Annotated in this window: 46 protein-coding genes and 2 pseudogenes (1 of these 48 running past the window's edge); 14 read left to right on the top strand and 34 right to left on the bottom strand. The window is 70.5% G+C overall.

Annotated elements, in window-relative coordinates:
- Positions 1-69, top strand: the 3' end of a protein-coding gene (gene pgl, locus ACZ6TI_RS41735; protein WP_465350815.1) for a 6-phosphogluconolactonase. The gene continues 702 nt to the left of window position 1, outside the view; the window shows 69 of its 771 coding nt (coding positions 703-771); the start codon falls outside the window, past its left edge; its stop codon occupies positions 67-69.
- Here pgl and ACZ6TI_RS41730 read toward each other — a convergent pair.
- Both ACZ6TI_RS41730 and ACZ6TI_RS41725 read right to left on the bottom strand, forming a co-directional pair.
- Positions 46-504, bottom strand: coding sequence for a DUF4259 domain-containing protein (locus ACZ6TI_RS41730; RefSeq protein ID WP_465350814.1), 459 nt, complete (start codon positions 502-504; stop codon positions 46-48). The two genes, pgl and ACZ6TI_RS41730, sit on opposite strands and share 24 nt — an antisense overlap.
- Positions 505-516: 12 nt before the next feature.
- Positions 517-7269, bottom strand: a complete 6753-nt coding sequence (locus tag ACZ6TI_RS41725) for a polymorphic toxin-type HINT domain-containing protein (protein ID WP_465350813.1) — start codon at positions 7267-7269, stop codon at positions 517-519.
- 324 nt (positions 7270-7593) lie between these two features.
- Here ACZ6TI_RS41725 and ACZ6TI_RS41720 point away from each other — a divergent pair, with 324 nt between their 5' ends.
- Complete coding sequence (locus ACZ6TI_RS41720; RefSeq protein ID WP_465350812.1) at positions 7594-12009, top strand: LamG-like jellyroll fold domain-containing protein; 4416 nt, start codon at positions 7594-7596, stop codon at positions 12007-12009.
- Between the two features lie 48 nt (positions 12010-12057).
- On the opposite strand, the gene fliQ is transcribed toward ACZ6TI_RS41720, so the two are convergent.
- From fliQ to ACZ6TI_RS41705, 3 genes are read right to left on the bottom strand one after another with little or no spacing between them, the layout of a single operon-like run.
- Entirely contained in the window at positions 12058-12327 is a 270-nt protein-coding gene (gene fliQ, locus ACZ6TI_RS41715) for a flagellar biosynthesis protein FliQ (RefSeq protein WP_465348607.1), read from the bottom strand.
- 51 nt (positions 12328-12378) lie between these two features.
- Positions 12379-12816, bottom strand: a complete 438-nt coding sequence (locus ACZ6TI_RS41710) for a hypothetical protein (RefSeq protein ID WP_465350811.1) — start codon at positions 12814-12816, stop codon at positions 12379-12381.
- Positions 12817-12868: 52 nt separating this feature from the next.
- Positions 12869-13636 (bottom strand): RNA polymerase sigma factor, encoded by a 768-nt coding sequence (locus ACZ6TI_RS41705; RefSeq protein WP_465350810.1) that lies wholly within the window; start codon positions 13634-13636, stop codon positions 12869-12871.
- Positions 13637-14199: 563 nt separating this feature from the next.
- On the opposite strand from ACZ6TI_RS41705, the gene ACZ6TI_RS41700 reads away from it, so the two are divergent.
- Positions 14200-14799 (top strand): GNAT family N-acetyltransferase, encoded by a 600-nt coding sequence (locus tag ACZ6TI_RS41700; protein ID WP_465350809.1) that lies wholly within the window; start codon positions 14200-14202, stop codon positions 14797-14799.
- Here ACZ6TI_RS41700 and ACZ6TI_RS41695 read toward each other — a convergent pair.
- From ACZ6TI_RS41695 to rsgA, 13 genes and pseudogenes are all read right to left on the bottom strand, one after another.
- Positions 14793-15140, bottom strand: a complete 348-nt coding sequence (locus ACZ6TI_RS41695) for an RNA polymerase-binding protein RbpA (protein ID WP_465350808.1) — start codon at positions 15138-15140, stop codon at positions 14793-14795. The genes ACZ6TI_RS41700 and ACZ6TI_RS41695 overlap by 7 nt on opposite strands.
- A 131-nt stretch (positions 15141-15271) precedes the next feature.
- Positions 15272-15526 carry a preprotein translocase subunit SecG gene (secG, locus tag ACZ6TI_RS41690; RefSeq protein ID WP_465350807.1) on the bottom strand — a complete coding sequence of 85 codons (255 nt, stop codon included), beginning with the start codon at positions 15524-15526 and terminating at the stop codon, positions 15272-15274.
- 88 nt (positions 15527-15614) lie between these two features.
- Positions 15615-16406 (bottom strand): triose-phosphate isomerase, encoded by a 792-nt coding sequence (tpiA, locus tag ACZ6TI_RS41685; protein WP_465350806.1) that lies wholly within the window; start codon positions 16404-16406, stop codon positions 15615-15617.
- A complete protein-coding gene (locus ACZ6TI_RS41680) occupies positions 16406-17608 on the bottom strand; it encodes a phosphoglycerate kinase (RefSeq protein WP_465350903.1) in 1203 nt (400 codons plus the stop codon). The genes tpiA and ACZ6TI_RS41680 overlap by 1 nt, the downstream gene beginning before the upstream one ends.
- Positions 17605-18600: a type I glyceraldehyde-3-phosphate dehydrogenase gene (gap, locus tag ACZ6TI_RS41675; protein WP_465350805.1), complete on the bottom strand. Its 996-nt coding sequence runs from the start codon at positions 18598-18600 to the stop codon at positions 17605-17607. Before gap ends, ACZ6TI_RS41680 begins: the two co-directional genes overlap by 4 nt.
- Positions 18601-18938: 338 nt before the next feature.
- Positions 18939-19919: a DNA-binding protein WhiA gene (gene whiA, locus ACZ6TI_RS41670; RefSeq protein ID WP_465350804.1), complete on the bottom strand. Its 981-nt coding sequence runs from the start codon at positions 19917-19919 to the stop codon at positions 18939-18941.
- 58 nt (positions 19920-19977) lie between these two features.
- A complete protein-coding gene (locus ACZ6TI_RS41665; RefSeq protein ID WP_465350902.1) occupies positions 19978-20937 on the bottom strand; it encodes a gluconeogenesis factor YvcK family protein in 960 nt (319 codons plus the stop codon).
- A gap of 11 nt (positions 20938-20948) precedes the next feature.
- The gene (gene rapZ, locus ACZ6TI_RS41660) at positions 20949-21842 is read right to left on the bottom strand and encodes an RNase adapter RapZ (RefSeq protein WP_465350803.1); all 894 of its coding nucleotides are present in this window, start codon (positions 21840-21842) and stop codon (positions 20949-20951) included.
- Positions 21843-22465: 623 nt separating this feature from the next.
- Positions 22466-24487: pseudogene (gene uvrC / locus ACZ6TI_RS41655) on the bottom strand (excinuclease ABC subunit UvrC); the annotation flags it as partial.
- A gap of 131 nt (positions 24488-24618) precedes the next feature.
- Complete coding sequence (locus ACZ6TI_RS41650) at positions 24619-25134, bottom strand: Rieske (2Fe-2S) protein (RefSeq protein ID WP_465350802.1); 516 nt, start codon at positions 25132-25134, stop codon at positions 24619-24621.
- A 340-nt stretch (positions 25135-25474) separates the two neighbouring features.
- Positions 25475-28429, bottom strand: a pseudogene (gene uvrA, locus ACZ6TI_RS41645) (excinuclease ABC subunit UvrA); the annotation flags it as partial.
- Positions 28430-28566: 137 nt separating this feature from the next.
- Positions 28567-30378, bottom strand: coding sequence for a DUF6311 domain-containing protein (locus ACZ6TI_RS41640; protein WP_465350801.1), 1812 nt, complete (start codon positions 30376-30378; stop codon positions 28567-28569).
- A 23-nt stretch (positions 30379-30401) separates the two neighbouring features.
- Positions 30402-31439 carry a ribosome small subunit-dependent GTPase A gene (gene rsgA / locus ACZ6TI_RS41635; protein ID WP_465350800.1) on the bottom strand — a complete coding sequence of 346 codons (1038 nt, stop codon included), beginning with the start codon at positions 31437-31439 and terminating at the stop codon, positions 30402-30404.
- Positions 31440-31633: 194 nt separating this feature from the next.
- Here rsgA and ACZ6TI_RS41630 point away from each other — a divergent pair, with 194 nt between their 5' ends.
- Positions 31634-32338: a maleylpyruvate isomerase family mycothiol-dependent enzyme gene (locus tag ACZ6TI_RS41630; RefSeq protein WP_465350799.1), complete on the top strand. Its 705-nt coding sequence runs from the start codon at positions 31634-31636 to the stop codon at positions 32336-32338.
- Between the two features lie 2 nt (positions 32339-32340).
- On the top strand, positions 32341-32997 hold the full coding sequence (locus tag ACZ6TI_RS41625; RefSeq protein WP_465350798.1) for an MBL fold metallo-hydrolase: 657 nt from the start codon (positions 32341-32343) through the stop codon (positions 32995-32997).
- Between the two features lie 122 nt (positions 32998-33119).
- On the opposite strand, the gene ACZ6TI_RS41620 is transcribed toward ACZ6TI_RS41625, so the two are convergent.
- From ACZ6TI_RS41620 to ACZ6TI_RS41600, 5 genes are all read right to left on the bottom strand, one after another.
- Positions 33120-33293, bottom strand: coding sequence for a type II toxin-antitoxin system Phd/YefM family antitoxin (locus ACZ6TI_RS41620; RefSeq protein WP_465350797.1), 174 nt, complete (start codon positions 33291-33293; stop codon positions 33120-33122).
- Between the two features lie 187 nt (positions 33294-33480).
- Complete coding sequence (locus tag ACZ6TI_RS41615; RefSeq protein ID WP_465350796.1) at positions 33481-33999, bottom strand: hypothetical protein; 519 nt, start codon at positions 33997-33999, stop codon at positions 33481-33483.
- 10 nt (positions 34000-34009) lie between these two features.
- A complete protein-coding gene (locus ACZ6TI_RS41610; protein WP_465350795.1) occupies positions 34010-34750 on the bottom strand; it encodes an aspartate/glutamate racemase family protein in 741 nt (246 codons plus the stop codon).
- The gene (locus tag ACZ6TI_RS41605) at positions 34740-36260 is read right to left on the bottom strand and encodes an NCS1 family nucleobase:cation symporter-1 (RefSeq protein WP_465350794.1); all 1521 of its coding nucleotides are present in this window, start codon (positions 36258-36260) and stop codon (positions 34740-34742) included. Before ACZ6TI_RS41605 ends, ACZ6TI_RS41610 begins: the two co-directional genes overlap by 11 nt.
- Before the next feature lie 53 nt (positions 36261-36313).
- Positions 36314-37024 carry a GntR family transcriptional regulator gene (locus ACZ6TI_RS41600; RefSeq protein ID WP_465350793.1) on the bottom strand — a complete coding sequence of 237 codons (711 nt, stop codon included), beginning with the start codon at positions 37022-37024 and terminating at the stop codon, positions 36314-36316.
- A gap of 56 nt (positions 37025-37080) precedes the next feature.
- On the opposite strand from ACZ6TI_RS41600, the gene ACZ6TI_RS41595 reads away from it, so the two are divergent.
- Genes ACZ6TI_RS41595 through ACZ6TI_RS41580 form a run of 4 tightly spaced genes read left to right on the top strand, consistent with a single transcriptional unit; the run spans position 37081 to position 39730 of the window.
- Positions 37081-37206: a hypothetical protein gene (locus ACZ6TI_RS41595; RefSeq protein WP_465350792.1), complete on the top strand. Its 126-nt coding sequence runs from the start codon at positions 37081-37083 to the stop codon at positions 37204-37206.
- A 13-nt stretch (positions 37207-37219) separates the two neighbouring features.
- Positions 37220-38239, top strand: a complete 1020-nt coding sequence (locus ACZ6TI_RS41590; protein ID WP_465350791.1) for a taurine ABC transporter substrate-binding protein — start codon at positions 37220-37222, stop codon at positions 38237-38239.
- Positions 38226-38996 carry an ABC transporter ATP-binding protein gene (locus ACZ6TI_RS41585; protein WP_465350790.1) on the top strand — a complete coding sequence of 257 codons (771 nt, stop codon included), beginning with the start codon at positions 38226-38228 and terminating at the stop codon, positions 38994-38996. The genes ACZ6TI_RS41590 and ACZ6TI_RS41585 overlap by 14 nt, the downstream gene beginning before the upstream one ends.
- Positions 38993-39730, top strand: coding sequence for a TauD/TfdA dioxygenase family protein (locus ACZ6TI_RS41580; protein WP_465350789.1), 738 nt, complete (start codon positions 38993-38995; stop codon positions 39728-39730). Before ACZ6TI_RS41585 ends, ACZ6TI_RS41580 begins: the two co-directional genes overlap by 4 nt.
- Here the strand turns inward: ACZ6TI_RS41580 and ACZ6TI_RS41575 are convergent.
- The gene (locus ACZ6TI_RS41575) at positions 39723-40991 is read right to left on the bottom strand and encodes a sulfite oxidase (protein ID WP_465350788.1); all 1269 of its coding nucleotides are present in this window, start codon (positions 40989-40991) and stop codon (positions 39723-39725) included. The two genes, ACZ6TI_RS41580 and ACZ6TI_RS41575, sit on opposite strands and share 8 nt — an antisense overlap.
- Positions 40992-41035: 44 nt before the next feature.
- Between ACZ6TI_RS41575 and ACZ6TI_RS41570 the strand changes: the two genes are divergently transcribed.
- Both ACZ6TI_RS41570 and ACZ6TI_RS41565 read left to right on the top strand, forming a co-directional pair.
- The gene (locus ACZ6TI_RS41570; protein ID WP_465350787.1) at positions 41036-42202 is read left to right on the top strand and encodes an LLM class flavin-dependent oxidoreductase; all 1167 of its coding nucleotides are present in this window, start codon (positions 41036-41038) and stop codon (positions 42200-42202) included.
- Positions 42203-42227: 25 nt separating this feature from the next.
- Positions 42228-42860, top strand: a complete 633-nt coding sequence (locus ACZ6TI_RS41565; protein WP_465350786.1) for an ATP-dependent Clp protease proteolytic subunit — start codon at positions 42228-42230, stop codon at positions 42858-42860.
- 30 nt (positions 42861-42890) lie between these two features.
- Here ACZ6TI_RS41565 and ACZ6TI_RS41560 read toward each other — a convergent pair whose 3' ends face one another.
- Positions 42891-43316, bottom strand: a complete 426-nt coding sequence (locus tag ACZ6TI_RS41560; protein WP_465350785.1) for an uL11 family ribosomal protein — start codon at positions 43314-43316, stop codon at positions 42891-42893.
- A 229-nt stretch (positions 43317-43545) separates the two neighbouring features.
- A complete protein-coding gene (locus tag ACZ6TI_RS41555) occupies positions 43546-44319 on the bottom strand; it encodes a lytic transglycosylase domain-containing protein (protein ID WP_465350784.1) in 774 nt (257 codons plus the stop codon).
- A gap of 129 nt (positions 44320-44448) precedes the next feature.
- Here ACZ6TI_RS41555 and typA point away from each other — a divergent pair, with 129 nt between their 5' ends.
- A complete protein-coding gene (typA, locus tag ACZ6TI_RS41550; RefSeq protein ID WP_465350783.1) occupies positions 44449-46314 on the top strand; it encodes a translational GTPase TypA in 1866 nt (621 codons plus the stop codon).
- Between the two features lie 6 nt (positions 46315-46320).
- On the opposite strand, the gene ACZ6TI_RS41545 is transcribed toward typA, so the two are convergent.
- Together ACZ6TI_RS41545 and ACZ6TI_RS41540 are read right to left on the bottom strand one after the other, a co-directional pair.
- Positions 46321-47208: an aldo/keto reductase gene (locus ACZ6TI_RS41545; RefSeq protein ID WP_465350782.1), complete on the bottom strand. Its 888-nt coding sequence runs from the start codon at positions 47206-47208 to the stop codon at positions 46321-46323.
- A gap of 68 nt (positions 47209-47276) precedes the next feature.
- Positions 47277-48281 (bottom strand): TerC family protein, encoded by a 1005-nt coding sequence (locus ACZ6TI_RS41540; protein ID WP_465350781.1) that lies wholly within the window; start codon positions 48279-48281, stop codon positions 47277-47279.
- Between the two features lie 368 nt (positions 48282-48649).
- On the opposite strand from ACZ6TI_RS41540, the gene ACZ6TI_RS41535 reads away from it, so the two are divergent.
- Positions 48650-48982, top strand: a complete 333-nt coding sequence (locus ACZ6TI_RS41535; protein ID WP_465350780.1) for an antibiotic biosynthesis monooxygenase family protein — start codon at positions 48650-48652, stop codon at positions 48980-48982.
- 31 nt (positions 48983-49013) lie between these two features.
- On the opposite strand, the gene ACZ6TI_RS41530 is transcribed toward ACZ6TI_RS41535, so the two are convergent.
- The 6 genes from ACZ6TI_RS41530 to rpsA all read right to left on the bottom strand — a co-directional run bounded on the left by ACZ6TI_RS41530 (position 49014) and on the right by rpsA (position 56434).
- Positions 49014-49898 carry a hypothetical protein gene (locus ACZ6TI_RS41530; RefSeq protein ID WP_465350779.1) on the bottom strand — a complete coding sequence of 295 codons (885 nt, stop codon included), beginning with the start codon at positions 49896-49898 and terminating at the stop codon, positions 49014-49016.
- On the bottom strand, positions 49891-50397 hold the full coding sequence (locus ACZ6TI_RS41525; RefSeq protein ID WP_465350778.1) for a SigE family RNA polymerase sigma factor: 507 nt from the start codon (positions 50395-50397) through the stop codon (positions 49891-49893). The genes ACZ6TI_RS41530 and ACZ6TI_RS41525 overlap by 8 nt, the downstream gene beginning before the upstream one ends.
- 68 nt (positions 50398-50465) lie before the next feature.
- Entirely contained in the window at positions 50466-51053 is a 588-nt protein-coding gene (locus ACZ6TI_RS41520; RefSeq protein WP_465350777.1) for a GNAT family N-acetyltransferase, read from the bottom strand.
- A gap of 25 nt (positions 51054-51078) precedes the next feature.
- Entirely contained in the window at positions 51079-53199 is a 2121-nt protein-coding gene (gene uvrB / locus ACZ6TI_RS41515) for an excinuclease ABC subunit UvrB (RefSeq protein WP_465350776.1), read from the bottom strand.
- Positions 53200-53644: 445 nt separating this feature from the next.
- Positions 53645-54829, bottom strand: coding sequence for a dephospho-CoA kinase (gene coaE / locus ACZ6TI_RS41510; RefSeq protein WP_465350775.1), 1185 nt, complete (start codon positions 54827-54829; stop codon positions 53645-53647).
- 90 nt (positions 54830-54919) lie between these two features.
- Entirely contained in the window at positions 54920-56434 is a 1515-nt protein-coding gene (gene rpsA / locus ACZ6TI_RS41505) for a 30S ribosomal protein S1 (RefSeq protein ID WP_465350774.1), read from the bottom strand.
- Between the two features lie 310 nt (positions 56435-56744).
- Between rpsA and ACZ6TI_RS41500 the strand changes: the two genes are divergently transcribed.
- The gene (locus tag ACZ6TI_RS41500) at positions 56745-57539 is read left to right on the top strand and encodes a class I SAM-dependent methyltransferase (RefSeq protein ID WP_465350773.1); all 795 of its coding nucleotides are present in this window, start codon (positions 56745-56747) and stop codon (positions 57537-57539) included.
- Positions 57540-57671: the final 132 nt, after the last annotated feature.

The following is a 57671-nucleotide window of genomic DNA, read 5'->3' as shown; positions in this document are numbered from 1 at the left end:
AAAACGTTGTGGCTGCTCGACCGCGCCGCCGCGGCCAAGGTGCCGTCAAAGGTCCGCAGCCTCCGCTGAGCCCGCCGCGGTGCCGAGCGCCGCACGCACCCGGCGGGCGGTCTCGACGGCCTTGAGATAGCGCTCCTCGTCCGCCCAGCCCTGCAGCCAGAGCCCGCCGTCCGGACCGGCGACCACGGTGATCGCGGCCAGCGCGTCGCGGGCCAGGTCGAAGGGCGGCGGGTCGAGGCGCGCCGCCGCGAGTTCCTCCTCGTAGTATTTCGCCTGCTCGGCGGCGATGTCCTCGCCGCCGGGCAGACCCACCGCGACCAGCGCGGCCGCGGCCACCACCTCGTCCGGGAAGACCTCCCGCATGAGCAGCTCGGGCCGGTGCACCGCCGTCGCGAAGATCTCTGCGAGTTCCGCGCGGCGCTCGTCCTGCCCCAACTCGGCGAGCTCGTCGAGCAGGTCCTGCGAACCGTCACTGCTGAACGGCCCGGTGCCGAAAGTGGCCATGCCGGTCAACTCCTAATTGTGGTACCAGAGTTTGAACTCTTCTGGCTTGTCGCTGATGACTCTCTTGCCGAGAGCCCGCCACCCGTCCGCCACGGATTGTTCCAGGCGCCGCGCGACGTCCCGGGAGGCGCGGCGGCCGCCGAATCCGCGTGGCAACTCGATCCAGGTCACGTTGACGATCCGGGACGGATCCGTGTAACCGGCCTTCCACGACGCGTGGTCCTCGTTCCTGGCCACCTGGTTGACGCGGCTGCGCATGTTGCCGGTGGCCATTCCCACGTACTTCGTGCCGTCGTCGAAGTGGACGGTGTAGACACCCGGCCGGGTCGGCACCTTGAACTTGGAGCCCGCACCGCTGCCTCGGCAGTTGTGCACCAGGACCGGGTCGTCGCCGGCCATGACGTAGTAGGTGTGGACGCGATCGACCGTCAGGTTGTGCACGGTCGCGGGTGCGCCGTAGGCGACGATCGCCAGCACCCGGACGGTGGCACCGTCCGGCGTCAGCAGCGCGTCGCCGGCCCGCAGGCCACCGGCCTTGACCCACTCGCCCTTCTCCGGCAGCCAGAACGGATGCCCGTCGGTCGCGGTGACCGTCGACGACGACCCGTCGTCCAGGGTGATCCGCACGAGCTGACGGTCTCCGGTGCCGGCGATCGTCGTGGTCACCCGTTCCGGCGCGGTCCGCCCGGTGGACGGATCCGTCGCCAGCACCTCGTCGTCGGGCCGGACCTTCTCGATCGGCCGGACCGAGCCGTCCGCCATCACCACGCCGGTGCCGGGGGTGAAGCTGTTGACGACGCAGCTGTCGCCCGCGGCCTCGGACGCCTCGTCGGCGCGCTTGGCGTTCGCGCCCTCGTCCGCCTGTTTGGCGCCGCCGGCGGCATCGTCCGCCTGTTTACCTCCGGCGGCCGCCGCTTCGTCCGCCTGTTTGGCGCCGGCCCCCGCCGCCTCGTCCGCCTTCTTGGCCGCGGCGGACGCGGTCGCGGATGCCGCCTCGTCGGCTCGTTTCAGGACGTTGTCGGCCCACTTGAGCTTCTCGCCGAAGGCCTTGACCGCCGAGTACGCCTTCTCGAACGCCTTGACGATCTTCGGCAGCTTGAAGATCTTGCCCCACGGGATGACGTTCGCGACGGTCATCGCACACGCCATCACGTCGCCCTTGGTGACGCAGTCGCGGATGTCGTTGATCCCGAGGACTTCCTTCAGGATCTCGCCGCCGGCTTCGAGGACGACGTCGAGCACCTTCTGCTTCTTGATCTTGTTGGCGTCGTCGACCTCCTTCTGCGGCGGGCCGCCTCCCTTGCCGTTGCCACCACCACCGCCGCCGCCGCCACCGCCGCCACCACCACCGCCGCCGCCGGAGCCGGAGCCGTCCCAGGCGCCGGTCTGGAGCCACTCGTCGTCGGTCATCGGCCGGAGCCCGTTCGCGTCGGACATCGACACCGGGCTGTTGTTGGCGTAGGAGTAGGCCTGCATCTGCTGCGGATCGCGCGGGTCCACCAGCGGATCCGCGGAGACGAACCGGCCGATCGCCGGGTCGTAGAGCCGCGCGCCGAGATGGGTGAGGCCGGTCGGGTCCTGCTCACCGCCGACGAAGCCCTTGCGATCGGGCCAGGTGGCCGGTGCGTCGCCTCTCGGCGCGCCGAACGGCGTCGTGCGGCGGCGTTGCACCGCCTGCGTCCGCTCGTCGATCGCCACGGTGCCGGTGCCGTGGTGGTCGCCGGTCAGCCAGGTGAGCCCGGCCGTCGTGCGCACCGCGATGGACTGACCGGAGAAGGCGTAGAAGCGGGTGGCCGTCTTCGCGTTCGTCGCCTTGTCGAGCCGCACCTCCATCCCGGCCAGGAAGAGCGTCGTGCCGGTCGCGTCGCGCCGCAGCAGCCGGCTGCCCGCCGCGTCGTACACCAGGTCGGTGGTCTGCCCGTTCTCCACCACCTTGGCCAGCTGACCCTCGGCGTCCCAGGTGAGCGCCTGCACCACGCCGGTCGGCCCGATCCGGGACGTGGTGTTGCCGGCTTCGTCGTATCCGTAGGCCAGGGTCTTGCTGCCGGAGGCGTCGGTGGTCGTCACCGACGTCACGGCGTGCGGCTTCGCGGCGGTCGGGGCCGGGTACTGGTATTCCCGGGTGGTGTCACCGGACGGCCGGTGCTCGACCTCGGACTTCCGGCTGCCGACCACGTCGTAGGTCCACGACGTCCAGTACGGCGCCGGGCCGCCGAGCGTGGCGACGGACCGGCTCGCTTCGCAGTCCGCGGACTGCGGTGTCCACGCCTCGGTCAACCGGTTCCGGTGGTCGTAGGAGAAGCACTGGGTGTCGCCGGCGCCGTCGGCCGCGTCGGTGATCTGCGTGATCATGCCGCCGATGTCCCGCTTGTAGCGGACATCGGAGACGCGGTTCACCGGGCCGGCCTGCTTCTCGGTGACCGCCCGCTCGAGCTGACGCGTGCCGTCCTCGTAGTGGAACGTCTGCCAGGTGGCCTTCGCAGCCGGCTGGTCGGCGCCGTCCAGATCGGACCGGATCTGCTCGATCTCGCTGAAGCGGGTGTAGTCGGTCTTCTCCACGTAGGAGCCGAGGGCGGAGTACAACGACCGCGGCAGCCCGAGATCGTCGTCGTAGCCCATCTGGATGGTCTCGCCGGGCAGTCCGCCGATCTCCGGATGAGTGGCCGTGGCGAGCGCGCCGTTCGGCCGGTACGTGAAGCCGAAGTCGTAGCTCCCGGCCAGCGCACCCTCGGCGGCGGGCAACGTGACCCGGGACGCTTCCGGGCGATAGGCGGCGTCGTAGCGCAGCACCCGGCTCTCGTACCGGGCGTTGTTGAGGTAGCGGACCGAACCGGTGGCGTATCCCTTCGCCAGCGTGTCGTACACCGTCTCGGTCCGCTTCGGCCCGGTCAACGACCCGTCGTGGGTGCGGATCTGCCGGCCCAGGTCGTCGTACGCGTAGGCCACGATCGCGCCGCGGCTGTCCTTCGTCGTCGCCACCTGGCCGGCGTCGTTGTAGGTCATCTCCGCCGCGCCGGTGTCGGGGTCCACCGTCTTGGTGACCCGACCGGTGAGGTCGTACTCGTAGCTGCGAACCGCGCCCGCCGGATCGGTCACGGTGGCCAGGTGTCCGGCCCGGTCATAGGTGTATCGCGTGGTGTCCGCCGCTCCGGCCGCGGCCGGCCCCCGGTACTGAATGCTCTCGGTGACGCGCCCGCGCACGTCCACCACCGTGGTCGCCGCCGTGCCGCGCGGCGGCAGCACCGTCGTCCGCTCCGCGTCGTAAACCGTTGTGGTGCGCCACTTCTCGACGCCGTTGGTCCGGAAGGCCTCGACGATCGCCCGCCCGGTCCCGTCGTACTCCGTGACGTTCTGGCCCGGCACCTGGTTGTCGTCCACCGGGTGCAACGTGCCGCCCGCCGCCGACGCGTTGTAATAGGCGCCGTTGCGCTTGAACGCCAGCCCGCGCGAGTCATAGAACGTGTCCGTCAGGATCCGGCCGCCGCCGGGCGCCGGCACCTGCGTCTGCCGGGGCCGCAACATCCCGTCGAAGAGCTCGTACGTCGCGATGTACCGGCCGTTCGCCGCGAGCCCCTTGGTCACCGTGTAGGTCGGGGCGTCCGCGCGCAGGTGATATTCGAACTCGCTGATCGGTGCGTAGCCGCCGGCCTTGGGACGGTCGGCGGACCAGCCCTTGATCAGCCGGCCGAGCGGGTCGTATTCCAGGTCGCTGCGCCGGTTGTTGGGGTCGACGCTGGCCAGGCCGGAGCCCCAGGCCGGTTCCAGGTGCACGGTGGAGGTGTGGCCCAACGGGTTGGTGGTGGTCACCGACGTCACCGGGCCGCCGGTGGCCGGGGCATAGGTGGTGAGGGTCCGCTTGCCCTTGACGTCGTACGACTCGGTGCCGCGCCCGTACGCGTCGACGGTGGTCCTGGTGGTGGTGACGTATTGCGGGGTGCCGCCGGCGTACCCGGAAAGCTCCTCCACCCGGACGATGTCGCCGCGGTCCGGCGCGGCGCCGTGCGCCTCGCCGCCGTCATAGAACTGCCGCACGTCGGAGACCACGTCGCCGGGACGCGCCGGGGTCCGGTCGCAGCCCACCGAGACGGTCTCCACCCGGGATGAGGCGACCCGGATCCAGCGGGTGTCGTTCGGGGCGGTGTACCAATAGCGTGCGCAGTTGTCGTCGCCGGGATCCGTGACGTCGCCGCGGTCGTGGCTCTGGGTGACCCGGCCCTCGGCGTCGAAGGTCTTGACCACCTCGGTGGTGCGCCAGCCGCCGCCGGAGAGCGGGCTGCGGTTGAGCACCCGGGCCTGATCCACCCGCCGGGCCTCGACCCGGCCCCAGTCGCGCGTCCGGATGGCAGTGGGCTCGGACCGCCACGGATCGGTGATCGTGGTGTAGAGCGGCGCGCCGGCCAGGAAGGTGACGCTCTCCCGCGGCTGGCCGGCGTACTGGTCCTCGTCGGGGAAGCTGCCGCCGAGCGAGTCGCGCACCACCTCGGCCCGGGTGCCCCCGCCGGGCAGTTTGTCGCCGTTCAGCCCGCGGAAGAACCGAGTCTCGCTGATCAGCGGCGTCTCGTGGTCGCCGCCCTTGATCGTGCGCACCCGGCCGTAGCCGCGCCACTGGGACCACGTCTTGTACTTCGGCTCCAGCAGGCCGTCGTTGTCCTCGTGCCGCCAGGCGGCGCCGTCGAGGTACTCGTACCGGGTCACCACCGGCGGGTTGCCCGGACTCCAGTCGTGCTCGGTGACCTCGTTGACGACGTACTTGTGGAACCAATCGGTGTCGACCTCGGTATCGCTGCCCGGCCGCGGCAGCTTGACCGGCATGCAGCGCATCGTGTTGTTGTGCTCGCCGGGCGGCATCCGGCCGCCGGCCTTGCGGCTGCAGTCCTCGCCGGAGTAGTCGATGGTGATGGTGCCGCCGGTGCCGTTGTGCACGGCGCTGACCCGCCACCAATTCATCGTCGCGCTGGTGTCCGAGTCCTTGATCACCCGGTTCGACTTCTGCACGCCGTCGAAGGTCACCTCGGGCAGCGCCACCGGCTGCTGCCCGGCGGTGGTCACGTGACCGGTGTGGGTGATGCCTTCGAGCCAGAGCCCGGCCCGCGTGCCGTCGCCCGGCGCCGGGTACTCGTGCCGCAGCGTCCACGAGTCGACGTCGCGGTGCGCGAGGCCGGTCCAGACCTGGGTGACGATCCGGGCCACCCGCTTCGTGGACCAGAACGTCGGCGAGAACTTGTCCGGGCACTTGCCGCCGTCGCACTTCTGGTCGAGCGGCGTGTCCGGGTAGGTGTCCGGCTGGGTGACCGCGCACGCCGACCCGGGTGTGCACCGCTCGGCCATCTCGAACCGGACCCGCCCGACCGGCTGGGTGGAGTAGACCTCGTTGTCCCGCTGGCCGTAGTCGATCCGGTCCAGCCAGCCGCCCCGCGTGTAGGACTTCGGCTGGTCCGCCTTGAGGTTCCAGGCGTAGTGGTTGCTCTCCTTCTGGTACCAGTACGACATCACGTTGTCGTGCGGGTCGATCACATAGTCCAGCTGCCAGCGATAGGCCTGGTAGCACGACGATCCGGGGAAGTCGCCGGCCTTGTGGCACGGCTCCCCCGCCTGGTTGCCGAAGACCGGCGCGGTCCACGCCGAGTTGGTCTCCGGCTTCCCGTCGGTCCAGCCGGGCAGGCGGTTGCGGCCGAAGTAGTACTGGGTGCCGTCGCTGGTGGTGACCCGCCAGTGCTCGCCGTCGTTGTCGCCGTTCGCCGCGCCGGTGAGGTGCTCCACCCGGGAGCCGTCGTCGTTGCGGATCTTCCAGGTGCCGGTGGCGTCGTCGCGGACGAGCTCGCCGCCGCGGCCGTTGAGGGAGAGCACCGCGTTGTCCGTGCCCCAGCACTGGTCACCGGTCTTGGTGGTGGTGTTGCTGCCGGTCATGTCGTCGGCGCAGGGCTTGTAGCGGCGCTCGATGAACCCGGGGTGGAAGTCGAAGCCCTCGCCGATCTGCGACGGCTGGTTGTTGGTCGCGGCGGTGCGCCCGTCGACCGCGGACGACGAGTACGCGAGCGCGATCTCCGGCGCCGGCCCGCCGATTCCGGGCGGCACCCGCAGCGGATAGGTCCAGCTGAAGTCGCCGGTCGGGTTCCCGCCGCTCCAGGTCGCCGACGGGGACAGCGAGGTGGCGGCGAAGCTGCCGGTCGGTCCGCCGGCCGCGGGCGCGGCCGCGTAGAGCGCGTCGGCGGTCACCGCGGCGGTGAGCGTGCCGGCCTTGGCGTCGTTGCGGGTGGGCAGCGGCACCGGCGCGCACTCCGGCCGTTCCGGCGAATTCGTTGCGCATTCGGGCAACCGGATGATCCGCAGCCGGTTCGACCAGTCGGCGCCGTAGGCGTCCCGGAAGCCGGTGTAGTCGAGACGCACCTGCACCGGGCCGGACCCGCGGAGGCCGCCGAGGCGCCACATCGGGCCGTCGACGCCGGCCGCCCGGGAACGGTCCCGGCCGAGGGTCTCGACCCGGACCGGAGAGGTGGCGGCGCGGGCGCCGGCCACGATCGACAGCGGCGAGCCGCCGGCCTTGACGGCCGCGCGGGGTGTGGTCAGCCGGACCTCGGTGACTCCGGCGCCGGGCCAGGTGACCGTACGGTTGCCGCGCAGCGCCCGCTGTGCCGCCGGATCGGGTTTGTTGCTCAGATGCGCAGGCGATTTCGCGGCCGGTACGGAGCGATCGGGCTTGCCCTTGGTCGGCGCGAAGTCGGCGGCGGACGCGGGCGGTGGCCCGGCCAGCGTGGCGACCAGCAAGGCGACAAGGCCTGCGGAAACGAATGTGGGTACACGTGAGCCGATACGCACTGGGCCCTCCCCCGTTGGGCTGCAGTCGAATTGGCGCGGACGGTACACAGAGGATGAGCGAGGGGTCAATGGCGCCCGGAAGCATGGCTTCGCAAGGGATCCGGCTTGTGGCACGCTGCGCTCGGGCGATCAGCCCCGGGTGCACTCCTGACGGGGGAGGTCTTTGTGCACGCTCATTCAGCCCTATTCGCGCGCCTTCTGACGCCGGCATTGCTGGCCACGTTAATCGTCGTTCCGTTCCTTCATTCGTCCGCGGCCGACGACCTCGCCGCGGTGACCGAACAACCCGACACCCGCACCGCGCTCGCCGCCGCGGACCGGACCGACCGGCCGGTCGAGGTGACCGCCGAGCGCACCCCGACCGGGCAGACGTTCGCGTTGCCCGACGGCACCATGCGGCGCGACGAGACGACGGTGCCGGTCCGGGCCAAGCGCGCGGACGGCACCTGGGGGCCGGTCGACACCACGCTGGTGCGGGACGGCCGCGGCGGGTTCCGGACGGCCGCCTCGCCGGTGCCGACGGTGATCTCCGGTGGCGGCACCGGCCCGTTCCTGACCTTCACCGACAACGCCGGGCACGAACTGGCGATGACCTGGCCCAAGGCACTGCCCGCACCGGTGGTCGGCGGCGACGTGGCCACCTATCCGGAGGTGCTGCCCGGCGTCGACCTGGTGGTCCGCGCCGAACGGGACGGTCCGCGCAAGGTGCTGGTGGTGAAGAACCGCACCGCCGCCCGCAACCCGGAGCTGGCCGAGCTGCGGCTGACGCTGCGGGCCAAGGGCGTACAGGTGAAGGTCGGCACCCAGCACAACCTGATCGCCACCGACCCCAGCGGCAAGGAGGTGTTCGTCGCCTCCCCGCTGACGATGTGGGACTCGTCCGGCTCCGGCCCCGAGTTCGGCGAGGAGCCGTCGAGCGACTGGGCGCCGCTGCACGGGGCCCGCTCCGCGCTGGTGGGGGTCAAGCTGCGCGGCGACAAGCTGGTGCTCACGCCGGACCGCAAGCTCCTGCGCGACCCGCAGACGAAGTTCCCACTGCGCATCGACCCGGTCTGGCAGTCCCGCAACCTGAGCTTCTGGCTGCTGATCAACTCGGCGATGCCGAACACCGCGATGTGGAACGGCGGCAGCCGCAACGGCGACCCGGACGGCGACCTGGCGATCGGCCGCAGCACCAACAACGGCTCCCAGTTCGTTCTGCGGTCGTTCCTGTTCTTCGACGGCAGCTTCTTCGCCGGCAAGAACGTGATCTACGCCGACCTGCACCTGACCATGGTCCACGCCTGGTCCTGGGCGTGCGACGAACCGTCCTATCCGCTGGACTTCCACCACGTCTCCGGCCTCAACGGCAACACCACGTGGAACAACCAGAACGTGTGGGGCGGCCGCTTCAACGAGGTGCACGCCACCCGCGGCAACCCGTCCGGCAACTGCCGCAACGACACCGACATCGTGGTCAACATGACGCCGCTGGCGCAGGCCTCGGCGGCCGAGGGCCGGTCGCAGGTCGAGGTGGGCCTGCGCGCCCGCAACGAAGCCTGCATCACCCAGAACGGCGCCCTCCAGTGCAAGGCCTGGCGGCGGTTCAAGGACGAGGGCAACGCGGTGGACGGCGGGGCGGCGGTCCGCTTCTCGGTCAACTACAACACCGCGCCGGCCGTCCCGAACGAGCTCAAGGTCAACGGGCAGGCCTGCGGCACCGAGCGGATCCTGCTCGGCGCGGCCACCAACTACTCGGTGACCGGCCGGCTCAGCGATCCCGACCTGGACAACGTCGACGGTGAGCTCCAGCTGTACCGCGACGGCGCCTCGGTGCACACCCAGCGCTCGGGCTACGTGGCCTCCGGCTCCGCCGTGACCTGGAACCTCGACGCCGGCCTGGTGCAGAACGGCGCGTACGACCTGAACTTCCGCGCGGTGGACAACGAACCGCGGTACAGCGGGTGGGCGCCGGCCTGCCCGATCCAGATCGACAAGGCGGTGCCCGCGCCACCCGGGGTGGCGTCCGCCGACTATCCACCCGGCAACGTGCAGAACGGCAGCGTGGGACGGACCGGTGTCTTCACGCTGAGCACCGGCGACGCCGACGTGGTCCGCTACCGCTACGGGCTGACCGATCCACCGGCCATCGACATCCAGCCGGCCACGCCGGGCGCCTCGGTGACCCTGCCGATCACGCCTGATCGGGACGGGCCGGTCACCCTCTACGTCCAGGCGATCGACCGGGCCGGCAACGCCAGCACGAAGACCGCGTACCTGTTCGGGGTGCGGCCGGCGACCGAGCCGGTGGCGCACTGGGCGCTCGACGAGGGCAGCGGCACCACGGCCGGGGACACCGCGTACCCGGGTCATCCCACCGACGTCTCCCGCCCGGCGACCATGACCGCCGGTCCGGCCTGGACCACCGACCCGGTGGACACCAAGCTGAACCACCGCACCTACCTGCACATGAGCGGAAACGGGGAGATCACCGCCGACGCCGCGGTGGACACCACCAAGGGCTACACGGTGGCGGCCTGGGTGCGGATGAGCACGCTGCCCACCGGCAACCGCACCATCATCTCGCAGTCCGGCACCCGGGTCGGCTCGTTCTATCTGCAGTACAACGCGGCCGACCAGCGCTACCGGTTCTGGCTGGCGAAGTCCGATGTGGACAACCCGGCGGGCACGGCGTCGGCGACCGCACCCACGGGGCCGCGGCTGAACGCCTGGACCCACGTGGCCGGCGTGTACGACCCGATGGGCGGCGGCCGGATCCACCTCTACATCGACGGGGTGCTGGTGAGCAGCGCCATCGCGGCCGCCGGGTTCAACGGCAACCAGGACGTGACCATCGGCCGGGTGCGCTGGAACGGCGGCAACTCGGACCGCTGGATCGGTGACCTGGACGACGTCCGGGTCTACGACCGGGTGGTGCAGCCGCGCGAGTTCATCCGGTTCGTCAAGCGCGTCGAGGGCTGGTTCGGCTTCCACGACGGCAGCACCCGGGCGCTCGCCGACCGGTCCGGTTACGGCCGCTCCGGCACGCTCTCCAACGGCGTCACGGTGGGCACCGGCTTCGACGGTCACGGCGCCACCTTCAACGGATCCTCGGGTGAGGCGACCGCACCGGCGGGCGGGCTCCGCACCGACGCGAGCTTCTCGGTGAGCGCCTGGGTCCGAATGGTCCGCGACGACACCACCAACCAGACGGCGGTGTCCATCGAGGGCAACCGGGTCAGCGGGTTCTACCTGCAATATCGCAGCGACAGCAACCGGTGGGCGTTCGTCCTGCATCCCGCCGACAGCGAGACCACGAACGGCGCGCTGGCACTTTCGGCCGCTCCGCCACGGCTCGGCGAGTGGACCCACCTGACCGGCGTGTACGACGCCACGGCCGCAACCGTGCAGCTGTGGGTGAACGGCGAGCCGCAGACCGCGGTGGCCTTCGACAAGCCCTGGTACGCGGCCGGCGACGTGGTGATCGGCCGCGGCCGGTGGAACGCCGTGCCGGCCGACTGGTGGAGCGGCGACCTCGACGAGGTGCTGGTGCACACCGGCGCCCTGAACCCGGTGGAGATCCGCACGCTCGCCGACCGGAACCTGCGGGTGCCCGCCGCGCAGCACCTGGCCGGCGACTTCACCGGCGACGGCAAGGCGGACACGCTGGTGATCCACGGCTATCCGAACAAGGTGATGAAGCTGTGGGCGCTGACCAACGCCGGCGGCGGCGAGCTGGAAGAGCCGGTGGAGGTGTGGAACAGCGAGTTCGCGCCGTGGGAGATGCCGACCGGGTGGCAGCACGACGGGGCGCAGTGGCTGGCCGGCGACTTCACCGGCGACGGCAAGTGCGACCTCGCCGTGGTTCTGCGCGACGACGCGTTCGGGGCGGACCGGCTGGTCCGCAACAGCGAGATCTGGATGTTCGAGTCGCTGGGCAACGGGTTCGCCGAGCCGGAGAAGGTGTGGGACAGCGGCGCCGACGGTGCGTGGCCGCTGGACTACCTGCACGCGTTCGCCGGTGACGTGGACGGTGACGCGAAGTCGGATGTGGTGCTGGTCCGGGACGAGACGCAGACCTCGTACCAGGCCTTCGCGTTGCGCTCGACCGGCGACGGCCTGGCCGCCCCGGTGTCCTGGCGCAACTTCACGCCGAGCGGCTCGGACACCTTCGACCCGCGCCGGGTCGCCCTCTCGGTCGGCGACGTCGACGGCGACGGCAAGGCCGATCTGGTACGAGCGAACAACTACCAGACGAACGCGGTCCGGCTGTGGGTCAACTACTCCGACGGCGCCCGTTTCGTCGAAGGCGTACAGCAGTGGGACAGCGGCACGGCCGGCTACCGCATCCAACTCGCCAAGATCGTGGTGACCGACGCGACGGGCGACGGCAAGGCCGACGTGGTGCACTACTACGACGAACCGGGCGGGCGGCAGCTCAAGGTGTTCGCCTCCACCGGCCGGGCGCCGTTCACCGCTCCGGCCGCATGGCTCGACACGGCGACCTGCGCGGCCTGCGTGGAAGCCGCGGGCGACTGGGCAGCCCTGTCCATCGCCGCCGCCAACCTCGACGGCGACGGCCCGCGTGACCTCGTCGGCCTGCGCACCACGCGGGACAGCAAGGTGATCCGCCTCTACACGATGCGGTCCACCGGCACCCGTTTCGAAAACCCGTCGCTGCGCTTCACCAGCGGCCCGGACGGAATGTAAAGAGAACGGGCCACCCCTTCGCCGGGGTGGCCCGTTTCTCAGCTTGTCTCAGCCCAGCAACGTCGGGATCTTCTCGAACAGGTCCTGGGTGAACTTGATCATCTCGTGCAACATCCAGTTACCCGAGAACAGAATCGCCGCACCCACCCCGATGGCCTTCGGCACGAACGAGAGCGTCGCCTCCTGGATCTGGGTGACCGACTGGAACAGCGAGATCGCGAAACCGATCAGCAGCGCGGTCAGCAACACCGGCGCGCACATCTTCGCGGCGATGGTCATGGCCTGCAGGCCCAGCTCGACGATCTGCGTGTCGGTCATGCCCATCAGTTCGCCGGACTTGAGAAAAGCCGGAGAGCGAAACGGGCGCGCCTAGGTTGCCGTTGGGTTCGCGGTCGGCGCCGGATCGGCCGCCGTGTCCCTCCGGGTCGTCGGCGCCGGGTCGCCCGACCTCGTCACGGCCGGGAGCGGGCCGGGCTCGGCGGGCCCGACCCCGCCGGAGGGAGTCGCCGACGGCCTCGGCGGTTCAGGTTGGGGGGTGGTCACGCTGGGCGACGGCTCCGGGGGTACGGACGAAGCCGGCAGATCGGGCCCCGAGGACGCACCGGGCACCAGCAGAACCAGCATCACCACCGCCACCGCGACCACCGCCACCGCGGCCGCCATCGGCGCCCACCACCGCATCACGAGCCGCCGCCGTGGCCGCCCCAGCGCGGTGGGTGGCACCGCCGCCTGCAGGTCAGCCTGGCCGACCAGCCCGGCCCGAGCCCCCAGGGCAGCCCGCACCCGCTCCTCGAGCTCAGCAGTCATCCCGGGCCCCTTTGCTCTGCACACATATACGCAACACCCGCGCCCGGCCGGCTCATCGGCGTGCCTCCAGGAGGCCGCGCAGGATGGTGAGGGCGCGGCTCGCGGTCGACTTCACGGTGCCGCGGGACACGTGCAGCGCTTCGGCGATCTCCAGCTCGGAGAGTTCGGACCAGTACCGCAACACCACCACCTGCCGCTGCCGCACGGTCAACTCCCCCAGCGCCGCCAGCACCTGCCGATCCCCTTCGCCGAGCAGCGCCAGATCCTCCGCGGCCGGCGCGCTCCCGGCGCGCGGCAGCACATAGGCCCGCGCGGTCCGCCGCCGGCGCAGTGCCGAGCGGGCCGCGTTCATCACTCCGGTGGTGAGATAGGCGTGCGGATCGGCGAGCGTCCGGAGATCGGCGCCGTGCCTCCGATAGAGCGCCGCGAACACGTCCTGCACGATGTCCTCCGCGGTGGGCAGGTCGTCCACCATGAGCACCGCCAGCCGCACCAGCCCGAGCCGCCGGGCGTGATAGAGCTCGTTGATCGCCGGCGTGCCCGGCACGGCGCCGGCGGTGCCGCCGAGACCATCTCCACGCGGACCGCCGCCTCGCGCGAAGCCGGCCGTGACCCCGCCCGCCCGATCAGACCGGAAAAGCCCAGCCCGCCACTCACCCAGCCGGGCGAAACAGCCGAGGAGGCGCCGCCGGATCGCTCCCTCTGGAGGCGTGACACCCCAGGGCCCGGGCAGCACACGATCCGGTGCGAAGAAGCCCAGCAGCCCACCCCACCGGTCGGTGACCGGCGGAGGAGGCGGCAGGGCTGAGGAGTAGGTCATCGCGTCCGGTGGATCGAGGTGGGCGACGGCACCGGCTTCGGCGCCCGTGTGCTGGTCGGCGTGGCCTCGGCCGGCTCCGGCTCATCCCCCGCCATCGACGTCGGCACCGGCGCGGGCGCGGCCGCCCGGGAGGACGTAGGCGCCGGCTCAGCAGGCTCGGGACTGACGCTGAGCGTAGGCGACGGCCGCGACCCATCGGTCTCAGCCGGGACTGGAGCCGGCGCGGCCCCGGTCTCAGCCGGGACCGGAGCCGGCGCAGCCGAGTCGGACGAGGAAGCAGGAGCGGGCGCAGCCGTCGACGAAGAGGTCGGCGAGGGAACCGGCCGAGGCGTGTCATCCCCCGCGAGCGCCACCGCCGCGGTCCCGAGAACCGCCGCCACCACCACCGACGAAGTGACCACAACCGCGCGCATCCGATTCATCGACAGACTCCAGGGGCGAGAGAGAGAAAGGAAGAGGTGAAACCCTCGACCGGACAGACGCCTCAGCCCCGAAAAGGTTGGCGATCAGAGGGTGATCCAGGTCACCCGGAGAGCGCTCTCTAGAATGCGTAGGTGGCCCCCATGATTCGCAGCTACGAGCCCACCGACCTGGACGCGGTCTACGACATCTGTGTCCGCACCGCCGACGCCGGCGGTGACGCCCGCGGCCAATACGTCGACGACCGCCTGATGGGCGACATCTTCGCGGCGCCGTACGTGACCCTCGAGCCGCAACACGCCCACGTCGTGGATGACGGCACCGGCGCCGCGGTCGGCTACATCCTGGGCACGGCCGACACACCCGTCTTCGCCCGGCGCTACCGCGACGAGTGGCTGCCGGCCACCGCGGGCCGCTACCCCGACCCGGCCGTCCCGCCGCGGAACGCGACCGACTTCATGCTCGGCCTGCACCTCAACCCGGAACGCATGATCGTGCCGGAGCTCGTCGACTACCCCGCGCACCTGCACATCGACCTGCTGCCGCAATGGCAGGGCAAGGGCTTCGGCCGCGGCCTGATGGAGGCGTTCCTGGCCGGGGTGCACGCGGCCGGCGCCGACAAGGTGCACCTGGGCATGGCGCCGGGCAACACGAAGGCCCGCGCCTTCTATGACCGCCTGGGCTTCACCGAGATCCCGGCGGGCGACCCCGGCGTGCTCTATCTGGGCCGCCGGACCTACTGAGAACGGCCCCGGCGCTGCCGCACCTTGGCCAGCGCCTCGGCGAGGATCGCCTCGCCGTCCGCGTCCGAGCGCCGCTCCTTCACATACGCCAGATGCGACTTGTACGGCTCCGTCCGCATCTTGCCGGGCGGGTTCTGCTCGTCGAGCCCGGCCGGCTGGCCGCACCGCGGGCAATCCCACGTCTCGGGCTCGGCGGCCTCGGCCGCGAACTTGACGATCGAGGTGTGGCCGGCGGCGCAGAAATACGTCACCTCCCGGCGCGGGGCGGGCTCACTGCGCTCGTCGGGGCGCATCGGGCTGGAACCGATGCGGCTACCACGGATGGCGCTGCCACTGGACACGGATGACGCTCCTGTCAGGCGAAACGAATGGTGCGAGTCAGGTCGGAAAAAGAACCGCGCGACCCGGAGTAATCAATCCGGACCGCGCGGCAGAGTCTACGACTCCGGTGTCCCCTGAGAAAGGACGAAAGTCAGCCGGCCTGCGCCACCTTGAGCCAGAACCCCAGACCGACGATGCAGGCGAACCAGATGATGCCGACGAGCACGGTGTAACGGTCGAGGTTTTTCTCCGCCACGGACGAGCCGGCCAGGCTGGAGGTGACACCGCCACCGAACATGCTGGACATGCCGCCGCCCTTGCCGCGGTGCAGCAGGATCAGCATGGTCAGGATGACGCTCGTGATGATCAGCAGAGTGATCAACGTGTAGGCGAACGCGATCGGCATGGTCGGGGCATTCCTCTCAGGGCTGGGCACAACAGCGCCCCAAACAATAGCGGGTCGCCCGGCCGCGGTGGTGACCGGCCGGGCTTCCTCAGCGTCCGACGTGCTCGCGATACCGGCAGATCGTCGAGAATTCCTCGGCGTCCATGCTCGCGCCGCCGACCAGAGCGCCGTCCACATCCGGCTGCGCCATGATCGAGGCGATGTTGTTCGCCTTGACCGAGCCGCCGTATTGGATGCGAACCGCCTCGCCCACCTCGGCGCCGTGCGTCTCGGTGAGCCGCGCACGAATCGCGCCACACACCTCCTGCGCGTCCTCGGGAGTGGCCGTCTTGCCGGTGCCGATCGCCCACACCGGCTCGTACGCGACCACGGTCTGCTTGATCTGCTCGGCCTTGACCCCCTCGAGCCCGGCGTCGACCTGGCTCAGCACGTACCCGACGTGGTCGCCCGCCTCGCGCACCTCGAGGCCCTCGCCGACGCAGAAGATCGGCGTGAGACCCGCCGCGAAAGCGGCCTTGACCTTGGCATTGACGGTCGCGTCGTCCTCGTTGTGGTGCTGCCGGCGCTCGGAGTGGCCGGCCAGCACATAGGTGCAGCCCAGCTTGGCGAGCATCGCGCCGGAGATGTCCCCGGTGTACGCGCCGCCGGCGTGCGGCGACAGGTCCTGCGCGCCATAGACGATCTGGACCTTGTCCCCGTCCACCGAGGTCTGCACGCTGCGCAGGTCGGTGAACGGCGGCAGCACGGCCACCTCGACCGCGGCGAGCACCTGCTCGTTGAGGCTGAACGCCAGCTTCTGCACCAGGTTGATGGCCTCGAGGTGGTTGAGGTTCATCTTCCAGTTGCCGGCCATGATCGGCCGGCGGCCCTCGTCACTCATCAGTTCTCCAGTGCAGCCAAGCCGGGGAGGGTCTTGCCCTCGAGGTATTCCAGGGAGGCGCCGCCGCCGGTCGAGATGTGCCCGAAGGCCGTCTCGTCCAGGCCGAGCTTGCGCACCGCCGCGGCCGAGTCGCCGCCACCGACCACGGAGAAGCCGTCGATCTTGGTGATCGCCTCGGCCACGCCCAGCGTGCCGGCCGCGAACGGCTCGAGCTCGAACACGCCCATCGGCCCGTTCCAGAACACGGTCTTCGCCGAGCCGATCGCGTCGGCGAAGAGGGCCACGGAGGCAGGCCCGATGTCGAGACCCAGGCGGTCCGAGGGGATGTCCGAAATATCCACTACATCATGCGCGGCGGAGGCGCTGAATTCGCTGGCCGCCACGACGTCCACCGGCAGCACAAGACGATCACCGGCGGACTCGAGAAGCGACGCACACGTGGAGATCATCTCGGACTCGAGCAGCGACTTCCCGACCTCGTGACCCTGCGCCTTGAGGAACGTGAAGCACATGCCGCCGCCGACGAGCAGCTTGTCCACCTTGGGCAGCAGCGCCTTGATCACCGCGAGCTTGTCGGACACCTTCGAGCCGCCGAGCACCACCACGTAGGGCTGCTCGGGATCGTCCGAGACACGCTTCAGCACCTCGACCTCGCGCAGCACCAGGCCACCGGCGTAGTGCGGCAGGAGGGCCGGCACGTCGTACACGGAAGCGTGCTTGCGATGCACCGCGCCGAACGCGTCGTCCACATAGGCGTCCGCGAAGGCCGCGAGCTGCGCGGCGAACGCGCCGCGCGCGTCGTCGTCCTTGGCCGTCTCCCCCGCGTTGAACCGCAGGTTCTCCAGCAGCAGGATCTGCCCGTCGAGCAGCGCGTCGGCCGCCGCCGACGCCGCCTCACCGACGGTGTCGGACGCGAAGATCACCGGGTTGCCGAGCAGCTCACCCATGCGGGTCGCCACCGGGTCGAGCGTGAACGCCGGGTCCGGCGCGCCCTTGGGACGGCCGAGGTGCGAGCACACGATGACGCGTGCGCCCGCGTCCCGCAGCGCGATCAGGGTCGGCAGCACCGCCCGGATCCGGCCGTCGTCGGTGATGACGCCGGCCTGTTGCTTGTCGAACGGGACGTTCAGGTCGGCGCGCACCAGCACGCGCCGACCGGACACACCCTCGCCGAGCAGGTCGTCGAGTGTCTTCAAGATCAGCCGACCAGCTTCACCAGGTCGACCAGGCGGTTCGAGTAGCCCCACTCGTTGTCGTACCAGCCGACGACCTTGACCTGGTCGCCGATCACCTTGGTGAGGCCGGCGTCGAAGATGCAGGAGGCCGGGTCGGTGACGATGTCCGACGACACGATCGGGTCCTCGGTGTAGACCAGGTAGCCCTTGAGCGCGCCCTCCGCCGCGGCCTTGACGGCCTGGTTGACCTCGTCGACCGAGGTCTCGCGGGAGGCGGTGAAGGTCAGGTCGGTGGCCGAGCCGGTCGGGATCGGCACGCGCATCGCGAAGCCGTCCAGCTTGCCCTTGAGCTCGGGCATGACCAGGCCGATCGCCTTGGCGGCGCCGGTCGAGGTGGGCACCACGTTGATCGCGGCGGCGCGCGCCCGGCGCAGGTCCTTGTGCGGGCCGTCCTGCAGGTTCTGGTCCTGCGTGTAGGCGTGGATCGTGGTCATCAGACCCTTTTCGATGCCCACCGAGTCGTGCAGGGCCTTCGCCATCGGCGCGAGGCAGTTGGTGGTGCAGGAGGCGTTCGAGATGACCGTGTGCTTGGCCGGGTCGTAGAGGTGGTCGTTGACGCCCATCACGATCGTGATGTCCTCGTTCTTGGCCGGCGCCGAGATGATGACCTTCTTCGCGCCGTTGTCCGCGTGCACCTTGGCCTTGGTGGCGTCGGTGAAGAAGCCGGTCGACTCGATGACGACGTCGGCGCCCACGTCCGACCACTTGAGGTTGGCCGGGTCACGGTCGGCGAACGCCTTGAAGGTCTTGCCACCCACGGTGATCTCGTCGGCGGTGGCCTTCACCTCGTGCGGCAGGCGACCCAGGATCGAGTCGTATTTCAGCAGGTGCGCGAGGGTCGCGTTGTCGGTCAGGTCGTTCACGGCGACGATCTCGATGTCCGCCCCGGACGCCTGCACGGCCCGGAAGAAGTTGCGGCCGATACGGCCGAAGCCGTTGATGCCAACCCGGATGGTCACAGGATCTCCTCGTGCTAGGCCGACCTGCGCATCCCGGGCCGGCGAGTTTTCTCCACGGCCGCCGCAGCCGCTCGAAGCAGCGCGGTCAGGCCGTTCTTCCCGGCACCGTCGCCGTCGCCCTGACCTTATCCGAGCCGGTGGCGGCCCTCCCGCCCGGGTCCGCGACCTGATCGTTACCTAAGCCAAATGCGAAAACCTTTTGGGATACGCGTGCCGACAAGTCCCGTCCCCACCGACAGCCTAGGCGCGGGTCCGGGCCGCCCCGAGCCGTCCGGCCCGGTGGTGGGTTGAGCGCAACCCAAGTCGCATTTCGCCCGTCGGAGCGGAGCGACGACCAACTACACAGCCATCATCTCGGGCGTTACTGCCGCTTCGGTGTCGGGGATGCCCAGGTCGCGGGCGCGCTTGTCGGCGAGGGCGAGCAGACGCCTTATGCGGCCCGCGATGGCGTCCTTGGTCAGCGGAGGGTCGGCCAGCGCGCCCAGCTCCTCCAGCGACGCCTGACGGTGTTCCAGGCGCAGCTGACCGGCGCTGGTCAGGTGGTTGGGGGCCTCGTCGGCGAGGATCTCCAGGGCGCGGGTGACCCGGGCGGCGGCGGCCACCGCGGCACGGGCCGAGCGGCGCAGGTTGGCGTCGTCGAAGTTGGCCAGCCGGTTCGCCGTGGCCCGCACCTCGCGGCGCACCCGGCGTTCCTCCCAGGCCAGCACGCTGCCGTGCGCGCCGATGCGAGTGAGCAGCGCGGCGATCGCGTCACCGTCCTTGATCACCACCCGGTCCACGCCGCGCACCTCGCGCTCCTTGGCGGTGATGCCGAGCCGGCGGGCGGCGCCGCGCAGCGCCAGTGCCGCCTCCGGGCCGGGACAGGTGATCTCCAGCGCGCTGGACCGGCCGGGCTCGGTGAGCGAGCCGTGAGCCATGAACGCGCCTCGCCAGGCGGCCACCGCGCAGCACACGTTCGCGGAGACCACGTGCGGCGGCAGGCCACGCACCGGGCGCCCGCGCACGTCCAGCAGGCCGGTCTGCCGGGCCAGCGCCTCGCCGTCCTTCACGATCCGGACGATGTAGTGGCTGCCCTTGCGCAGACCGCCGCCGGCCAGCACGTGCACTTCGCTCGGGTACCCGTACACCTCGGCGATCTCGCGGCGCAGGCGGCGGGCCACCGCGCCGGTGTCGAGCTCGGCCTCGACCACCACCCGGCCGGAGACGATGTGCAGCCCGCCGGCGAAACGCAGCAGCGCGGCCATCTCCGCCCGCCGGCAGCACGGCTTGGGCACGTCGACCCGGCTCAGCTCATCCTTGACCGCTGCCGTCATAGCCATCGTCTTCGTCACCTCATGCGCCGGATCTTGAACAATGTGTGCCTTGGTACGCGAGTGCTTAACGAGCGGCACCCAGGACAGGCACCAGTGCAACGCCCAACGACTCAGGATCATGCCTCGGGCTGCCGTCCGCAACGGCCAGTGGTGCCAATACGAGCCGGGCGCCGAGCGCCTCCGCGGCGTGATGCACCGGTTCGGGCTCGCCCACCCATTTCGCGTCGGCGAGCACTATGTCGACGGTCAGCTCCGGCAGGTACCACCGCAGCGCGGCCAGGTGATCGGCGACCGAGAGACCGAGCGTCTCGTTGTCCGCCGCCAGGTTGAGCGTGACCAGTTTGCGGGCCGGGCTGGCCACGATCGCGCGGGCCAGCTCGGGCACCAGCAGGTGAGGCAGAACACTCGTGTACCAGCTGCCGGGACCGAACAGCAGCCAGTCTGCGGCGGCGATCGCCTCGAGCGCGGCCGGGCAGGCCGGCGGCTCGACCGGGTCGAGCCGCACCGCCTCGACGTGGCCGGTGGTGATGGCCACCTGGTGTTGTCCGCGAACGGTCACCGTCTCGGCCGGCCGGGCCGGGTCGTGGCCGCGCACGTCCGCCTCGATGCCGACCGCGTGGCAGGCCATCGGCAGCACCCGGCCGTGCGCGCCGACCATCCGGCCGGCGTGGTCGAGCGCGTCCACCGGGTCGTCGAGCATCTCCATCAGCCCGAGCAGCAGCAGGTTGCCGACCGCGTGCCCGGCCAGCGGGTCGGGGTCGCCGACCGCGGCGAACCGGTGCTGCAGCAGCGCCGCGGTGCGCTGGGCGCCCGGGTCGTCGTCGGCCAGCGCGGCGATCGCCTGGCGCAGGTCGCCGGGTGGCAGCTGGGCCTTGCGTTCGGCGCGCAGCCGGCCGCTGGAGCCGCCGTTGTCGCCGACCGTGACCACGGCGGTGATGTCCACGTCGAGCGCGGGCACGCACTGCCGGAGCGCACGCAGCGCGGCGCTCAATCCATGACCGCCGCCGAAGGCCACCACCCGCATCGTCGCGCCCGTCACTCCCGCCCCAGGTCGCGATGCGAGGCGTGGGCGGAGAGCCGGATGTCGCGCAGGCGGGTGGTCAACTCCTCGGCGATCGCCACGCTGCGGTGCTTGCCGCCGGTGCAGCCGATCGCCACGGTCAGGTAGCGCTTGCCCTCGCGCTCGAAGCCGGGCGCGGTGGCCGCGATCAGCGACGCGTACGTCCCGACGAAGTCGTTGGCGCCCTCCTGGCCCAGCACGTATCCGCTCACCGCCTCGTCCAGGCCGGTGTGCTCGCGCAGCTCGGGCACCCAGAAGGGGTTGGGCAGGAAGCGCGCGTCCATCACATAGTCGGCGTCCGGCGGCAGACCGTATTTGAAGCCGAAGGACAGCACCGTGATCCGCAGCCGGCGCGCGTCCTCGCCGCCGAACAGCTCCTCCACCCGGCGGCGCAGCTGGTTCACGTTGAGGTGGCTGGTGTCGATGATCACGTCGGCCTGCTCGCGGGCCTCCTCGAGCAGCTTGCGCTCGGCGGCGATGCCGTCGGCCAGCCGCCCGTCGCCCTGCAGCGGGTGCGATCGGCGCACCGATTCGAAGCGGCGGATCAGCACCTCGTCGTCGGCGTCCACGAACACCACGCGCGGCGAGAAGCCGCGCTCCTTCAGCGCCCGGATCGCGCCGGCCAGGTCGGTGGAGAAGGCGCGGCTGCGCACGTCGAGCACCATCGCGGTGCGCCGGGCCGCGCCGCCGGCCTGGAACGCGAGCTGCGCCATGTCCAGCATCAGCGCCTGCGGGAGGTTGTCCACGACGTAGAAGCCGACGTTCTCCAGCGCCCGGGCCACCGTGCTGCGGCCGCCACCGGACAGCCCGGTGACGACCACCAGGTCGGTGTCCTCCTCGGCCAGAGTCTCGTCCGACAGATCCGTCACGCACGCCTCCCGCGTCACCTCACCCGCCCCCGCGGGCGGACACTGCATCCTAGGCCGACCTCGTGGCCGCCGACCGGGGGACGCACTGTCCACTACACGATCCGGTCAGGTATGAACCGTCACTTCCCACAGCCGTGTCACCCCGCCGGTGCGGCGCCGTCTAGCGCCGGCGGGCGGCGAGAGGCTCGTCCCACCGGCGCCGCCGAAGTCACCACTCAGGCCCGGTCCGCGCCGTCGCCGCCCGCCGCGGCGTGCACGGCCCGCCAATCCGGGCCGTCGCCACCGCCCGGCTCAGCCCGGGTGCCCGGCAGGTCATCGCCGGCACCGTCCGTCGACGCCCGGCGCGCGGACCCCGACTCCCGGCCGTCGCCGCCGGCCGGCTCACCCCCGGCGGCCGACAGATCGTCACCGGCACCGCCGGCCGGCACCCGGCGCGCGGACCCCGAATCCTGGCCGTCACCACCGGCCAGCGGTGACGGGCGCGCGGGCTGCCGTGGATCGGACCTTGGGTCCGGGCCCTCGGCGGGTGGGCGGGCCTGCGGGCGGTTGGCCCGGGACTTCGTCCGTCCGGCGCCACCGCGCGGGACCGCGCCCGGCTCGGCGTCCGCGGCGTCCGGCGCCGGATCGGCGGCGGTCGCGGGGCCCAGAGCCGCCAGCACCGCCTCGGCCGTGCGCCGCCCGATGCCCGGCACCTCGCACACTTCCTCGGGCGTGGCCTGACCCAGCCGCTTGAGCGAGCCGAAGTGCCGCAGCAAGGCCTTGCGCCGCGTCTCCCCCAGCCCCGGCACGTCGTCGAGGGCCGACGCGGTCATCCGCTTGGACCGCCGCTGCCGGTGGAACGTGATGGCGAACCGGTGCGCCTCGTCGCGCACCCGCTGCAGCAGATAGAGCGCCTCCGAGGTGCGCGGCAGGATGACCGGGAAGTCCTCGCCCGGCAGCCACACCTCCTCGAGCCGCTTGGCCAGCCCGCACAGCGCCACGTCGGTGATGCCCAGATCGGACAGCACCGCGGCGACCGCGTTGACCTGCGGCTGGCCACCGTCCACCACGACCAGTTGCGGCGGATAGGCGAACCGCCGCGGCTTCCCGGTGAGCGGGTCGATGCCGGGCAGGTCATTGGTGGGCAGGTCATTGGTGGGCAGGTCATTGGTGGGCAGGTCATTGGTGGGCAGGTCGGTGGCGGGAAGGTCGGTGGCGAGGTCGTCGGCGACGGCCTCGGGGGCCGGCTCGGCGGGCGCGGCCTGCGCCTTGTAACGCGCGAACCGCCGGCGCATCACCTCGCTCATCGCGGCCAGGTCGTCGGTGCCGCTGCCGTCCGCGTTGCCGCGCACCGCGAACCGCCGGTATTCGCTCTTGCGCGCCAGCCCGTCCTCGAAGACCACCATGCTGGCCACCACGTCGGTGCCCTGGATCTGGGACACGTCGAAGCACTCGATGCGCAGCGGCGCGGTCTCCGTGCCCAGCGCCTCGGCGATCTCGTCGAGCGCCTTGCTGCGGGTGGTCAGGTCGCCGGCCCGGCGCAGCTTGTGCCGGGCCAGGGACTCGCCGGCGTTGCGGGCCACCGTCTCCATCAGCGAGCGCTTGTCGCCGCGCTGCGGCACCCGCAAATGCGCCGGGCGGCCGCGTTTCTCGCTGAGCCACTCGGACAGCGCCGCGGCGTCGTCCGGCAGCTCGGGCACCAGGATCTCGCGCGGCACGTCGCCGCCCTGCTCGTCGCCGTACATCTGGCTGCAGAAGTGGTGCACCAGGTCGCCGGTGGACAGGTCCTCCACCTTTTCCACCACCCAGCCGCGCTGGCCGCGGATGCGTCCGTCGCGCACGTGGAAGACCTGCACCGCGGCCTCGAGCGGGTCCTCGGAGAAGGCCACCACGTCGGCGTCGGTGCCGTCGCCGAAGACCACCGTCTGCTTCTCCATCGCCCGGCGCAGCGCCGCGATGTCGTCGCGCAGCCGGGCCGCCCGCTCGAAGTCGAGCTTTTCGGAGGCGGCCAGCATGTCGCGCTCGAGCCGCTTCACGAAGGTGTCGGTCTTGCCACCCATGAAGTCGCAGAAGTCGAGCACGATGGCCCGGTGCTCCTCGGCGTCGACCGTGCCGACGCACGGCGCCGAGCACTTGCCGATGTAACCCAGCAGGCAGGGCCGGCCGATCTGCCCGGAGCGCTTGAACACCCCGGCCGAGCAGGTGCGCGCCGGGAACACCCGGAGCAGCAGGTCGAGGGTCTCGCGGATGGCCCACGCGTGCGAATAGGGACCGAAGTAACGCACGCCCTTGCGCTTGGCGCCGCGCATCACCTGCAGCCGTGGGTATTCCTCGTTGAGCGTCACGGCCAGGAACGGGTACGACTTGTCGTCGCGGTATTTGACGTTGAACCGCGGGTCGAACTCCTTGATCCAGGTGTATTCCAGCTGGAGCGACTCGACCTCGGTGCCGACCGTGACCCAGTCGACCGAGCCCGCGGTGGTGACCATCTGCTGGGTGCGGGCATGTAGCGACCAGGTGTCCGCGAAGTAGGAGTTCAGTCGGCTGCGCAGGCTTTTCGCCTTGCCGACATAGATCACCCGGCCCTGGGGATCGCGGAAGCGATAGACGCCGGGGGCGTCGGGAATGGTCCCGGGAGCGGGCCGATAACTGGACGGGTCTGGCACGGGTTCCACACTAATCCGAACCCCTGACATGATTACCCGACCGGAGGTCCGTTGCCGCCGCCACGGCGTCGGGCCTCCGGCCGGGAAACCGGTCCCCCTGACCTGATGGAGCTCGGTCCGGCAGCGATCGCCTAAGCGGCGACGATGTCGTCCCCGTCTACCTTGACCTGCGTCTCCGGCAGCGGCTTGTTCGCCGGGCCGCCCTGCGGCGAGCCGTCCTGGATGGAAAATTCGCTGCGGTGGCACGGGCAGAGGATCACGCCGCCGTCGATCTTGTTGACGTCGCAGCCCTGATGCGTGCACACCTTGCTGAACGCCTTGAACTCACCGGCCACGGGCTGGGTGATCACGTAGTCACCCTTGATCACGCCGCCGCCCTCGGGCACCTCGGAGACCTTCGCGAGGGATGTCGCCGAGCCGCCGGTGTCGCCGCCGCCGGTGGCCGGTGTGCTGCTGCCGGCCGGGATCGGGTCGTTGGTGAATCCCGGCTCGTTCTGGCCGGTGCTGCCCGTGGTGTCGGTGCCGCACGCGGCGAGCAGGCAGGCCGCGCCGACCGCGCCCGCTCCCGCGAAGACCGCCCGACGCGGTGCTCCCGGGCGTTCGTGCTTGCAGGTCGTGTGCTCAGGCCTCGCTTGCACGTCAGTCATCAGTCGGAACCCTTCCGCTAACACCTCTTGTCCGCGCGTGACGGTCACGCGGCGTTGCTTCCCTATACGCTCGCTGCCGCTGCACGGTTCATTGGTTGAAGGCACAATAATCCACGGCCGACAACAGCTTCGACCCCATTTGCCACGACTTGTCGCGAGGATTTGCAGGGTTTTCACAGGTACGGCGCCGCCTCGGACCACCAGTGGCAGTGCGAAGCGACGCCGTTACCGTGCGTTATCAACGCTAGGCGGTGGCATTCGCCCGTGACCGGCCGGCGCGGGGCCGGCCGTTGCCGTTGGCCGGGGGCTCCTCCGCCGCGGCGGCCGTCTTGGCCGCGGTCGCCTTGGCGGGGGTCGCTCGGGTGCGCCGCGCCGGGGTGGCCTTGGTGGCGCCGGCGCCGTTCGCCTTGGTGGCCCGGGCGATCGCCTTGGGCGCGCCGCTCGGCTCGCCGCTCAGCCCGAGCATCGGCCGCAGGAAGCCGCCGGTGTGGCTCTCCGGCACCTCGGCCATCTCCTCCGGCGTGCCGGCCGCCAGCACCAGCCCGCCCTTGTTGCCGCCCTCGGGACCCATGTCGATCAGCCAGTCGGCGGTCTTGATCACGTCGAGGTTGTGCTCGATCACGATCACCGTGTTGCCCTTGTCCACCAGGCCGTTGAGCACCATCAGCAGCTTGCGGATGTCCTCGAAGTGCAGACCGGTGGTCGGCTCGTCGAGCACGTAGACCGTGCGGCCGGTGGAGCGTTTCTGCAGCTCGGAGGCCAGCTTCACGCGCTGCGCCTCCCCGCCGGACAGGGTCGGCGCCGGCTGGCCCAGCCGCACGTAACCCAGCCCCACGTCGACCAGCGTCTTCAGGTGCCGGTGGATGGCCGGGATCGCGGCGAAGAACTCGGCGCCCTCCTCGATCGGCATCTCCAGCACCTCGGAGATCGTCTTGCCCTTGTAGTGCACCTCGAGCGTCTCCCGGTTGTACCGCGCGCCCTTGCACACCTCGCACGGGACGTAGACGTCCGGCAGGAAGTTCATCTCGATCTTGATGGTGCCGTCGCCCGCGCAGTTCTCGCAGCGGCCGCCCTTCACGTTGAACGAGAACCGGCCCGGACCGTACCCCCGCACCTTGGCCTCGGTGGTCTCCGCGAAGAGCTTGCGGACGTTGTCGAAGACGCCGGTGTAGGTCGCCGGATTCGACCGCGGAGTGCGCCCGATCGGCGACTGGTCGACGCCCACCACCTTGTCGACGTGCTCCATGCCGCTGATCCGGGTGTGCCGCCCGGGCACCATCCGCGCGCCGTTGATCGTGTTGGCCAGCACCGTGTAGAGGATGTCGTTGACCAGTGTGGACTTGCCCGACCCGCTGACCCCGGTGACCGCGATGAACTGGCCGAGCGGGAAGCCCACCGTCAGGTTCTTCAGGTTGTGCTCACGCGCGCCCTGCACCACCAGCTCGCGGCCGGCCACCTGCGGGCGCCGGTGCCCCGGCAGCGGGATCTTCTTGCGGCCGGACAGATAGGCCCCGGTCGGCGACTGCTTGTTTGCCAGCAGGCCCTTCACCGACCCGCTGTGCACGATGTTGCCGCCGTGCTCGCCGGCGCCCGGGCCGATATCGACGATCCAGTCGGCCTTGCGGATGGTGTCCTCGTCGTGCTCGACCACGATCAGCGTGTTGCCCAGGTTCTTCAGCCGGACCAGCGTCTCGATCAGCCGGTGGTTGTCGCGCTGGTGCAGGCCGATCGACGGCTCGTCCAGCACATAGAGCACGCCGACCAGGCCGGAGCCGATCTGGGTGGCGAGCCGGATGCGCTGCGCCTCGCCGCCGGACAGGGTGCCCGCGCCGCGGTCCAGCGACAGGTAGTCCAGGCCCACGTCGACCAGGAAGCGCAGCCGCGCGTTGATCTCCTTGAGCACCCGCTCGGCGATCATCTTCTGCCGGTCGTCGAGCTCGATGGTGGACAGCAGGTCGGCGCACTCGCCGACGGACAGGTTGCAGACCTCGGCGATGCTCCGGCCGGCGATGGTCACCGCCAGCACCTCGGGCTTGAGCCGCGTGCCGCCACAGGTCGGGCAGGGCACGTCGCGCATGTATCCCTCGTATTTGTCGCGCGACCAGTCGCTCTCCGTGTCGGTGTGCCGCCGCTCGATCCACTGCACCACGCCCTCGAAGCCGGTGTAATAGGACCGCTCGCGGCCGTATTTGTTCCGGTAGCGCACGTGGACCTGGTCCTCGGAGCCGTGCAGGATCGTCTTCTGCGCCCGGGAGGAGAGCTGCCGCCACGGGGTGTCCACGCTGAACTTCTCGGCCTCGCCGAGCGCCTCGAGCAACCGCAGGAAGTATTCCAGCGTCGAGCCGCCGGACCAGGGCTGGATCGCGCCCTCGCGGATGCTCCGCTCCTCGTCCGGGATGATCAGCTCGGGGTCGACCTCCTTCTTGGTGCCCAGGCCGGTGCACTCCGGGCAGGCGCCGTAGGGCGCGTTGAAGGAGAAGACCCGGGGCTCGAGGTCCTCGATCGCCAGCGGGTGGTCGTTGGGGCAGGCCAGGTGCTCGGAGAAGCGCCGCTCGCGGGCCGGGTCGTCCTCCGGCAGATCCACGAAGTCGAGCAACACCATGCCGCCGGAGAGCCCGAGCGCGGACTCCACCGAGTCGGTCAGCCGCTGCTTGCTGCCCGCCTTGACGCTGAGCCGGTCGACCACCACCTCGATGGTGTGCTTCTCCTGCTTCTTCAGCTTGGGCGGCTCGGTCAGCGGGTGCACCACGCCGTCGACCCGGGCCCGGGCGTAACCCTTTGCCTGGAGCTCGGCGAACAGGTCCACATATTCACCCTTGCGGCCGCGGATCACCGGGGCGAGCACCATGAACCGGGTGCCCTCCTCCATCGCCAGCACCCGGTCGACGATCTGCTGCGGGGTCTGCCGGCTGATCCGCTCGCCACACACCGGGCAGTGCGGGATGCCGGTGCGGGCGAAGAGCAGACGAAGGTAGTCGTAGACCTCGGTGATCGTGCCGACGGTCGAGCGCGGGTTGCGCGAGGTGGATTTCTGGTCGATCGAGACGGCCGGCGACAGGCCCTCGATGAAGTCCACGTCGGGCTTGTCCATCTGCCCGAGGAACTGCCTCGCGTAGGACGACAGCGACTCCACATACCGCCTTTGGCCCTCGGCGAAGATCGTGTCGAACGCGAGGCTCGACTTGCCGGAGCCGGACAACCCGGTGAACACGATCATGGCATCGCGGGGCAGGTCCAGGTTGACGTCGCGGAGGTTGTGCTCCCGCGCGCCGCGGATGATCAATCGGTCGGCCACAGCCAGGCGCTCCGAACATGTGTATGAGAGTCAGCAAAGTCGCGGCCACTTTAGCCACGGGGTACGACAAAAAACGGCGACCCTGGTGCAGCGCCGTGCGCCCCTTGCACATTCCCGCAGATCCGGCGGGCCAACCGTCACTCGCGAGGGGGAACCGGCAGGTCGCGCATGTCCCAGAGCAGCACTCCGCCCACTCTCTGTGGTTGCCGCTGGAGGAGATCGGTGAGGGTGGCGCCGAGCAGGTCCACGTTACGACTGCCGGGCACCAGCACCACCACGGCCGTCCGCCAATATGTGAAGTCGGCCACGGCGCGCGCCCGGAGCGCGTCGTTCAATGTCGGCGCCCGGCCGTTCTCGCGGACCCACCACAGCAGGTTGGAGGTGTACCGCTGCGGCGCGTTCCACGAGCCCGTGGTGCTGATCGGCGGGTTGACCGGGCCCATGAAGTAGCCGCGCGGCACCGGGAAGTCGCCGCCGCTGAGCGCCAGCCAGCGCATCCCCTCGCGGCCGCTGGTCACCTCGGGCAGCGGCACCGGCACCAGGCTGCGGCCGGCCGGCACGTAGTCGCGCCACATCCCGTCGGCGATGAACGGCGGCAGCGGCTCGGCCGGCACGGTGGGCAGCGGCTTGGGCAGCACCGGGATGATCGCCACGGCGAGCAGCACGCCGAACCGGACCCGGCGCTTGCGGGGCAACCGCAGACCGCGGTCGACGCCGAGGGCCAGCAGCACCCCGACCAGGGTGGCGGTCACCATCGCGAACCGGGTCACGCTCACCAGGTCGATGATCGGCACGTGGCTGACCAGGCCGAACGGCATCGGCAGCGAGCTGTCCCAGCCACCGATCCGCAGGTATGGCCCGAACGAGACGATCAGCAGCACCAGCGCGGCCACCGCCACGGCCCGGGCCGCGACCACCCGGCGCAGCAGGATCAGCGCGACGACCAGCAGAACCAGCATCGGCAGTCCGAAGAACGTGTTGTCCTCGGTCGGGCTGATGCTCAGCCACCGGCCGACGGCGTTGTTGCCGGCCAGCGACTGGCGGGCATAGGCGCCCACCGCCAGCAGGTCGGTGACGAACTTGCCCGGCACGAAGGGCTGCCCCTGGTAGGACCCCGGCCCGGTGAACTGGAACCACAGCGGATAGGCCAGCAGCACCCCCGAGGTCGCCGCCGCGACGCCCAGCCCGGCCGCGAACCGCCCGGCCGCCTCGCGCACGACCCGCCACGAGAACACCGCGTACGCGATCACGAAGACGCCCAGCGTGAGCGCGGTGAAGAGGAGGACCTCCTCGTTGACGAACACCTGCAGCACGATCAGCAGCCCGACGATCACCCCGCCGCGCAGCACCCGGCCGGGCTCGCGCAGCCGCAGCACCTGCCAGACCAGGAACGGCACCACGAACTGGCTGACGAAGTTGATGTGCCCGTTGGCGTGCGACACCATCGCCGGGCAGAAACCGCACCACAGCCCGCCCACCCACGCGGCGAACCGGTTGCGTACCAGATGCCGGGAGAAGACCCAGAACCAGGCCGCCGCCGTGCCGGCCAGGCCGAGCGTGAGAAGAAGGACCACCGACAGGCCGGGGCCGAAGAGATGGGTGATCGGCGCGACCGGCAGCGTCAGCGCCAGGATGGACGTGTTCGCCATCATGTTGACGCCGTCCGGCACGTTCATCCGGTCGCTGAACAGCGGGTTGTCGCCGTGGAAGAGCACCCGCTCGCCGTGCGTCACGGCGAAGAGGAAGAAACCGTGGTCGTCGTCGTTGTGCGACAGCACGCGGCCGTTCGGATCGAGCCACAACTGGATCAGCACCAGCGCGGCCAGCACCGGATAACTCGCCCAGGCGGCCCACTCGCGCATCCGGCGCGGGCGCGGCAGCACCCGTCTCGGCGGGACGGTGGGAACCGGCTCCGCCGGGTTGTCGACCTGCTCATCCACCGCGCGCACCGGTGCATTCTGCCAGAGGCGCGTTACGGACGGCGTTTGCGACGACCGGCGGCGCCGGCCAGGCGCACGGCCTGCCGTGCGCTCTCCACCGCGACCTCCTGATGCAGCTTGCGCCAGCTCTCCAGCCGGCGCGCCGACAGGGTGCCCGCGGCCAGTTCGGCCTGCACCGCGCAGCCCGGCTCGGCGTCGTGCCGGCAGTCCCCGAACCGGCAGAACGAGGCCAGCTCGGCGATGTCCGCGAAGGCCTGGTCCAGCCCGGCCGCGGTGTCCAGCAGACCGACGCCGCGGATGCCGGGGGTGTCCAGCACCGCGCCGCCGCCGGGCACCGGCACCAGACTTCGATAGGCCGTGGTGTGCCGGCCCTTGCCGTCCGCCCGCCGGATCGCCTGCACCGGCATGATCTCGGCGCCGGTCAGCGCGTTGACCAGGGTCGACTTGCCCGCCCCCGATCTGCCGAGCAGCGCCAGCGTGCGACCGGGGGTGACCAGCTCGCGGAGCGGCTCGAGGCCGGTCCCGGCGCTCACGCTCACCGGCAGGACCGGGACCCGCGGAGCCAGGCGCGACATCTGCTCGGCGAGCGCCTCCGGGTCGTCGGCGGTGTCGGATTTGGAGAGTACGAGCACCGGTTGCGCCCCGGAGTCCCAGGCGAGCGCGAGCAGCCGCTCGATGCGGGAGTCATCCGGCTCGGGGTGGATCGGCTCGACCACCGCGACCGTGTCCATGTTCGCCGCCAGCACCTGCCCGCTGGCGTCCTTGTCCGCGGTGCGGCGGATCAGCGTGGTGCGCCGGGGCAGCACGCACTCCACTGTGGTGCGGCGATCCGGCCAGCGCCGCAGCACCACCCAGTCGCCGGCACAGGGCAGCCGGGACGGGTCGCCGGCGGCGGAGAGCAGCAGTCCGCCGGCCAGTGAGGCGCGGGTGACGCCGGTCTCGTCGAGCACCGTGCAGACCCCGCGGTCGGCGCGCAGCACCCGCGCCGGGGAGGAGTCGGAGCGGTCCACGGGTCGATATGCGGATGCGAAAATCTCGTCCCAGCCGAGCTGGGACAGGTCGTGCGTCATGAGATCCCTTTGAGTGAGGGGAGAGCGCGGATGACCGGGGTCAGCCGTGCGCCTCCGCGCGACGGGACGCAGCAAGAACGAGCACGCTTCCCACCTCCTCCGCGGGTTCGATCGACGCGTCTGCACCGACGGTACGTTCGCCGTCACCAGGGGGAAAGCGAATTCCGCCGAGGCCCTTCCACTAGGCTTTTCGGGTGACCATCGACCCGCTCGTGTTGATGACAGACGTCGAAGCCGCCACCGAGCGCCTGCTGCGCGCCGCGGAGGGCCTCGACCCGTTGGCGGTCGGCAAACCGTCGGCGCTGCCCGGCTGGACCGTCGGGCACGTCCTCACCCACGTGGCCCGCAACGCGGACGCCTACACCAACCTGCTGACCTGGGCGCGGACCGGCGTGGAGACGCCCGCGTACGCGTCCCCGGCGGCCCGTGCCGAGGGCATCGAGGCGGGCGCCGCCCGGCCGCTGCGGGAACAGGTCGTCGACCTGCGCGGCGCGCACGAGCGGCTGGCGGACGCCGCCGCGGCGATGCCGGCCGAGGCCTGGACCTTCTTTCTGCCGTCCACCGGGCAGTCGGCGGCGGCGGTGCCGTGGGCCCGGCTGCGCGAGGTGGAGGTGCACCACGTCGATCTGGGCGCCGGCTACACCCCGGCGGACTGGTCGGACGCGTTCGCGCTGCGGCTGCTCCGCGAGTGCGTGAGCGGCTTCGACCCGCAGGATCTCAGCGTGGTGCTGCGGCCGTACGGAATCGATCATCCGATGCCGATCGGCGACGACCCGGACGCGCCCGTGGTGAGCGGGCCCACCCGCTCGATCGCGGCCTGGCTGGCCGGCCGCGGCGACGGCGCCGACCTGACCGTGGAGCCGGCCGGCGACCTTCCCGAAGTGCCGAGGTGGAAGTAGAGATGAGCGAATACACCGGTGACGTGACGCCCGGCGGCCCGCCCGCCGTGCGCGAACTGCCCGGCCTGACCATCACCAAGGTGTCGGTCGGCCCGATGGACAACAACGCCTACCTGCTGCGCTGCACGAGCGACGGCAGCCAGGTGCTGATCGACGCGGCGAACGACGCCGGGCGCCTCCTCGAGGTGATCGGCTCCGCGGGCCTGACCGCGGTGGTCACTACCCACCGCCACCAGGACCACACCCGCGCGCTGGCGGAGGTGGTCCGGGCGACCGGCGCGGAGTCGATTGCGCACACCGACGACGCGGCCGAGATTCCGGTGGTGACCCGCGAGGTGACCGGCGGCGACACGATCGCAGTGGGTGACTGCACGCTCGAGGTGATCCACATCGTCGGCCACACGCCGGGTTCGATCACTCTGGCCTACCGCGACCCTGCCGGCACCGCCCACCTGTGGACCGGCGACAGCCTCTTCCCGGGCGGGGTGGGCAACACGCGCGGCGACAAGACCAACTTCGCCTCGCTGATCGGCGACGTGGAGACGAAGCTGTTCGGCGCCTTCGGCGACGACACGTGGTTCTACCCGGGCCACGGCAAGGACTCGACCCTGGGCGCCGAGCGCCCCTCCCTGCCGGAGTGGCGCTCGCGAGGCTGGTGACGCGCCCGCTCAGCCGGGTTCGAACGGGCAGCGAAGGCCACCGCTCAGCCGGCCAGGTCGATGTCCCGAGGCAGCTCGTCGGACCGCTTGATGTCGAGGTTGCCGTCGATGGCCGGACCGGATTACAGGTCGATCATGAAATCGACCGTCTCTCCACATAACCGGCGGTACTCCGCGATGTCGATCAGCACCGCAACGTCTTCGCCATGCCTCGTAACGGTCTGCGGCTCGCCGGCCTCGGCAGCACTCAGCAGCTCGGCGAAGCGCAGCTGCGCATCCTGCACCGGCCACCGCATGTGACCCACCTCCCGTCTGGTCAGACTAGCCAGAAGGCCGTCACGCGCACGGAAGCGGCCAGATGATCTTGTCCACCGCGGTCGCCTGGTCCGCCGCCGCGACCTCGATGCCGTTGCGGGCCTGGATCGAGTGGACGTCGAGGAGGTAGTCGGTCGACCCGCCGCCGTAGGGGCGCCGGGCAAGAGCTCAGCTGCGGAGCTTTTCCAGCATTTCCGGATAGCCGTGCTGGTAGGCCATGTAGGCGCAGGGATCGTCGATGGGCTCCTGCGCGAACCACCGGACCCCGCTGAGGTCGATGCCGACCGCGATGTCCATGGTGCTGTCCTTGCCGTAGGGCACCAGCATCCGGCAGACGCCGGTCCGCTCGATGTCGATCTTCGTCGTGCTGCGGTAGGCGATCCTGGTGTCCTCGGCCTCCTCGCCGGTCACCGCCGCGAGGCCCAGGGATGCGGCCACGAGGTTCGCGGGTTCGTTGCGGTAGTGCACCGCGACCTCGGTGAGCGTGTCCTCCCAGCCGGACTTCTTGCCGAAGAAGCACTCGTTGGTCTCGTCCAGTTTGACTTCCACCGCGTATTCCTCGCGGTCCTCGAAGGTGAGGAAGGCGCACGGCCGGGACTCGGCGGGGTCGAAGGCGTCCGGGCCGCCGCACCCGCCGAGCAGCAGGGCGGCCATCACGATCAGGGCGACCATCCGGCGACGCGACATGGCCCGGAGTTTACAACCGTCGATCCACCGCGAAGGGAGCCAGCAGTCCTGTGTAGACCTTCGGCGGGGGTGGGGCGTACTCGCCTCGGGGCGAAGTGTGGGCGCTCAGGCGGACCAGGGATTCGGCGAGCAGCACGCCGGCCGCGACGCCGTCGATGACCGGGGCGCCCAGCTCGGCCGAGACCGCCGCGCACAGGTCCGCCAGGCCGGCGCAGCCCAGCACGATCACGTCGGATCCGTCGCGTTTCAGCGCGGTGCGGGCCAGCGACACCACGCGCTTCAGCACGGTCGGGTCGGTCTCCAGCGCCAGCACCGGGATGTCGCACGCGTGCACGCCGCGGCAGGCGCCCGCGGCAACGTACCGGTGTGCCAGGTCCCACGCCCGGCCCTTCGTACGGTCCAGGGTGGTCACCACCGAGAAGCCGCGGCCGACCATCGTGGCCGCGTGCATCGCCGCCTCGGCGATGCCGACCACCGGGCCGGTCGCGAGCTCGCGGGCCGCATCCAGGCCGGGGTCGCCGAAGCAGGCCAGCACGTACCCGTCGGCGCCGTCCCGCTCCCCCGCGGCGATCGCGGCCAGCAGGCCGGGCACCGCCAGAGCCTCGTCGTAGTGGCTCTCGATCGACGCCGGGCCCATCGGCGAGGTGATCCCCTCGACCACGGTGCCCGGGCCGGCGACGGCCCGGGCACTGCGTTCGATCAGCGCCGTCATCGACGCCGTGGTGTTCGGGTTGACGACCCTAAGCAACACGCGACATTTCCTTGACCCGGAACGTCGAGGCCAGGCTCAGGTAGACCACGAAGCCGAGGCCGCAGCCGATGAACCAGGAGTACTGAGCGATGGTGTGCATGCCGGGGCCGCCGGTCCACAGCACCGGGATCATCGCGATCACGGCGCCGACCGCGGTGGCGATGACCGCCGCCGGGTTGTAGCCCTTCTTGTAGTGATAGCGGCCCTCCGGGGACATCGTGAACATGTCGTCGATGTCCACCTGCTGCTTGCGGATCAGGTAGTAGTCGGCGATCAGCACCCCGAACAGCGGGCCGATGAAGGCGCCCAGCGTCTCCAGCGTGTAGTGGATGACATCGGGATTGTTGTAGAGGTTCCACGGGGTGATCAGCACCGAGCCGACCGCGGCGATCATGCCGCCGGCCCGCCAGGAGATGCGCTGCGGGCTGACGTTGGAGAAGTCGAAGGCCGGGCTGATGAAGTTGGCCACGATGTTGATGCCGATGGTGGCGATGGTGAAGGTCAGCGCGCCGAGCACGATGGCGAAGGTGCTGTCGATCCGGGACACCGTGGCGACCGGGTCGGTGATCAGCTCGCCGAAGACCGGGATGGTCAGCGACGCGGTCACCACCACCAGGAGGGAGAAGACCAGGAAGTTCACCGGCAGGCCGAGCAGGTTGCCGCGCTTGACCGCGGCGTACGACCTGCCGTAGCGGGAGAAGTCGCCGAAGTTCAGCATCGGGCCGGAGAAGTAGGACACCACCAGGGCGATCGCGCCGAGCATGATCGGCAGCGCGGACCAGCCCTCGTATCTGACGTCGCCGAGGGTCAGGTTGATCGAGCCCCAGCCGGCCTTCCAGATCAGGTAGCCGCAGAGCAGGAACATGACCACGTAGACGGCCGGGCCGCAGAAGTCGATGAACCTGCGGATCGTCTCCATGCCGGTCCAGAACACCGCCGCCTGCAGCACCCAGAGCAGCGCGTAGGTGCACCAGCCGAGCAGCGGCAGCCCGAGGAAGCCGTACTGGTTGACGTCCGCGTAGGGCATCAGGCTCGGGAACAGCTTGAGCACGACCACGTCCAGCGCGGCGGACGCGAGGTAGGTCTGGATGCCGTACCAGGCCACCGCGATCAGGCCGCGGATGATGGCCGGCAGGTTGGCGCCGAGCACCCCGAACGACGAGCGGTTGATCACCGGATAGGGCACGCCGGTGATCTGGCTGGGCTTGGCCACCAGGTTGCAGAAGAAGTAGACGATCATGATGCCGACGACCAGCGACACCAGCACCTGCCAGCTCGACAGGCCCAGGGCGAAGAGGCTGCCCGCGGTCACGTATCCGCCGACGCTGTGCACGTCGGACATCCAGAAGGCGAAGATGTTGTAGGAGCCCCAGGACTGCTTCCTCAGCGGGGCGAGGTCCTCGTTGGTGAGCCGGGGGTCGTACTCCGGCTTGATGAGTCCGCCGCCGACCGGGTGGCCGGCGGCCTCGACGATGTCCGCATGCCCCTGAGGGCTCATGGTGTCGGCCATGGCCACACGCTAGGAACGCGCTGTTACCGGCCGATGAGCGGAACGGTATATCTTCACGATTCCGCGAACAGCCCGGTGTCCTGCGGCAACGTCCCGATGAACGACTGCAGCCGCTGGTGGTGCGCGGCGAAGACGGCCAGCAGCCGGTCGGTGTCGCGGTCGATGAACGCGGCGAGCATGGCCGCGTGGTCTCCGTGCAGTGACTCCCGCCCGGCGCTGTCGAGGTGGGACATCGGCTGCAGCGGCTCCGTCATGTTCCACGCGGCGTCGAGCATGTGCAGCAGCCGGCGCATGTTGCAGGGCCGGATCAGCGCCAGGTGGAAGCGGCGGCTCTCCCGGTGGTGTGCCCGCGCGTCACCGGCCACCACCGCGTCGTCGAGGGCCTGGTGCGCGGCGCGGGCCAGCGCGTCGTCGCCGGGGCCGGCCCGGGCCACCGACGCCCGCAGCGCCGCCGTCTCCAGCGCCTCGCGGACCAGGTAGAACTCGCTGAACTCGGGCGCGGTCATCATCGCCACGCGGTAGCCGCCGTTCGGCCGGTGGTCGACCAGGCCCTCGCCGATCAGGGTCATCAGCGCCTCGCGCACGGGGATCCGGCTGACCCCGAACGCGGCCGCCACCTGATCCACCGGGATCGGTGACCCGGGTGGCACCTCGCCGTCCAGGATCAGCGTGCGCAGCTCATCGAGGATCACGCTCTGCGGGCTGCCGACCGGCTTGTCCGCGAGCCGCGAGATCAGGATCGACCGGCGTCGCGGACCAGGCATGGGCAGACCATATTCCGCCGGGGTTATCGGCAGGTTTCGCCGGCCGCCGGCGCCGGGTGCTGCTGCGCCTGGTCGCGCTGGTCGTGCTCTATCTGCTGTGGGAGCTGGCCGCCCGGGTGACCCGCAACCCCCTGCTGCGGACCGCCGAAAACCGGCTGATCCCGTGGCGCGGCCGTGCCTAGAAAGAGAGTCCCCGTGCGGAAGGTCCTCGCGGTCCTCACCGTGTTCGCCCTGGCGGCGTGCGGTAACGGCGCCGCGTCCGGCGGCACCGACGCCGGCAAGAAAAGCATCCGGATCGCGTACCAGGCGTTCCCCAGCGGCGACCTGGTGGTCAAGAACCAGGGGCTGCTGGAGAAGGCGCTGCCCGACTACTCGATCACCTGGACCAAGTTCGACTCCGGCGCGAGCATCAACACCGCCTTCGTCGCGGGCAGCATCGACATCGCGGCGATCGGCTCGAGCCCGGTGGCCCGCGGGCTGTCCGCGCCGCTGAACATCCCCTATCAGGTGGCGTTCGTGCTGGACGTGGCCGGCGACAACGAGGCCCTGGTGGCGCGCGACGGCAGCAACGTGACCGAGGTGGCCGGGCTGCGCGGCAAGAAGGTCGGCGTGGCGTTCGCCTCGACCGCGCACTACAGCCTGCTCGCCGCGCTGGACCGGGCCGGCGTGCCGGAGAAGGAGGTCAGCATCGTCGACCTCGAGCCGCAGGACATCCTGGCGGCGTGGACCCGGGGCGACCTGGATGCCGCGTACTCCTGGCTGCCGTCGCTCGACGAGCTGAAGAAGACCGGCAAGGTGCTGGTCAGCAGCCGCGAACTGGCCACCGCCGGCAAGCCGACGCTGGACCTGGGCGTGGTGTCCACCTCCTTCATCCAGGCGCATCCGGAGGCGGTCGACGCGTGGCGCAAGGCCGAAGCGCAGGCGCTGAACCTGATCGCCTCCGACCCGGCGGCCGCGGCGAAGTCGGTCGGCGCCGAGCTCAACCTCTCCCCCGCCGACGCGCAGGCGCAGCTCAGCCAGGGCGTCTTCCTCAAGCCGGCGGACCTGGCGAGCCCGGAGTGGCTGGGCACCGAGGCGGCGCCGGGCAAGCTGGCCGACAACCTGGTCAGCGCCGCGCAGTACCTCAAGGACCAGCAGAAGATCGACGCCGTCCCGGATCTGGCCACGGTCCAGCAGGCGGTCTATCGCAAGGGGTTGCCGGATGTCCTCGGCTGACGCCATCGAGATCCGCGAGCTGAGCCATGCCTACGGCGACGTCCAGGCGGTCGGGCCGGTCGATCTGACCGTGCCCCAGGGTGAGTTCCTGGTGCTGGTCGGCGCGTCCGGCTGCGGCAAGAGCACGCTGCTGCGGCTGATCGCCGGCTTCGAGCAGCCGACCACGGGCACGGTCCGCACCGGCGGCCAGGCCCCGGTGCCCGGCCGCGGCGCCGGTCTGGTGTTCCAGCAGCCGCGGCTGTTCCCGTGGAAGACCGTGGGTGGCAACGTCGAGCTGGCACTGCGATACCGCAAGCGCGCCGACAAGGGCCGCGTCGAGGAGCTTCTCGCCGACGTCGGGCTGCACGACGTGGCGCACCGCCGCACCTGGCAGATCTCCGGCGGCCAGCAGCAACGGGTGGCGATCGCCCGCGCGCTCGCCGTGGAGAACCCGCTGCTGCTGCTCGACGAGCCGTTCGCCGCGCTGGACGCGCTGACCCGCGAACGCCTGCAGGAGGACCTGCGCCGGGTCACCGCGACCACCGGCCGCACCTGCGTGTTCGTGACGCACAGCGTGGACGAGGCGGTGTTCCTGGGCCGCCGGGTGGTGGTGCTCAGCGCCCGGCCCGGCCGGGTCGTGCTCGATCTGCCCATCGACCTGCCGCGCACCGGGGTCACCCCGGACGAGCTGCGTGGCCGGCCGGACTACGCCGCCCTGCGGTCCGAGATCGGCCACGCCGTCCGGGCCGCCGCCAACATGGAAGGGAGTTCCGTATGACCGAGCTCGAACCCCTGGGCCCGCACTTCGGCGCCATCGTGCACGACCTCGACCTGCTCACCGCGAGCGATGACGACATCGCCGGGTTGCGCGCCGCCCTGGTCGACGTCGACGCGGCCCACCCCGAGGTGTACGCGCTGGACAGCACCGACAACGGCTTCGCCGACGTGTGGCACACCGACGTCACGTTCATGAAGCGCCCGCCGCTCGGCTCGATCCTGCGCGCCGTCACGCTGCCGCCGTCCGGTGGCGACACCAACTGGGCCGACTCGCAGCTCGCGTACGACTCGCTGGCCACCCCGGTGCAGCAGCTCGCCGACCAGCTGACCGCCGTGCACGACGGCACCCGCGAGTTCGGCTACTACCTGGCCCAGCGCCGCGGCGGCAAGGACAACGTCTGGGACGGCGAGACGGTCACCAGGCTGGACCCGGTCGAGCATCCGGTGATCCGCGTGCACCCGGAGACCGGCCGCAAGGGCATCTTCGTCAACCCGGGCTTCACCTCGCACATCACCGGGGTCTCCGAGTTCGAGAGCCGGGCGATCCTCGACCTGCTCTACGCGCACCTGACCAAGCCCGAGCACATCGTGCGGCACCGCTGGCGGGCCGGCAACGTGGCGCTCTGGGACAACCGCAGCACCAGCCACTACGCGAACCGCGACTACGGCACCCACCGCCGGGTCATGCACCGCATCACGCTGCGCGGCGACATCCCGCGCGGGCCGCTCAGCTGACCGTCACCGGGTGCCGGACCACGGCGTCGAAGAGGTAGCCGAGAGTGTTGTGCCGGGCGACGGCGGGCTGTGTGTTGCCGCGCACGTCCGTCGCCCGGACCAGCAGTTCGACCGGCCCCGGCGTGCGCGGTTTCCACTCCAGCTCCCACCGCTGCCAGGCGGTGCCCGGGCCGACCGGCCGCGCCCGCCGCCAGGTCGAGCCGCCGTCGGTGCTCACCTCGACCTTGCGGATCGGGCCGTGCGCCGACCAGGACCGCCCGGTGAGGCGGTGCCGCCGGCCGGCCGGGAGGATCGCGCCCTCGTCCAGCTCGAACGCGCTCTTCACCACCTGCTCGTCGAACGGCTGCCCGTCCACCGGGTAGCCCTCCCCGAAGAGGCGGTAAAACTGGGTGTTCCACGGCGAGAAGAGCGGCTGATCGGACACCTCGATGCGGCCCACCCACTTGATCGACGCGATGCCGATCCAGCCGGGCACCACGACGCGCACCGGGTGGCCGTGGTCGGGTGGCAGCGGTTCGCCGTTCATCTCGTACGCCAGCAGAACGTCGTCGAGCGCCTTGCGGACCGGCAGCGGCCGCCGCACCGGGCCCAGGTCCACGCCGCCGGAGACGAAGTCGGGGTCCAGACCGACCGGCTGCACGTCCACCGCCCGCCGGGACAGCCCGGCCCGGCGCAGCACGTGGGACAGCCGCACGCCGCGCCACCGGGCCACTCCGATCCCGCCTAGGTGCCACGCGGTGCCGGAGACGGTCTGCCCCTGCCGGCTCGTGTAGTAGCTGCGCCCGTTGCCCGCGCACTCCACCGCGGTGGTGATCGTCTCGCTGGGCAGGCGCTTGAGGTCCGCGTAGGAGAAGGTCACCGGGCCACCGCGCAGCCCCGGCCCCATCACCTCCAGCCGCCACGTGTCCGCGTCGAGCACCGGCGTGCTGGTGTGGTTGCGCACGAAGAACCGGTCGACCGGCACCAGATGTCCCTGGTCGGCCATCGCCGACCAGCGCATCTCGGCGTTGGTCCCGAGCACGGTGAACAGCTCGGGTGGCAGCGGCTTCACAATCGGCCCGGCCGCTGCGGCGAAGGCAGGCCCGGCCGCTGCGGCGAAGGCAGGCCCGGCCGCTGCGGCGGAGGCAGGCCCGGCCGCGCCGCCGAAGGCTCCGACGGCGGCGGTCAGCTTGAGCAGGTCGCGTCGGGAGAAGCCGCCGGCCGCACCGCGCAGCCACTGCCGGAGCCGGAGTCGATCGTGGGTCACCTCGTCATGCGGCATGCCTCACTCTATCTAGCCGATAGGAGTTATAGGTAGGTTGAGGTATGGACTTCCATTGGTTCCTTCCGACCAACGGCGACAGCCGGGAGATCGTCGGCGGCGGCCACGGCGTCCCGACCGGCGCGGCCGGCGGCGTGCGCCCGCTGACCATTGGCTATCTCGGCCAGATCGCCCGCAGCGCCGAGCAACTCGGCTTCACTGCGGCGCTCACACCGACCGGCGCGTGGTGCGAGGACGCCTGGCTCAGCACCGCGATGCTGACCGAGGTCACCGAGCGCCTCAAGTTCCTGGTCGCGTTCCGGCCCGGCCTGATCTCGCCGACCCTGGCCGCCCAGATGGCATCGACCTTCCAGCGGCTGTCCGGCAACCGGCTGCTGCTCAACGTGGTCACCGGCGGCGAGTCCAGCGAGCAGCGCGGCTACGGCGACTTCCTCGACAAGGACGCCCGTTACGCCCGCGCCGACGAGTTCCTCGGCATCATCCGCGCGCTCTGGCGCGGCGAGACCGTGACCCATGAGGGCGAGCACCTGCGGGTGCAGAAGGCGAAGCTCAGCCGGGTGCCCGACCCGGCGCCGGAGATCTACTTCGGTGGCTCGTCGACGGCCGCCGGCCCGGTCGCGGTGAAACACAGCGACGTCTATCTGACCTGGGGCGAGCCGCCCGCCCAGGTGGCCGAGAAGCTGGCCTGGATCCGCGGGCTCGGCGGCGGCCACCTGCGCTTCGGCATCCGGCTGCACGTGATCACGCGGGACACCTCGGACGCCGCGTGGGCCGAGGCGCGGCGGCTGTTGCGCGGCATCCCGCAGGAAGCGATCGAGGCCGTCCAGCAGGGCCTGCGGCAGAGCGAGTCGGTCGGGCAGCGGCGCATGCTCGACCTGCACGGCGGCTCGGCCGACGATCTCGAGGTGTCGCCGAACCTGTGGGCCGGCGTCGGCCTGGTCCGCGGCGGCGCCGGCACCGCGCTGGTGGGCAGCCACCAGGAGGTCGCCGACCGCCTCCTCGAATACGCCGACCTGGGCATCAGCGAGTTCATCCTGTCCGGCTACCCGCATCTCGAAGAGGCCTACTGGTTCGGCGAGGGCGTGCTGCCCGAGCTGGCCCGGCGCGGCCGGTGGCGGCACCCGGACGGCCCGGCCGCCGAGGTCACCGTCCCGTTCGCCGGGGTGCCGCAGCGACCTTCGTCCGCCCTCAGCGGAAGCGCTCCGAGTTAGACCCGGACCTACCTAGACTCGGCGGATGGATGTGCGCTGGCAGCCCCGCCCCGAGCCGACCCCCGAGCCCTGGCAGCCCGGCGGATGGCCGCCGGGCGGCGGCGGTGCGTCGATGCCCGGCTGGCTCGAGGAGCGTCTCTTCGACCAGCGCATCGTGATGATCCGCGGCGCGCTGACCCAGCAGGACGCCACCGGCGTCGCGGCCGCGCTGCTCACTCTCGACGCGGCCGGCCCGGCGCCGGTCCAGCTGCACGTGGCGAGCGGCGACGGTCAGCTGTCCGCGGCGCACGCGGTGCTCGACGTGATGGACGCGATGGTCGCGCCGGTGCACGCGGTGGTGACCTCGGAGGCGGGCGGCGCGGTGCTCGCGGTGCTGGCCGCGGCCGGCCGCCGGTCCGCGTTCAAGCACGCGCGCTTCCGGCTCGCCGAGCCGCGGGCGGCCGGGGTGACCGGCACCGCCGACGAGGTGACCGCGGCCGCCGGCCAGCACCTGCGCGAGCTCGAGGAGATGGTGTTGCGGCTGGTCCAGGTCACCGGGCAGAGCCGGAGCCGGATCGAGGACGACCTGGCCGCCGGCCGTTACCTGTCCGCCCAGGAGGCGATGGAATACGGCCTGGTCGACGAGATCGTCGGAGACAACAAACGCGGGCCCTCCTGACAGGAGAACCCGCGTCCGGCAGATCAGGCCTTAGTCGGCGACCTTCACACCCATCGACCGCGCGGTGCCGGCCACGACCTTGATCGCGGCGTCGACATCGTTGGCGTTGAGGTCGGGCAGCTTGCGCTCGGCGATGCCGCGCACCTGCTCCTGGCTCAGCGTGCCGACGGTCTGGGTCAGCGGGTTCGACGCACCCGACTGGATGCCCAGCGCCTTGCGGATCAGGAAGCTGGTCGGCGGCGTCTTGTAGACCAGCGCGTGCGACCGGTCCTCGAAGACGGACACCACGACCGGGATGATCTCGCCACGGTTCTTGGAGGTGGCCTCGTCATACTCCAGCTTGACCGCACGCATGTTGGCGCCGGTCGGGCCGAGCATCTTGCCGAGGTCGACCATCGCGGCGTTACCCGCCTCAAGCGCGAGGGTCACCTCATGGGTCTTCTTCTTGGGCGGCATTGCTTTCAGGGCTCCTTCGTGTGTGCTGCACGGGCCGAAAGTGGGAGCCTCGCCAGCATCTGAACGCACAACAACCCCGAGACCTTACAGCGACGCCCAGATCTCGAACAAATCCAGAACAGGGTCAAAACGGCGGAGTCTCGGGTTCCAACGAACAAGTGTAGCCGGTGCGCTTCGACGCCCGCCCGCGAGGTCCTCGGCGCCGGCCGGGGCTGGTGGCGGTTTCGGGTCAGTAGCGGTCGCAGTAGCAGGACTTCATCAACGAGCGGACCGAGTCCACGTAGTCCGCGTTGGAGAACTCCTTGCTCGCGTACGCCGCGTCCACCCCACCGCGACCCACGTGGTAGCCGGAGATGACCATGTTGAGCAGGCACATGCTGCCGTGGTTCTTGCACTTCTTCGGGCTCAGGTCGTATCTGCCCTTGAAGTAGTCGTCGCCGAACGCCTTGGTGAGCCAGGCCAGGTAGTTGGCGCCGACGGTGGCGTTCTGCTTGTAGTCCTTGGCGTTGTAGTCGAGCCCGAACCGCTGGTTCATCTGGGCGACCGTGTCCGGCATCACCTGCATCAGGCCCCGGCCGCCGTCGCAGTTCACGATGTTCGACTGCCAGCCGCTCTCCTGCCAGGCGATCGACCGGATCAGGTCGGCGGAGATCTTGATCTGCGGCGCCTCGGTCTTCCAATAGGTCCTGGTGGCGGCCGCGTCGAGCGCCTTGCCGGCGGTCTTGCGGGAGACCATCTTGCCCTCGCGGACCGCGCAGTCGGGCAGCGTGAAGTTGTTCGGATCCTCGAGCGGGGTGGCCTTGGGCGCCTTCGGCTTCTCCGTCGGCGCCTCGGACGGCTCGGTGACCTCGGGCTCCGGCTCGACCGTCTCGATCACCGTGATCGGCTCGGGGCTGGACTCGGCCGCCACCGGCGCCGGGTCGTCCTGCTGCCGGACCAGGCCGCAGCCGGCGGACATCAGCAGGAGCGCCGCTGCCGCCGCCCGGCCGATCGTGATCCTCACGAGAAGGACGCTAACAGCGCTGTCGATGTTCGCGCTGCCCGGCATAACGGACAAAAGTGATTCCAGGGAGTGATGGACGCGATCCACCCCGGGGCGGCAACTGAAACACCTGCCAGGGACAATGGAAGCATGCAGACCCGCACGGACCTCCGCAATGTCGCCATCATCGCGCACGTCGACCATGGCAAGACCACCCTGGTCGACGCCATGCTCCGGCAGGGCAGCCAGTTCCACGCGCGCGCAGAGATGGGCGACCGCGTGATGGACTCGATGGATCTCGAGCGGGAGAAGGGCATCACCATCCTCGCCAAGAACACGGCGATCAGCTATGCCCCGGCCGACGGCGAGCCCGTCGTCATCAACATCATCGACACCCCCGGCCACGCCGACTTCGGCGGCGAGGTGGAGCGCGGCCTGACCATGGTCGACGGCGTGGTGCTGCTGGTCGACGCGTCCGAGGGCCCGTTGCCGCAGACCCGCTTCGTGCTCCGCAAGGCCCTCAAGGCCCGGATGCCGATCATCCTGGTGATCAACAAGGTGGACCGGCCGGACGCCCGGATCAAGGAGGTCGTGGACGACACCTACGAGCTCTTCCTCGACCTCGACGCGGACGCCGACCAGATCGACTTCCCGATCATCTATGCGTGCGCCCGCGACGGCATCGCCTCGCTGACCCAGCCCGCCGACGGCTCGATCCCGAAGGACAGCGACAACCTCGAGCCGCTCTTCCAGACGCTGCTCGAGACCATCCCGGCCCCGAAGTTCACCGAGGGCGCGCCGCTGCAGGCGCACGTCACCAACCTCGACGCGTCGCCCTTCCTCGGCCGGCTCGCGCTGTGCCGGGTGCACGAGGGCACGATCCGCAAGGGCCAGACGGTGGCCTGGTGCCGCACCGACGGCACGGTGGAAAAGGTGCGCATCTCCGAGCTCATGATGACCGAGGGCCTCGAGCGCAAGCCGGCCGAGCAGGCCGGCCCGGGCGACATCATGGCCGTCGCCGGCATCCCCGAGATCATGATCGGCGAGACCCTGGCCGACGCGGAGAACCCGATCCCGCTGCCGCTGATCACGGTCGACGAGCCGGCCATCTCGATGACCCTGGGCACCAACACGTCGCCGATGGTCGGCAAGGTCAAGGGCGGCAAGGTCACCGCGCGCATGGTCAAGGACCGGCTCGACAAGGAGCTGGTCGGCAACGTGTCGCTGCGGGTGCTGCCCACCGAGCGGCCGGACGCGTGGGAGGTGCAGGGCCGCGGCGAGCTGGCGCTGGCCATCCTGGTCGAGCAGATGCGCCGGGAGGGTTACGAGCTGACCGTCGGCAAGCCGCAGGTGGTCACCCGCGTCGTCGACGGCAAGATCCACGAGCCGGTCGAGCGGCTGACCATCGACGCCCCCGACGAATACATGGGTGCCATCACCACGCTGCTGGCCACCCGCAAGGGCCGCATGGAGCAGCTGGTCAACCACGGCACCGGCTGGATCCGGATGGAGTGGCTGGTGCCCGCCCGCGCGCTGATCGGCTTCCGCACCGAGTTCCTCACCGAGACCCGTGGCACCGGCATCCTGCACCACCTCTTCGAGGACTACGAGCCGTGGTTCGGCGAGCTGCGCACCCGCAGCAACGGCTCGCTGGTGGCCGACCGGGCCGGCGTGGTGACCGCGTTCGCGATGACCAACCTGCAGGAGCGCGGCCAGCTCTTCGTCGACCCCACCACCGAGGTCTACGAGGGCATGATCGTCGGTGAGAACTCCCGGGCCGACGACATGGACGTGAACATCACCAAGGAGAAGAAGCTCACCAACATGCGGCAGTCGACGTCCGACGAGACGGAAAAGCTGATCCCGCCGCGCAAGCTGAGCCTGGAGCAGGCCCTCGAGTTCTGCCGCGAGGACGAGTGCGTCGAGGTCACGCCGGGCGCCGTGCGCATCCGCAAGGTCGTGCTGGACCAGCAGACCCGCGGCCGATCCGCAGCCCGCGCGAAGCACCAGAAGTAACCGGGGTTAGTCCTCCGGGATCACGCGGTCGAAGAGGGCCGGGCGCGGCACGTCCGGGTCCGGCCCATTCCGCACCCCGGTGTCGAGGGCGTCGATGCTCGACAGCTGCGCCGCGGTGAGCTCGAAGTCGAAGATGTCGAAGTTCTCCGCGATCCGGCCCGGGTTGGTCGACTTGGGGATCGCCGAGCGTCCGTGCTGCAGTTGCCAGCGCAGCATCACCTGTGCCGGGCTCTTGCCGTGCTCGTCCGCGATCGCGCCGATCACCGGGTCTTCCAGCACGTTCCTGCGGTCCTCGTCCCAGCCCGGATAGAACGTGATGCCGCCGATGGGCGACCACGCCTGGGTGAGGATCCCGTGCTCGGCGTCCGCCTTCTGCACGTCCGGCTGGGCGAAGTAGGGGTGGAGCTCGATCTGGTTCACGGCCGGCACCACCTCGGTGCGCTCGAGTAGTTCGGTGAGATGGTGGCGCATGAAGTTGCTGACGCCGATCGCCCGCACCTTGCCGTCGGCCAGCAGCTTCTCCAGCCCCTGGTAGGCGCCGATCGTGCGGTCGAACCGATCCGGGGCCGGCTGGTGCAGGATGAGCAGGTCCACCTGGTCGACGCCGAGCTTGCGGGTGGCCTTGTCGAAGGCGTGCAGCGCCTCGGCGTACCCATAGTCACTGACCCAGATCTTGGTCTCCAGGAACACCTCGCCCCGGTCGACGCCGGAACGGCGGAGGCCCTCACCCACCTGCCGCTCGTTGCCGTAGGCGGCGGCCGTGTCGATGTGCGGGTAGCCGGTGGTCAACGCCGCCTCCACCGCGGCCGCGGTCTCCTCCGGCGGGCTCTGGAAGACGCCGAGCCCGAGCGCGGGCATCCGGACGCCGTTGTTGAGAACGAGATCAGGAGTCATGCCCCCGACGCTAGTCAGCCCGCGGGCGAGGTGAGAGGTACCAGCGTTACTCCCTTGGCACCGGCATCTCAGACGCCGGTGCCGACCAGTTCTTTCTTCCGGTCCCGGGAGGATTTCATCAGGCTGGCGACCGTGGCGATGCCGAGCGTGCCGATGATGACCAGCAGGGACAGCCAGATCGGGATCTCCGGCGCCCAGTGGAAGCCGTGGCCGTCGTTGATGAAGCTCAGCGTGTTGGTGTGCAGCGCCTCGAGGACCAGCTTCACCCCGATGAAGGCGAGCACCACGGCCAGCCCGATGTTCAGATAGACGAGGCGCTCCAGCAGGCCGCCGAGCAGGAAGTAGAGCTGCCGCAGGCCCATCAGCGCGAAGACGTTCGCGGTGAAGACCAGGTAGGGCTCCTTGGTGATGCCGAAGATCGCCGGGATCGAGTCGAGCGCGAAGATCAGGTCGGTGGTGCCGATCGCGATCATCACGATCAGCATCGGGGTGAACAGCCGCCGGCCGGTGATCAGCGCGGTGGTGGTCAGCTTGCCGTCGCCGAACGACGACGAGATCGGCAGCGCCCGCTTGGACCAGCGGATGAGGATGTTCTCCTTGAAGTCGTCCGCGTCGTTCTCACCCTGCTTGAGCAGCGTGATCGCGGTGTAGACCAGGAACGCGCCGAAGATGTAGAAGACCCAGGAGAACTGGGAGATCAGGGCCGCGCCGGCCGCGATGAACGCGCCGCGCATGACCAGCGCCAGCACGATGCCGATGAGCAGCACCTTCTGCTGGTATTTCCGTGGCACCTGGAAGCGGGCCATGATGATCACGAAGACGAAGAGGTTGTCCACCGACAGGCTGTATTCGGTGAGCCAGCCGGTGTAGAACTCGGCCGCGTGGGTGCCGCTCGAGAAGATCCAGATGCCGACGCCGAACACCAGGGCGAGCGCGACGTAGAACCCGACCCAGCCGCCCGCCTCGCGCATGCTCGGCTCGTGTGGCCGTCGGCCGACGATCAGCAGATCGACGGCCAGCATCACGATGAGAGCGGCAAGGGTGGCGACCCATACCCAGGCGGAGATGTTCACAATCGGGGACCTCTCGGCAGACACGGGACGCGCCGAGCCTTGGGGGCGCCCGGCGTCGTGCGGCTGTCGAAGGTCTCTTCCGCCGTGCCCGAACGCCTCGGTCACGACCGCCGGCCCCGGGTCTGCCCGAGTGGGCAGCGACCGTGTTGACGAGACCGGCGCGAGAGGAATACTCCCCTTGCAACCTTGCCATTGTGGCGCATCGGCGTTCGTTATTGCACGTCCCCCGCCAAGAAGTGCGCCACATCTCCCGTGACTTCGCCACTTCTCCCAGCTCAGGCCCCATCAGCCCGCTCTGTGGCGCGGCCCCTCCCCGGCTCTCCGTCCTAGGAGGCTAGCTCACTGGCTGGTATGGCAAGCTGCCGATCATGGTTCTCGAAGTCGCACTCATCGACGTACTCCCGGGCCAGGAGGACATGTTCGAGGCGTCCTACCGCCTGGGCCACCCGATCCTGGCCGACACCCCCGGCTGCCGTTCGATCCGGATGACCCGCGGCATCGAATCGCCGCAGCGTTTCGTGCTGCTGGTCGAGTGGGACAGCGTCGAGGCGCACACCGAGAACTTCCGCAACACCGAGCGCTTCGTCCAGTGGCGCGGTCTCATCGGCGGCCACTTCGCCAAGCCGCCGGTGGTCGAGCATTTCCTCGACGTCGCGCCGGGCGAGCGGCCCGGACCCGATCTGCCCGCGCCCGGTCGCTGACCCTCGGTCCGGCCTTCGCTCCGGCCGGCCCTCACTCCGGCCGGATCTCCTTGGCCGTCAGCTTGACCCTGCTCGCCGGCACGCCCCACGGCTGCGCCAGCGCCGCCTTGATCTCGTCCAGTCCGGCCCGGTCCACGCCACCGCCCACGTAGGTCACGGTCGTGCCGTAGTGAACCTTGCCGTTATCGGCCGGGGAACTGCGGCTGTCGCCACCCACGATGCCGGGCAGTCCGATCACCGGGCCCGCCGGCTGATCCTCCCGGCCCGGCTCGGCCTCCACGTCCAGCTCCGCCCGGAACCACATCCCGCGAATCACCTCGACCCGCGCGTCCTGCACCCCGGGCACGTCGTCGAGCCGCACCGCGGCCGTCTCGAGCGAGGACACCGTCAGCGAATCGGCGGTCAGGATGGCCGGCCCGCCCAGGTCGCAGGCCGGGAACGCCGAGCTGAGATCCGCCACGTCGTTGAGCAGCGGCTGCTGGCCGGGCTCGATGCCGTTGCCCTCCATGAAGGCGAAGTAGGCGTCACTGGCCCGCACCTCGGTCACGGTCTGGCCGGGCTCCGGGTTCCAGGCCAGCACCGCGATGTCGGTGATCAGCGGCATCAGCTCCCGATCCTCCGCGACGGCGTCCAGATCGACGAGCCGCGCCACCTTGTCCGCGACCGCGTGCGGGACCGGGGCGGGCGGCTGTGGCACCGGCGCCTGCCACGGCCGCACCCCGGCCACCACCGCCACCCCGATCGCCACGCAGGCGACCAGCCCGGCCGCCCCGCCCGCCGTCCACGCCCGACGCCGGCCGCGCGCGTGGCGGACCAGCCGCTCGAAGTCCGCCGGCCTGGCCTGCGACGACCCGCCCTCCGCGGCTTCCCGCAGCATCGCGCCCAGCCCCCGCATGTCCTCATCCTGTTCAGGCACGACGCACCCCCATGCTCAGATCGGTCTCGGTGCCGGCCAGCAGGTCCCGCAGCGCCGCCCGCCCCCGCGACAGCCGCGCCTTCACCGTGCCGGCCGGCGCGTTCACCTCGGCGGCCACCTGGTCGACCGACAGGTCGCACAGGTGGAACAGCACGATCGCCCGGCGCTGGTCCTCGGGCAGCCGGGCCAGCGCCGACACCACCAGCGGGTTGTCCACCCCGGGCCCGGGATCGTCCGGCGCCGGACCGGCCCGGCGCCAGGCGGCCAGGGCGGACTTCGCGGATCGCCATCGGCTCACCGCGAGACGCCGGGCCACCGTGCGGATCCAGGCGTCCGGGCTGTCCCCCTCGGCGAACGACCGGCGCCGGCCCCAGCCACGGACGAATGCCTCCTGAACGACGTCCTGCGCCTCGCTGAGGTCGCCGGTCATCAGGTACACCTGGCCCACCAGGCGGCCGAACGCGGCTGCGTAGTAGACCCGGTATTCCTCGTCCGTCACGTCGCCCCCCGATGTGCTCCGCGGCCTCTCCCAGCACACGCAGCCCGAGGGGTGATCGGTTGCCTCGCTCAGGCGCGGAATCTGGCGCGGCGCCCCTCGGCGGTGAAGCCCAGCCGGGCGTAGAGGCGGCTCGCCACGTTGTCGACGTTCACCGTCAGCCAGGCATCGGCGCAGCCGCCGGCGCGCATCCTGGTCAGCGTCTCACGGACCAGCGCCGCGCCGAGGCCGAGCCCGCGTGCCGCCGGCGCCACGCCGACCTGATCGATCCAGGCGTCGAGAGCGACCAAGAAGCCGACGTCGCCCAGCGTCTCGTGCACGGCCAGCACCGACCAGGCCGGCCGGAAGTCGTCCTCCCCGGACACTCCGGAGATCCACTCCTCGGCGGACAGGCCAGGGAAGGCCGGCCGCTCGCGGAACGCCGCCTCGCAGACGTCGAAGAACCGCGGGCCGGACCAGCCCTCCAGCGTGATCCCGGCGGGCCACACCGAAGCCGCCGCCACCAGCCGCCCGCCGGTGTCGCGCTCACCGCGGCCGACAGCGCCCTGGACCGCCCAGCGCGACCGGAGGAAGCCGGTGGACGCCGCGAACGGCAACCCTCCGTCCGCGGCCCGGCAGGCGGCCGCGAGCCCGGCGACCTCGTCGAGGGTGAGGGTCACAGCGGGCAGATTACGCCCGCCACGATCACTTGACCCCGGCCATGTCCATGCCGCGAAGCTCCTTCTTCAGCTCCTGCACCTCGTCGCGGATCCGGGCGGCCAGCTCGAACTGCAGCTCGCGCGCCGCACCCAGCATCTGATCGTTCAGATCCTGGATGAGCTGGGCCAGCTCGGCCCGCGCCATGCCCTCGCGGGCCGGCGTCGCGGCACTGCGCGGCGGCTTGGACCGGGTCTCCGGCACCGGCGCCTTGCCGCGCGACATCTGCCGCCCGCCGCCACCGACCATCGCGCCGCTGACCGCCGCGTCGGTGTCCTCGGCCTCCTTGTAGATGTCATCCAGGATGTCGTGGATCTTCTTGCGCAGCGCGGTCGGCTGGATGCCGTTGGCCTCGTTGTGCGCGATCTGCTTGGCGCGCCGGCGGTCGGTCTCGTCGATCGCGTCGCGCATCGACGGCGTCATCTTGTCGGCATACATATGCACTTCGCCGGAGACGTTTCGCGCGGCGCGGCCGATGGTCTGGATCAGCGACCGGCCACTGCGCAGGAAGCCCTCCTTGTCCGCGTCGAGGATCGCGACCAGCGAAACCTCGGGCAGGTCGAGGCCCTCCCGCAGCAGGTTGATGCCGACCAGCACGTCATAGTCGCCCTTACGCAGCTCCTTGAGCAGCTCCACGCGGCGCAGGGTGTCCACCTCGGAGTGCAGATAACGCACCCGGATGCCGTTTTCCAGCAGGTAGTCCGTCAGGTCCTCGGACATCTTCTTGGTCAGCGTCGTCACGAGCACCCGCTCGTTGCGCTCGGTGCGCACGCGGATCTCGTGCATCAGATCGTCGATCTGGCCCTTCGTCGGCTTGACCACCACCTGCGGGTCGACCAGGCCGGTCGGGCGGATCACCTGCTCGACGAACTCGCCGGCCGCCTGCTGCATCTCCCACGGCCCCGGGGTGGCGGACAGGAAGACCATCTGCCCGACCCGCTCGAGGAACTCGTCGAACCGCAGCGGCCGGTTGTCGGCCGCGCTGGGCAGCCGGAAGCCGTGCTCGATCAGGATCCGCTTGCGGGAGGCATCCCCCTCATACATCCCCCCGATCTGCGGAATGCTCACGTGCGACTCGTCGACCACCGTGATGAAGTCGTCGGGGAAGTAGTCGAGCAGCGTGAACGCCGGGTCGCCGGGCTTGCGGCCGTCCATGTGCATCGAGTAGTTCTCGATGCCGTTGCAGAAGCCGACCTGCCGCATCATCTCGATGTCGTAGGTCGTGCGCATGCGCAACCGCTGCGCCTCGAGCAGCTTGCCCTGCCGCTCCAGCTCGGCGAGCCGCTCGGCCAGCTCGGCCTCGATGTCACGGATCGCCCGCTCCATCCGCTCCGGACCCGCCACGTAGTGCGTCGCCGGGAAGATCACCAGCTCGTCGACCTCGCGGACGATCTCGCCGGTCAGCGGGTGCAGATAATAGAGCTTCTCCACCTCGTCGCCGAACAGCTCGAGGCGGACCGCCAGCTCCTCATAGGCCGGGATGATCTCCAGCGTGTCGCCGCGGACCCGGAACGTGCCCCGCTGGAAGGCCATGTCGTTGCGCGAGTATTGGATGTCGACCAGGCGCCGCAGCAGCTTGTCGCGGTCGACCTCCTGCCCGACCTTCACCGAGACGGCCCGATCGATGTATTCCTGCGGCGTGCCCAGGCCATAGATCGCGCTGACCGTGGCCACCACGATCACGTCGCGCCGGGTGAGCAGCGACATCGTCGCCGAGTGCCGCAGCCGCTCGACCTCCTCGTTGACCGACGAGTCCTTCTCGATGTAGGTGTCGGTCTGCGCGATATAGGCCTCGGGCTGGTAATAGTCGTAGTAACTGACGAAGTATTCGACCGCGTTGTTGGGAAGCAGCTCGCGGAACTCCTTGGCCAGCTGCGCGCAGAGCGTCTTGTTGGGCGCCATCACCAGCGCCGGTCGCTGCAGCTTTTCGATCAGCCAGGCCGTCGTCGCGCTCTTGCCCGTGCCGGTGGCGCCGAGCAGCACCGTGTGGCGGTCACCTTTGCGCACGCGACGCTCCAGCTCCGCGATGGCCGCGGGCTGGTCACCGGCCGGCTGGAATTCGCTGACGACCTCGAAGCGGCCGTCCAGTCGTGGGATCTCGAGCGCCATGACAACCACCGTACGTCGGGGGTATGACAAGTTCCGGCGAGCGTTGCATCGTCCCCGGCGATCTCATGTGCAAGGGGTGCACATTCGCCGCGTTGTCCGGGCTTTACACCGGGTCCTAACCTGTTCAGGTAGGCCGCTCGCGGCGGCCGACCGGCGGGTTACCGGACCACCCATGGTCCCTCCCGCAGGCATCGTGAGAGCAGCCCCGGCTCTGGTCGGCGAGCGCTTCGCGATGGTCGAGCGCCTTGCGCCGACCGGCCGCCGCGAGGGCCCCTTCTTTGCCCAAGACCTTCAATCAAGATCATTTGATTACGCGCACCTGATCAGTCCCGCCCCCTCGGCGGCCTGCGTGCGTGGCCGCTCCCCGACCCCCACCGCCGGGCTGTCCCGCCAGTCCAGCGCGCCCTGCGCGGCTGGATCAGACCCGGCCGCATCAGGCCCGCGGCTAAGCAGCTGGGGACCAGCCGGTCGACTCGGCCCAGTCGTCGGCGGCGCGGGCTTCGGCGTCGAACCACGGTTCCGTGGCCTCGGCGTAAGACCCCAGATCGGGGTGTTCCGTCCGCCACCGCAGCTTGGCCTCGGCATAGGCATTGCGGGCCGGCTCGTCGGCTCGCAGGTGGTCGCGCATCAGCAGGGCGAAGCGCCAGCCCGGCGAACCGATCACCCGGACGTGCAGGTTCACTTCCCGGCCCGGGTCGGCGCTGCCGTGCAGGCGCTTCGGCCAGGTCTTGCCGGGCGTCCCGCGAGCGTTGTCGAACCACTCCCCCGCACGGCGCGGCAGCCCCGCCTCGGCGAGCTTGCCGGCCAGGGCATCCGCCTGCGCCAAGGTCGACACGCCCAGCATCAGGTCGAGCAGGTCCTTCGCGGCCAGACCCGGCACGGCGGTCGATCCGATGTGACTGACCTGCTTGTCCGGGCCCAGCACGTGCTTGATCCGGGCGATCACCCGGGCCGCCTGGGCCGGCCAGGACGGGTCGTACTCCGCGATCGCGAGGTGGAGATCCGGCGGCGCGGTGCGGGCTTTCCGGACGTTCTCCGCATAGGGCCGGAGGCGACCGTGCCACAGCGCGGTGACCGTGCGGTCGAGATCCTCGAGGCCGTCCTCGTTGGTGATCAGGACGTCGGCGGCGGCCTCGCGCACGTCGTCGGGGGCCTGGGCGGCGATCCGGGCGCGAGCCTGTTCCTCGGTCATCCCGCGGGTCTCGATCAGCCGCCGCACCCGGGTCCCCTGATCCGCCGTCACCACGATGACCAGGTGATAGGTGGCGGCCAGGCCGGTCTCCACGAGCAGCGGGACGTCGTTGACCACGATCGCGTCCGGGGACGCCTCGGCGGTCAGTTGCTGGGCTCGCTCGCGTACCCGAGGGTGAATGATCTTTTCGAGCCGGCGCCGCGCCTCCTCGTCGCCGAAGATGCGCGCGCCGAGCGCCGGACGGTCGAGCTCCCCGTCGGGGCCCCGCACCTCCGGCCCGAACGCGGCCACGACCTCGGCCAACCCGTCCGTCCCCGCGGCGACCACCTCGCGGGCCAGCCGATCGGAATCGACGATCACCGCGCCCAGCGCCGCCAGCCGCGCGGCGACGGCACTCTTGCCCGCCCCGATTCCACCGGTGAGACCCACCTTCAGCACTCGATCAGTATCGCGTGCGGCGGGGAAACGACGGAGGCCCGCCCACGATCGGGATCGTGGACGGGCCTTCGGTGGATCAGGCGGGACGGGTTACTTGCCCCCGGCCAGCTTCTCGCGCAGTGCGGCAAGCGCCTCGTCGGTCGCGAGGGTGCCGGCCGGCTCCTCCGCCGCGCGCGCCGGGGCCGGCGAGCTCGACGAGGAGGAGGACGACGGAGCACCGGTCGACGACGTGGTGCTCGCCGGCGGAGCCGGGTTGAGCGCCGCCTCGGCGTCGGCCTCGCGGGACGTCTGCACCTGCTTGGTGTGGGCCTCCCAGCGCTCGCGGGCCTCGGCGTACTGCCGCTCCCACGTCTCGCGCTGCTTGTCGAAGCCCTCGAGCCACTCGCCCGTCTCCGGGTCGAAGCCCTCCGGGTAGATGTAGTTGCCCTCGTTGTCGTACGTCGCGGCCATGCCGTAGAGGGTGGGGTCGAAGTGCTCCTCGCCCTCGACGAAGCCCTCGTTGGCCTGCTTGAGCGACAGCGAGATCCGGCGACGCTCGAGGTCGATGTCGATGACCTTGACCATCACGTCGGAACCCACCTGCACGACCTGCTCGGGCAGCTCGACGTGCCGCTCGGCCAGCTCGGAGATGTGCACCAGGCCCTCGATGCCGTCGTCCACCCGGACGAACGCGCCGAACGGAACCAGCTTGGTGACCTTGCCCGGCACGATCTGGTTGATCGCGTGGGTCCGGGCGAACTGCCGCCACGGGTCCTCCTGCGTCGCCTTCAGCGACAGCGAGACGCGCTCACGGTCCAGATCGACGTCGAGCACCTCGACCTCGACCTCCTGGCCGACCTCGACGACCTCGGAGGGGTGGTCGATGTGCTTCCAGGAGAGCTCGGAGACGTGCACCAGGCCGTCCACGCCGCCCAGGTCAACGAACGCGCCGAAGTTGACGATCGAGGACACGACGCCCTTGCGGACCTGGCCCTTCTGCAGCTTGTTGAGGAACTCGGTGCGAACCTCGGACTGCGTCTGCTCGAGCCAGGCACGGCGGGACAGAACCACGTTGTTGCGGTTCTTGTCCAGCTCGATGATCTTCGCCTCGAGCTCACGTCCCACGTACGGCTGGAGGTCGCGCACGCGGCGCATCTCGACCAGCGACGCCGGCAGGAAGCCACGGAGCCCGATGTCCAGGATCAGGCCGCCCTTGACCACCTCGATGACAGAGCCGCGCACGACGCCGTCGTCTTCCTTGATCTTCTCGATCGTGCCCCAGGCCCGCTCGTACTGAGCGCGCTTCTTGGACAGGATCAGACGGCCTTCCTTGTCCTCCTTGGTGAGGACGAGGGCTTCGATGTGGTCACCGACCGAAACCACTTCCGCGGGGTCCACGTCATGCTTGATCGACAACTCACGAGAAGGGATTACCCCCTCGGTCTTGTAGCCGATGTCGAGCAGGACCTCGTCCCGATCGACCTTGACGACGGTGCCTTCGACAATGTCGCCGTCATTGAAGTACTTGATGGTCTCGTCGATGGCCGCGAGGAAAGCTTCCTCCGAGCCGAGGTCGTCGACGGTGACCCGGTTGGCGCTCGAGGTGGCCTCGATGCTGCTCGTCATGTGGACTGTTGCTCCGAACGGATGGATTCGTGGTGACTCACGCGTCCCGCGGAACTGCCGGCGGGCACAGCACGAACATCCGGAGTGATCATGACGGTGGAGTCTGATCAGGCGAAGCTGAACGGGCTGAAACCGACGACTTGCGGAGCCTGCTCCCTGCCGAGGCACACGATCCGCGAGCGCATCGACTAGCTTACCGTGCGCATTACCACAGGTTGCAAGCCCTCCCGATGACCCGGGCACATTGTTCGCCAGCTGGCCCTTTTTGTCCGATTTCCGGGCTGATTTCCGCGTCCACTACCGTAGCGCCGTGATCGACCGAGTGACCCGCCGCGCCGTTTCCGACGCTGAGAGCCGAGTGGCCAGCCGCGGCTGGTGGGATTCCGACGCCGATGAATACCAGGCGGAGCACGGCGCCTTCCTGGGCGACACCGACTTCGTCTGGTGCCCGGAGGGCTTGCGCGAGGCGGACGCCGGGCTGCTGGGTGAGGTGCGCGGCCGGCGGGTGCTCGAGCTCGGCTGCGGCGCCGCGTCCAGCTCGCGGTGGCTCAAAAGGCAGCGCGCCGAGGCGGTCGCCATGGATCTCTCCGCGGGCATGTTGCGCCAGGCGCGCTCGGCGTCAGACCGTTCCGGGGTACGCGTCCCGCTCGTGCAGGCCGACGCGCTCGCCCTGCCCTTCGCCGACGCCGCCTTCGACATCGTGTGCACCGCCTTCGGAGCGGTCCCGTTCGTGGCCGACTCGGGCGCCGTGATGCGCGAGGTGGCGCGGGTGCTGCGTCCAGGCGGGCCGTGGGTGTTCTCGATCACGCACCCGATGCGCTGGGTCTTCCTGGACGAGCCGGACGAGCGCGGGCTGCAGGCGGTGAACTCGTACTTCGACCGCCGGCCGTACGTGGAGGAGAACGACGGCGGCACCCCGACCTACGTCGAACAGCACCGCACCCTGGGCGACCGGGTGCGCGAGCTGGTGGCGGCCGGCTTCGTGCTGCGTGACCTGGTGGAGCCGGAGTGGCCGGAGGGACACGAGGGAATCTGGGGCCAGTGGAGCCCACTGCGCGGCCGCCTCTTCCCGGGCACCGCGATCTTCGTGGCCGACCGCGCCTGACCCGCCCGGTGGTGGGGGGGGGGGGGGGGGGGGGGGGGGGGGGAGAAAAAAAAAACAAAAAAAAAAAAAAAAAAAACAAAAAAAAAAAAAAAAAAAAAAAAAAAAAAAAAAAAAAAAAAACAAAAAAAAAAA

Source organism: Actinoplanes sp. NPDC051388, assembly GCF_055586225.1.
This window is presented reverse-complemented; position numbering and strand designations above follow the sequence as displayed.

What these genes read in the sequence shown, in the direction of transcription:
- fliQ (WP_465348607.1), bottom strand. Translation starts at nt 12,327, where the DNA reads ATGACCGACACGCAGATCGTCGAGCTGGGCCTGCAGGCCATGACCATC.
- secG (WP_465350807.1), bottom strand. Translation starts at nt 15,526, where the DNA reads ATGCCGATCGCGTTCGCCTACACGTTGATCACTCTGCTGATCATCACG.
- ACZ6TI_RS41580 (WP_465350789.1), top strand. Translation starts at nt 38,993, where the DNA reads ATGACCGAGCTCGAACCCCTGGGCCCGCACTTCGGCGCCATCGTGCAC.
- ACZ6TI_RS41605 (WP_465350794.1), bottom strand. Translation starts at nt 36,260, where the DNA reads ATGGCCGACACCATGAGCCCTCAGGGGCATGCGGACATCGTCGAGGCC.
- ACZ6TI_RS41625 (WP_465350798.1), top strand. Translation starts at nt 32,341, where the DNA reads ATGAGCGAATACACCGGTGACGTGACGCCCGGCGGCCCGCCCGCCGTG.
- ACZ6TI_RS41700 (WP_465350809.1), top strand. Translation starts at nt 14,200, where the DNA reads ATGATTCGCAGCTACGAGCCCACCGACCTGGACGCGGTCTACGACATC.
- ACZ6TI_RS41730 (WP_465350814.1), bottom strand. Translation starts at nt 504, where the DNA reads ATGGCCACTTTCGGCACCGGGCCGTTCAGCAGTGACGGTTCGCAGGAC.
- ACZ6TI_RS41565 (WP_465350786.1), top strand. Translation starts at nt 42,228, where the DNA reads ATGGATGTGCGCTGGCAGCCCCGCCCCGAGCCGACCCCCGAGCCCTGG.
- ACZ6TI_RS41560 (WP_465350785.1), bottom strand. Translation starts at nt 43,316, where the DNA reads ATGCCGCCCAAGAAGAAGACCCATGAGGTGACCCTCGCGCTTGAGGCG.
- uvrB (WP_465350776.1), bottom strand. Translation starts at nt 53,199, where the DNA reads ATGGCGCTCGAGATCCCACGACTGGACGGCCGCTTCGAGGTCGTCAGC.
- ACZ6TI_RS41535 (WP_465350780.1), top strand. Translation starts at nt 48,650, where the DNA reads ATGGTTCTCGAAGTCGCACTCATCGACGTACTCCCGGGCCAGGAGGAC.
- whiA (WP_465350804.1), bottom strand. Translation starts at nt 19,919, where the DNA reads ATGGCTATGACGGCAGCGGTCAAGGATGAGCTGAGCCGGGTCGACGTG.
- ACZ6TI_RS41570 (WP_465350787.1), top strand. Translation starts at nt 41,036, where the DNA reads ATGGACTTCCATTGGTTCCTTCCGACCAACGGCGACAGCCGGGAGATC.
- typA (WP_465350783.1), top strand. Translation starts at nt 44,449, where the DNA reads ATGCAGACCCGCACGGACCTCCGCAATGTCGCCATCATCGCGCACGTC.
- ACZ6TI_RS41705 (WP_465350810.1), bottom strand. Translation starts at nt 13,636, where the DNA reads ATGACCTACTCCTCAGCCCTGCCGCCTCCTCCGCCGGTCACCGACCGG.
- rsgA (WP_465350800.1), bottom strand. Translation starts at nt 31,439, where the DNA reads ATGACGCACGACCTGTCCCAGCTCGGCTGGGACGAGATTTTCGCATCC.
- ACZ6TI_RS41585 (WP_465350790.1), top strand. Translation starts at nt 38,226, where the DNA reads ATGTCCTCGGCTGACGCCATCGAGATCCGCGAGCTGAGCCATGCCTAC.
- ACZ6TI_RS41620 (WP_465350797.1), bottom strand. Translation starts at nt 33,293, where the DNA reads ATGCGGTGGCCGGTGCAGGATGCGCAGCTGCGCTTCGCCGAGCTGCTG.
- rpsA (WP_465350774.1), bottom strand. Translation starts at nt 56,434, where the DNA reads ATGACGAGCAGCATCGAGGCCACCTCGAGCGCCAACCGGGTCACCGTC.
- ACZ6TI_RS41710 (WP_465350811.1), bottom strand. Translation starts at nt 12,816, where the DNA reads ATGACTGCTGAGCTCGAGGAGCGGGTGCGGGCTGCCCTGGGGGCTCGG.
- ACZ6TI_RS41665 (WP_465350902.1), bottom strand. Translation starts at nt 20,937, where the DNA reads ATGCGGGTGGTGGCCTTCGGCGGCGGTCATGGATTGAGCGCCGCGCTG.
- ACZ6TI_RS41615 (WP_465350796.1), bottom strand. Translation starts at nt 33,999, where the DNA reads ATGTCGCGTCGCCGGATGGTCGCCCTGATCGTGATGGCCGCCCTGCTG.
- ACZ6TI_RS41600 (WP_465350793.1), bottom strand. Translation starts at nt 37,024, where the DNA reads ATGCCTGGTCCGCGACGCCGGTCGATCCTGATCTCGCGGCTCGCGGAC.
- ACZ6TI_RS41575 (WP_465350788.1), bottom strand. Translation starts at nt 40,991, where the DNA reads ATGCCGCATGACGAGGTGACCCACGATCGACTCCGGCTCCGGCAGTGG.
- ACZ6TI_RS41545 (WP_465350782.1), bottom strand. Translation starts at nt 47,208, where the DNA reads ATGACTCCTGATCTCGTTCTCAACAACGGCGTCCGGATGCCCGCGCTC.
- ACZ6TI_RS41650 (WP_465350802.1), bottom strand. Translation starts at nt 25,134, where the DNA reads ATGACTGACGTGCAAGCGAGGCCTGAGCACACGACCTGCAAGCACGAA.
- tpiA (WP_465350806.1), bottom strand. Translation starts at nt 16,406, where the DNA reads ATGAGTGACGAGGGCCGCCGGCCGATCATGGCCGGCAACTGGAAGATG.